Genomic DNA, 54,944 nt, shown 5'->3' on the forward strand with positions numbered 1-54,944 from the left:
CGCCCCGCCCCGGCGTACGCGCCGCAAGGAGGCGCGCCCGGGCGAGCTGCTCGAGGCCGCGCTGGACCTGTTCGTCGAAAAAGGCTTTGCCGCCACGCGCTCGGAGGAGGTCGCGGCGCGCGCCGGCGTCTCCAAGGGCACGCTGTTCCTCTATTTCCCGACCAAGGAGGAGCTGTTCAAGGCCGTGGTGCGCGAGAACATCGCGGGCCGGGTGCTCGAAGGGGCGAACGAGGCGGCCGGCTTCAGCGGCCCGACCGGCGAGCTGCTGGCCCATCTGATGCAACAATGGTGGGCGCGCTTCGGCGCCACCAAGGCCTCGGGCATCGCCAAGCTCATCATGAGCGAGGCCAGCAATTTCCCCGAGCTGGCGCGCTTCTACCAGGACGAGGTGGTCACCCCCTGCCAGGAGCTCGTGGGCTCGGTGCTGCAGCGCGGCATGGACCGCGGCGAGTTCCGCGCGCTCGATCTGCCCCACGCCATCTACACGGTGATGGCCCCGCTGATCTTCCTCGTGATGTGGAAGCACTCCATGGGGCCCTGCTGCCCCCCGGCCAACGCGATCGAGCCCGAGAAATTCATCGCCCAACATGCCGACGTGATCGTGCGCGGCATGCTCAGGCAGGGCCAGTCGGCCCGGTAAAATTTGCCCAGAACCGCACAACATACCGGTAGGAGTATAAAAATGGACCTGGAACAGGCCCGATTCAACATGATCGAGCAGCAAATCCGCCCCTGGGAGGTGCTCGATCCCCAGGTGCTGCAGCTGCTGTCGGTGGTCAAGCGCGAAGACTTCGTGCCGCTGGCGCACCGGGCCCTGGCCTTCGTCGACATGGAGATCCCGCTGCGGGGCGGCGGCGCCCAGGGCCAGGTGATGCTGGCGCCGCGCGTCGAGGCCCGCCTGCTGCAGGACCTGAACGTGCAGCCGCATGAAAAGGTGCTCGAGATCGGCGCCGGCTCGGGCTACATGGCCGCCCTGCTGGCGCACCGCGCCCAGCGCGTGGTCACGCTGGAGATCCAGTCCGAGTTGGCCCGCATGGCGCGCGCCAACCTGCAGCGCGCCGGCATCCACAACGTCGAGGTGCGCGAGGCCGACGGGGCCCAGGTCGCCCAGGCCGACGGCCCGTTCGACGTGATCCTGCTCAGCGGCTCGGTGGCCGAGCTGCCGCAGTTCCTGCTCGATCAGCTCACGCTCGGCGGACGCCTGGCCGCCATCGTCGGCGACGAGCCCATGATGCGCGCCACCCTGGCCACGCGCACCGGCGACAAGGCCTGGTCCACCGCCCAGCCCTGGGACACGGTGGCGCCTCGCCTGCTGAACTTCGCCGAGCATTCGCGCTTCCACTTCTGAACCCCGCGTTCTTGGAGCCCCTTCGATGATCGACCAGGTTTCCCCCCAGGCCCTGGCGGCCTGGGGACAGGCCATGCAGGCGCATGGCCACCCCCTGCTGCTGGATGTGCGCGAGCCCTGGGAGCTGCAGACGGCCAGCGTCAAGGCCGAAGGCTTCGAGTTGCTGGCCCTGCCCATGCACAGCATCCCGCCGCGGCTGGCCGAGCTCGACCCCGCGCGTCCTGTCGCCTGCCTGTGCCATCATGGCCGGCGCAGCCTGCAGGTCGCGGCCTTCCTGGTGCACCACGGTTTCGCCCATGTGGCCAATGTCGCGGGCGGCATAGATGCCTGGTCGCTGGAGCTCGACGCCACGGTGCCGCGCTACTGAACCCACTGCGCCCGACTCCCGGGAGGATTCCATGACAACAATGCCCCGCCGCCTGCCTCTCACCCTGGCCCTGGCGGCCCTGTTTGCGCTGCCCGCACAGGCCCAGAGCCTGGTCGAGCTCTACGAGTCGGCGCGCGGCTTCGATGCCAGCTACCAGTCGGCCCGCGCCCAGTACGAGGCCAACCTGGCCAAGGCGGCACAGACGCGCGCCGGGCTGCTGCCCACGGCCAACCTGGCGGCGAACGCGGCGCGCACCAACCAGGACAACCTGAGCACTGGCGCCGAGCGCGAGTTCGACACCCGCACGGCCTCAGTCACCGCCTCGCAGCCGCTGTACCGCCCGGCCAACCTCGCGACCGCCGAGCAGGGTGACCGGCAGATCGAGCAGGCGCGGGCCCAGCTGCAGACCGCCGAGCAGGACCTGATCGTGCGCGTGAGCCAGGCCTATTTCGACGTGCTGGGCGCGCAGGACAGCCTGACCTTTGTGCAGGCGCAGAAGGCTGCCGTGGCCGAACAGCTGGCGGCGGCCAAGCGCAACTTCGAGGTCGGCACGGCCACCATCACCGACACCCGCGAGGCCCAGGCGCGCTACGACCTGGTGCTGGCCCAGGAGATCGCGGCCGAGAACGACCTGCGCGTCAAGAAGCTGGCCCTGGACCAGCTGGTCGGCCAGACCGGCACCCAGCCCCGGCCGCTGGCCCTGCCGGCCACGCTGCCGGCGCTGCAGCCAGAGGATGTCAACACCTGGGTGCAGCAGGCCGGCGAAGGCCACCCGGGCGTGCAGCAGCAGCGGCTGGCGCTGGACATCGCGCGGCTGGAGACGCGCAAGGCCGAAGCCGGCCACAAGCCCACGCTGGACCTCACGGCCAGCTACGGCCGCACGCGCTTCCACAACCCCGTGTCGACCACCACCCAGCCCAACACCAACACCACCACGCTGGGCCTGGCCTTCAACCTGCCGCTGTTCGCCGGCTTCGCCACGCAGAACCGTGTGCGGGAAACCCTGGCCCTGGAGGACAAGGCGCGCGCCGACCTCGACGCCACCCAGCGCAACGTGGCCCAGGGCACGCGCAGCGCTTTCTTCGGCGTGCAGTCCGGCCTGGGCCAGGTCAAGGCCCTGGAGGCGGCCGAGGCCTCGAGCCAGAGCGCGCTGGACGCCAACAAGCTCGGCTACCAGGTCGGGGTGCGCATCAACATCGACGTGCTCAACAGCCAGAGCCAGCTCTACCAGACCAAGCGCGACCTGGCCAAGGCGCGCTACGACGTGCTGGTCGGCGGGCTCAAGCTGCGCCAGGCCAACGGCACGCTCAAGCCCGGGGACCTGCAGGCGGTCAACGCCCTGCTCGGCAAGTAACTCAGGCCGCGGCCTGGTCCAGCAGCGCCAACAAGGCCTGGGCGGTCTTGGCGGCCGCCCCGCGGTGCGCCGCGGCAAAGGCCGTGGCCGCCGCCTGCGCGGCCTGGTGACGCGGCGCATCCCCCAGCAGGGCCAATGCTGCCTCGCGCGCCGCCGCCATGTCGGCCACCTGCCAGGCCGCGCCTGCGGACCTGGCGAGTTCGGCGGCTTCGGCGAAATTGAAAGTGTGCGGACCCATGATCACCGGGCAGCCGCAGGCCGCCGCCTCGATCAGGTTCTGCCCGCCCAGCGGCGCGAAGCTGCCGCCCAGCAGCGCCAGCTCGGCCAGGCCGTAGTAGAGCGCCATCTCGCCCAGGCTGTCGCCCAGCCAGACATCGGCCTCGGCCGGCGACTCGCCCCAGGCGCTGCGCCGCGCCAGGCTCAGCCCCTGCTGCGCCACCAGCTGCGCCACCTCGTCGAAGCGCTGCGGATGGCGCGGCACGATCAGCAGTTGCACCGACTGGCCAGCCGCCCGAAACTGCTCCAGGAACAGCGCCTCCTCGCCCTCGCGCGAGCTCGCGAACATCACGACCGGCCGCTGGCCGCGCGCGCGCCAGGCCCGCCCCTGCGCCAGCTGCCCGGCATCGGGCGTGGCGTCGAACTTGAGATTGCCGAACACGCCGGCCAGCGGCGCGCCGAGCAGACGCAGGCGCTGGGCGTCGGCCTCGGTCTGCGCCCAGACCGCGGCCAGCGCAGCGTAGGCTGGGCCCGACAGCGGCGCCAGGCGCTGCGCACCGGCCAGCGAGCGCGCGTTCAGCCTGGCGTTGGCCAGCATCAGCGGCAGGCCGCGCTGGCGGCAGGCCGCCACCAGATTGGGCCAGACCTCGGTTTCCATGAGGACCCCGACGGCCGGCCGGAAATGGTCGAGGAAGCGCCGCACGGCCTCGGGCGTGTCCCAGGGCTGCCAGACCTGCAGGTCGCCGGGCTGCAGCAGCTTCTCGCCCTCGGCCCGGCCGGTCGCCGTGCCGTGGGTCAGCAGCAGTCGCAGGCCCGGCCGCTGGCGCCGCAGCTCGGCCAGCAGGATGGCCGCGGCGCGCGTCTCGCCCAGCGAGACCGCGTGGATCCACAGGCGGCCACCGGCGTCGCGCGGCAGGCTGTAGCGGCCGAAGCGCTCCTCCACCGCCAGCGCGTAGCCGGGCTCGGCGACGGCGCGGCGCGCCAACTTGCGGCGCAGCAGGGGCTGGGCCAGCCGCAAGGCCAGCGAGTAGAGGGCGCGGATCACGGGCCTGGGCTTCAGTGGGCCGCTTCGGCGAAGCGCGCGTCGGGCTTGACGCTGCGCAGCAGGGCCAGCATGTCGGCCTCGATGCGCTGCAGGGCCTCGGCCGTGTGGCCCTCGAAGCGCAGCACCAGCACCGGCGTGGTGTTGGAGGCGCGGATCAGGCCGAAGCCGTCGGGCCAGTCCACGCGCAGGCCGTCGATGTCCGACACTTGCGCCGGCGCTTTGAAGGCCTGGGGCGCCTTGGCCTGCAGTGCGGCCGTGACGCGGTGCGGCTCGCCCTCCTCGCAGGCCACGTTGAGCTCGGGCGTGGAAAAGCTGGTGGGCAGGGCGTGCAGCACGGCGTTGGCGTCGGGGCTGCGGCTCAGGATCTCGAGCAGGCGGCAGCCCGCGTAGGTGCCGTCGTCGAAGCCGTACCAGCGCTCCTTGAAGAAGATGTGGCCGCTCATCTCGCCGCCCAGCGGCGCGGCCAGTCCGGCCGCCTCTAGGGCCTTCATTTTGGCCTTGATCAGCGAATGCCCGGTCTTGTACATCAGGGCCTTGCCGCCGGCCGCCGCTATCGCCGGCGCCAGGCGCTGCGAGCATTTGACGTCGAACAGGATGGTGCCGCCGGGCACGCGCGAGAGCACGTCCTGCGCGAACAGCATCATCTGGCGGTCCGGGTAGATGTTGTGGCCGTCCTTCGTCACGATGCCGAGGCGGTCGCCGTCGCCGTCGAAGGCCAGGCCCAGCTCGGCCCCGGTCTCGCGCAAGGCGGCGATCAGGTCGCGCAGGTTCTCGGGCTTGCTCGGATCGGGGTGGTGGTTGGGGAAATTGCCGTCGACCTCGCTGTAGAGCTCGACCACCTCGCAGCCCAGGGCGCGCAGGATGGCCGGGGCCGAGGCGCCGGCGACGCCGTTGCCCGAGTCGACCACGATCTTCATGGGCCGCGCCAGCTTGGCGTCGGCCACGATGCGGTCGCGGTAAGGCGCGAACACGTTGACGTTCCTGACCTGTCCACCGCCGGCCAGGGTCCAGCTTTCCTGCTCCATCATGCGGCGCAGGGCCTGGATCTCCTCGCCGTAGATGGCGCGCCCGCCCATCACCATCTTGAAGCCGTTGTAGTCCCTGGGGTTGTGGCTGCCCGTGACCTGGATGCCGCTGCTGCACAGGGTGCTGGCCGCGAAATACAGCATGGGCGTGGTGCACAGGCCCAGGTCGATCACCTCGATGCCGGCCGCCACCAGGCCGCGCACCAGGGCCGCGCTCAGCGCCGGCCCGCTCAGGCGCCCGTCGCGGCCCACCGCCACCTGGTTCTCGCCCTCGGCCCGCGCGATGCTGCCGAAGGCCCGGCCCAGCCCCTCGGCCAGCGCCTCGTCCAGCGTGGACGGCCAGATGCCGCGTATGTCGTAGGCCTTGAAGATGGCGGCGGAAACCTGCATGAACATGTACTCCCGGTCTGTCGCTTTACACTGCGGCGATTGTAGGTGCCCACCTGCGGCCCGCTGCCGCGCTGGCCCGGTACGAACCCGCCATGAAATTCAATCTCCCTCTCGTGCACTGCCGCTGGACCAGCCCGCTCGGACCCATGCTGCTCGCGGCCTCCGCGCGCGGCCTGGCAGGCGCCTGGTTCGTCCACGGCCAGCGCGACACGCCCGACCCCGCCGTCTGGCCCGAGGCGGCCGAGCATCCGGTGCTGCGCGCGGCCGCGGATCAGCTCGAGGCCTATTTCGCGGGCCGGCGCCGCAGCTTCGAGCTGCCGCTGGACCTGGGTCATGGCACGGCCTTCCAGCAGGCGGTCTGGCAGGCGCTGCTGGCCATCTCCTGCGGGCAGGCCACGAGCTACGGCGTGCTGGCGCGCCGGATCGGCCGGCCCCGCGCCGTGCGCGCGCTCGGCGCGGCCGTGGGCAGCAACCCGGTCAGCATCATCGTGCCCTGCCACCGCGTGCTGGGCGCAGACGGCTCGCTGACCGGTTACGCCGGCGGCCTGGCGCGCAAGACGGCGCTGCTGCAACTCGAGGGCGTGCTGCCGGCAGCGCTGGACCTCGCATGAGCGCCGCGCCGGCCCGTCCCTGGCTCGCCGACTTCGTGCTGCTGGCCGCCCTGTGGGGCGCCTCCTTCCTGTTCATGCGCCTGGCCACCGTGGAGTTCGGCGCCCTGCCGACGGCCTGGCTGCGCGTGGCCGTCGCCTCGCTGTTCTTGCTGCCGCTGCTGCTGGTGCGCCGCCAGGCCGCGCAGATGCACCAGCACTGGAAACCGCTGCTGCTGGTCGGCCTGCTCAACTCGGGCATCCCCTTCGCCTGCTATGCCTTCGCCCTGGCCTACATCACGACCGGGCTGTCGGCCATCCTCAACGCCACGGTGCCGCTGTTCGGCGCCCTGGTCGCCTGGTTCTGGCTCAAGGACCGGCCCAGCGGCTCGCGCAGCCTGGGCTTGGGCCTGGGCTTCGTCGGCGTGGCCCTGCTGGCCTCGGACCAGGCCGGCTTCCGGCCGGCCGCCGAGGCCTCGGGTCGCTGGCTGCCGGTGCTGGCCGTGGGCGCCTGCCTGCTCGCCACGCTGTGCTACGGCATCGCCGCCAACTACACCAAGCGCCACCTGTCGGGCCTGCCGCCGCTGGTCACGGCCACCGGCAGCCAGATCGGCGCCACGCTGGGCCTGGCCCTGCCCGCGCTGTGGCAATGGCCGGCCCGGCTGCCCGGCACCAGCGCCTGGCTGGCCCTGCTGGCGGCCGGCGTGCTCTGCACCGGCCTGGCCTATCTGCTGTTCTTCCGCCTGATCGAGAACGCCGGCCCGGCCCGCGCCCTGGCCGTGACCTTCGTGATCCCGCTGTTCGCCCTGGTCTACGGCGTGCTGTTGCTGGGCGAGACTGTGACGCCCTGGATGGCCGGCTGCGGCCTCGTGGTCCTGTGCGGCACGGCACTGGCCACGGGCTCGCTCAAGCCCAAGCGCGCCCCGGTTTGACAAGGCCGCGGCGCGCCCGCAGCATGGACGGGTGCGCGCCACGCCAGGGCGCACGCCTGTCTCAGGAGGGCATCCCATGCGCGTCGGCATCCCCAGGGAGATCAAGATCCACGAATACCGCGTGGGCGCCACGCCCGAAGGCGTGCGCGAGCTGGTGGCGCACGGCCACCAGGTCCTCGTGGAGCAAGGCGCGGGCGCCGCGATCGGCCTGGACGACGCGCAGTACCGCGCCGCCGGCGCCGAGATCGTAGGCACGGCGGCCGAGCTGTTCGCCCGCGCCGAGCTGATCGTCAAGGTCAAGGAGCCACAGCCGCAGGAATACCCGCTGCTGCGCCCGCAGCAGTTGCTGTTCACCTACCTGCACCTGGCGGCCGAGCCTGCGCTGGCGCAGCGCCTGTGCGACGCGGGCGTGACCGCGATCGCCTACGAGACCGTGACCGCGTCCGACGGCGGCCTGCCGCTGCTCGCGCCCATGAGCGAGGTGGCGGGCCGCATGGCCATCCAGGCCGGCGCGGCCTGCCTGGAAAAGCCGCGCGGAGGCGCCGGCGTGCTGCTGGCCGGCGTGCCCGGCGTGGCGCCGGCCAAGGTCGTGATCCTCGGCGCCGGCGTGGTCGGTACGAACGCCGCCGCCATGGCCCTGGGCATGGGAGCCCAGGTCACGGTGCTCAACCGCTCGGTCGCCCGCATGCGCCGGATCGACGAGCGCTTCGGCGGGCGCGTGCAGACGCGCCACGCCACGGCGGCGGCGGTCGAGGCCCTGGTGCTGGACGCCGACCTGGTGGTCGGCGCCGTGCTCGAGCCGGGGGCCGCCGCGCCCAAGCTGGTGCCGCGCGCCTGGCTGGCGCGCATGCGGCCCGGCTCGGTGCTGGTCGACGTCGCGATCGACCAGGGCGGCTGCTTCGAGAGCAGCCGCCCCACCACCCACGCCGACCCCAGCTACTTGCTCGACGGCATCGTGCACTACTGCGTGGCCAACATGCCGGGCGCGGTGGCGCGCACCGCGAGCTTCGCGCTGAGCCAGGCCACCCTGCCCTTCGTGCTGGCGCTGGCCGACCAGGGCGGCGCCCAGGCCCTGGCCAACGACCCCCACCTGGCGCACGGTCTCAACGTGCAGGACGGGCGCATCGTGCACCCGGCCGTGGCGCGCGCGCTCGGCAAGCCCTGAGGGGAGTGTGAAGCATGCACCGGCCGTGAGGCCGGTCAAGTCGCGCGCGGCCCGGCGGGCAGAGCGTCGAGCGGGATGCGCAGATAGGAAATGCCGTTGTCGTCGGGCGGCGGCAACTGGCCGGCGCGCACGTTGACCTGGATAGCGGGCAGGATCAGGGCCGGCACCTCGAGTGTCGCGTCGCGCGCCTGGCGCAGGGCCACGAAGGCCTCCTCCTCGATGCCGTCGTGCACGTGGACGTTGTGCGCGCGCTGCTCGCCCACCGTGGTCTGCCACTGCGGTTCGCGCTCGCCGGGCGGGTAGTCGTGGCACATGTAGAGCCGCGTCTCGGGCGGCAGGGCCAGCAGGCGGCGCATCGAGCGGTACAGCTGTCGCGCGTCGCCACCGGGGAAGTCGGCCCGCGCGCTGCCCAGGTCGGGCATGAACAGCGTGTCGCCGACGAACACCGCGCCGTCGATCAGGTAGGCCATGTCGGCCGGCGTGTGGCCCGGCACCCACAGCGCCTGCGCCTCGACCTCGCCGATGCGGAAGCGCTCGCCGTCCTTGAACAGGTGGTCGAACTGGCTGCCGTCGGGCAGGAAGCCGCGCTCCAGATTGAACAGCTTCTTGAACCTGGCCTGGACCTCGCGGATGTGCTCACCGATCGCGATGCGCCCGCCCACCTGCTGCTGCAGCTGGCGCGCGCCCGACAGGTGGTCGGCATGGGCATGGGTCTCGAGGATCCAGTCCACGCTCAGGCCCTGCGCCTGTACGTAGGCGAGCAGCCGGTCGGCCGAGTCGGTGCGGGTGTGGCCGGACTTGGGGTCGTAGTCCAGCACCGGGTCGACGATCGCGGCGTGGCGGCCGGCGTGCTCCCAGATCACGTAGGACACGGTCCAGGTGGCTGGGTCGAAGAAGCCCTGGGTGGTGGTTTTGGCGGTCATGGCGTCTGCTCCTTTGCGTGCCAAACAGTTCATTGACACACATTATATTTTTTTGTATATTGTTGTCAAATCGAATGCCCACCATGAAACCCCGACACCTCGTCATCGACCCGCAAAGATTGCGCCAAGGCGCGGCCCAGGCCGTCGGCACCCTCAAGCTGCTGGCCAACGAAGACCGCCTGCTGCTGCTGTGCCAGCTCTCGCTGGGCGAGGCCTGCGTGAGCGAACTCGAGGAGGCACTGGACATCCGCCAGCCCACGTTGTCGCAGCAACTCGGCGTGCTGCGCAGCGAAGAGGTGGTGGCGACGCGGCGCCAGGGCAAGCACATCTTCTACAGCGTGGCCGACCCGGCGATGCTGGACATCCTGGCGGTGCTCTACCGTCTTTACTGCCCCAAGTCGGAGACTTCATGACCCTGGACTGGAATGCCTTCACCCCCTGGACGGCCTTGGCAGGTGGCCTGCTGATCGGCCTGGCCGCCGCCATGTTCGCCCTGCTCAACGGCCGCATCGCCGGCATCAGCGGCATCCTCGGCGGCCTGCTCAAGCCGACCCGCGGCGACCTGGCCTGGCGCCTGGCCTTCGTGGCCGGCCTGGTAGCGGCGCCGCTGGTCTACGCGCTGTTCACCCAGCTGCCGGCGCCACGCATCGACGCCGGCTCGGGCGCCATCGTGCTGGCCGGCCTGCTGGTCGGCGTGGGCACGCGCTACGGCTCGGGCTGCACCAGCGGCCACGGCGTCTGCGGCCTGTCGCGGCTGTCGCCGCGCTCGCTGGCCGCCACAGGCGCCTTCATGGGCGCGGGCTTTCTCACGGTCTACCTGCTGCGCCACCTGGCCGGCACCTGAGCCTGCAAAAGGAGTTCACATGGCCTCTCTGACTTCCCTGCTCGCCGGCCTGGTGTTCGGCATCGGCCTCATCGTCTCCGGCATGGCCAACCCGGCCAAGGTACTGGGCTTCCTGGACCTCGCGGGGCCTTGGGACCCTTCGCTGGCCTTCGTCATGGCAGGCGCCATCGCCGTGGGCAGCATCGCCTTCTTCCTGGCACGCAAGCGCACGGTCTCGCTGATCGGCGCCGAGATGCGCCTGCCCACGAGCCGCAGCATCGACCGTCGCCTGGTCGGCGGCAGCCTGCTGTTCGGCATCGGCTGGGGCATCGCCGGCTTCTGCCCAGGCCCCGGCCTGGTGGCGCTGGGCATGGGCGAGGCCAAGGCCCTGCTGTTCGTCGCGGCCATGCTGGCCGGCATGGGCCTGTTCGAGCTGATCGAGCGGCGCAAGCGCTGAATCGGCCGTGAGTGAATCCCCATCCTGGATGGCCGCGCTGGCCACCGCGGCCATCCTGCTGGCCTACGAGGCCGCGCTGCTGGTCGTGCAGCGCCGCCGTCCAGCCCGACTGGCCCGCACGGCCCACGCCGGCTTGCGCGAAGACTGGTTCCAAGCCGTGTCCCAGCACAAGGGCTCGGAGATCCTGGCGGTGCAGACGCTGCGCAACTCCATGATGTCCGCCACCATGGCAGCCTCGACCGCGGTGCTCGCGCTGATGGGCAGCATGACCCTTGCCGCACCCGCGCTGCACGGCAGCGCGCAGGCGGGCCAGCTGCAGCTCACGGTGCGCCTGGCGCTGGAACTGCTGCTGATGGCCATGCTGTTCGCCTCGCTGGTCTGCTCGGCCATGGCCGTGCGCTACTACAACCACGCGGGCTTCATCGCGGCCATGCCGGTCGACTCGGACACGCGGCGGCGCTGGGCCGGCACCGGCGCGGACTACCTGCGCCGCGCGGGCCTGCTCTACGGCTGGGGGCTGCGCCACCTGGTGCTGATCGCGCCGCTGCTCGCATCGCTGCTGCACCCGGCCGCCGGCCCACTGGCCGCGCTGCTGGTCGTGGCCGTAATGTACGGCTTCGATCGCTTCAACGTGCGCTGAAAGCCGAATCGTCGCACGCGCGAAGCAAAAGAAAAAGCCGTTTCAAGCTTGCACTTGAAACGGCTTTTGTTTTGGCGGAGTGGACGGGACTCGAACCCGCGACCCCCGGCGTGACAGACGGTAATTTCACAGAAATGCACCAACTTAGTGCGACGCCATGAGACGTTCCGAAATCGGATTTTTCATCATAACTTGTTGATTTAAAAAGAATTATTTATCTAGATACGTCTCAAGACGTCCGAGGCGGTATTTTTCAAGCGCGTGCAAACTGTTCCCACGGTGTTCCCACGGAAGCGTTTTTTAGGGTATTCTGTTCCCATTACGCCGGGGGTAGCGGGTTAGCCGAATCCATGGGAACAGTACCCACCCAAGCCCCTTCGAACCCCCTTCGCCGGGAGGCCTGAATGGCACTGCACCAGTTAACGGATCGAGCGGTCAAGACCGCCAAACCCATGGACAAGGAACGACTGATCGCCGATGGCGGTGGGCTGTTCCTTCGCGTACTTCCCACCGGCTTCAAGTCATGGCTGCTGGTGTACAGCTTCGATGGCAAGCGCAGCAAGCTCGCCCTCGGCAGCGCCACGGATGTATCACTCGCAGCTGCACGGGAAACCGCAGCCCATGAGCGCGCCCGCATCGCCGCAGGTGCCGATCCCCGCGTGGCACTCATGGAGCGAGAAGCCGAGCAAGCAGCACAGCGCGAAGCCTTGATTGCGGCGGAGATCCAACGCAAGCGGGAGGCCTCCACACTACAGGACATGTTCGACGCCTGGATCGCCGACGGCGTGCAGCGCGCCGATGGCAACGCGGAACTGCGCCGTACCTTCGAGAAAGACATCCTGCCCAAACTCGGCAAGCAGCCAGTCCGCTTGATCACCGACACCGAACTGCGCGACGCGCTGCGCAAAGTCGGCCGGGTCCGTGGGCGCGGCCGCACGGCGGAACGCATGCTGGTCGAGGTGCGGCAGATGTATCGCTGGGCCATCAAACGGCAGCCGTGGAAGGCCCTGCTGGTTGATGGGAATCCGGCCGAATTGGTGGAGACCAAGCAGGTGGTGCCCACCGGGTACGAACCCGTCATCCGTGAGCGCATCCTGCAGCCCGCCGAAATCCGCGAGCTGCGCAACATCTTTGCCACAACACAGGAACAGTATGAAGCTGCCGACAACCGGCGCAGCGCTGACCGCCCACTACAGCACGAAACGCAACTGGCTCTCTGGCTATGCCTCGGCACGGCATGCCGCATCGGCGAACTGCTGATGGCCCGCTGGGAACACGTCGACCTCGACGCGGGCACCTGGTTCGTGCCGCGTGAGAACACCAAGACACGCGTGGACTGGCAGGTCTACCTGTCGGACTTCGCGCTGCGCCATTTCAAGGCCCTTCACGAAATCACTGGCACGGGCGACGACAAAAGTGAATGGTGCTTCCCCGCCCGCCACCAAAAGGGACACATCAACGTCAAGACCGTGTCCAAGCAGGTCGGCGATCGGCAAATGCGGTTCAAGAACCGCAAGCCGCTCAAGAACCGACGCAATGACGACACCCTGGTCCTATCCAAGGGGGAGAACGGCGAATGGACGCCGCACGACCTGCGCCGTACTGCAGCCACGATGATGCAGGCGTTGGGCGTGGGCCTGGACGTCATCGACCGCTGCCAGAACCACGTAATGCCCGGCAGCAAGGTCCGTCGGCATTACATGCACCACGACTATGCCGACGAGAAGCGCGACGCCTGGCGCAAGCTCGGCGAGCGCATCGATGCGATTCTGGCCGAAGCCTGATTGCCGCCCGGCCGTTGCGAGCGCCCTGCCCTCGCCAACGATTCGGACGGCTGCATCTTTGACCCAGCATTTTTGTCATCGAATCGGCCAGGCGCACGATATCCACCAGGATCATCTATCCAAGCTTGAAGCGCCTTCGGCGTCCAGCCGCAGGCCCGTCCCCCCAAGTGCACGGGCGCGGGGAAGATGCCGTCTGCGATGCGACGGTACACGGTCGCCCGGCTCAAAGCCGTGATGCGCATTACGTCGGCGATGCGGAAGAAAGCGGGCGCGGCGGTCATTGCTTTTGAGGCGTCAATACCGGACCTTTCGCTTCCCCCGGATTCGTTGATAGACATGCAGAGTCCTCCTGAGAACATCAGGCTCACAGCTTGCCGTGGCGCCCCTCGGACGGCCACCTGTCGTGGCGTATTGAGGCGTAACACAGGCCTGCAGCAATTGACTGACGAAACGGTTATTCCATGAGACAAATGAAGCCCAAGAGAGGACTCGACGCTCCAGCGAGAAGCTGAATGGTCTTTTCTCGCAGTTCCTGCCGGTGGTTGGCGGCCAAGCGTAGTCGACCCGCAGCAAGTGCGGCGGCGAACTCCAACGCTGCTGCACCGTACGCGTGCCCGTGCCGCGTGAACAGCTTCAGGAGAAACTCCTTCATCAAGCGGCTAAGATGAGGGCTGGATGAATAGTCCAGCTCTGAAGGATGGGCCGCCCTTAGGATGCACGCCTGCAGGAGGTTGTCGTTGAACCTGAGGAAGTTCTCTGGCGAGAGCACGACCGATTCGTACCCCGTCGGCTTGAGTTGATTCGTTGGATTGGCGAGGTCTCTTGCGGCTTGCAGGACTGACGCAACCGTCGCATACGTTGTGCTGACCGGCACTTGGTCCAAGCGGCCGTCGAAGACCTTTCCGAAGAACACAAATCCATCAGTGAGGCCCAACGGAGCACCGGCGTTGGTTGGGAGGAATCCGCCGAACGCGCCTTGCACCAACTGAATTGCCTGTTGAACCGAGCTCTCAAGCACAGATGAGTCGACACCGGCAATCGAGAGGCTTCTGACCTGCGCTGCTGCCGCCAGGTCACTATAAGCCTGCCATGCACTCGTTGTGCCATCCGAGCCAATGGGAAGCACAAGCCAAGCGGAGAACCCGTAGTCTCTTGAGCTAGCGTTTTTCACGAGAAACTGCTGAAGCCTTTGCCAAGTCTCTTCGCTCTGAGGTAGTCCCAAGCCCGCGAGGAAGTGACGAGGCACATGAGGCTTCAGGAACTCTCGCAAGTCCCGACTGATTTCCCGCAGCAGACCGCCGTCCCCTGCAACGGCCTGCACGACCAGCACGCCATTCGAAGACTTCAGCGTCGTTGGTGAGAGGTCCGCATACGCGGTAACCGTGGGTCGCGTGATGGAATCTTTGGCGGCGTGAAGCTTGGTTGCTGCGATGTCAGCGAGGTTCTTGGACCCGACGTCATCCGCGTGAATGACGTGGTCGATGGCCACTGCTACGCGCCAAGAAATCTCGGCGTTCAGCCAGTGATGCAGCTGCGGGTTGTTGCCCGCCACGGAGCTATCCATGCACACCAGCCGAGAAGTGGAACTACCACGGGGCGTCGAATTGAGGTTCAGCACACCTCCAATGCCCAACTCCTCAAGGAAGTCGTGGAGACGCTTCGGCGCGTGCGGCTGCCCAAGCGTGACTGCGCGCGGCGGCTTCGCCTTGGAGGAGAAATGCTCGCCGAACAGCTCTATCTGTGTCTCAGTGCCATCAACTAGCTGCTTCCTGTAAGACGGGTCCACGTCGTCGAGTGCGACCAAAACCTTTTCATAGCGGCCAGTGCGACTAGCGTCAATGAGCGTCATGAGACGCTCGGCCTCGAAGCCTTGCTCGTCGCGAAGCGTACGGGCCATGCCGCCGCTGGTCGACGCTGAGATGACGACACAGTAAGGTTCAGTGGGAGGCGACAGTTCAGACAGCTCTTCATAGGAGTGGAAGCTGTGCACGCTGGCGGTGCTCCCTGCAAAGGTCAGGGCCTCGCGAACGAGCGAGTAGATGCCCATGGTGTCGATGTAGACCTGCGTGAGGCCTGCCTCTCGCAAGGCTGGCAGCTCACAGGCTAAGTAGGCACTTTCATAAATATACGCACGTATATTTCTTGACCGTTCCGACCGCATATGGCATTTTTGGCAGCACCCTTCGAGGAGGATCTGCTGATGCCAAGAAAAAGCCCATTCCATATCGAACTGTCGGCCGATGAGCAGGCCGAGTTGAGTCGGCGGGCGGCCAAATATACGTTGCCTTACTTCGAAGTCATTCGCGCCAAGATGATCCTGATGGCCGCTGCCGGTATCGACAACGACGAAATCGCCGCGCGCCTGGACACGCGCCGCGAGGTGGTCAGCCAGTGGCGCCAGCGCTTCTTTCGGGAGCGATTGGCGGGCCTCGAAGAGCGAGCCCGCCCGGGACGCCCCCGGGTCTTTTCCCCCACAGCTCACCGTTGAGATCAAGGCGCTGGCCTGCGAGCTGCCGGCCACGCTGGGCGTGCCGCTGTCGCGCCTGAGCGTGGCTGATGTAGCACGCCATGCGCAACGCACGGGCCTGGTGGCGCGCATCAGTGACAGTACGGTGTGGCGCTGGTTGCACGAGGATGCGATCCGGCCGTGGCAGCACCGCTGCTGGATATTTCCCCGCGACCCTGACTTCCAGGCCAAGGCAGCGCGCATTCTGGACCTCTACGCACGCTGCTGGCAGGGCCAGGCGTTGCGCAAGGACGAGTTCGTCATCTCCACCGACGAGAAGACCAGCATCCAGGCGCGCGTGCGCGTGCATCCGAGCTTGCCCGGCCGTCCCGGCGAAGCGATGCGCGTGGAGCACGAGTACGAGCGCCGCGGCGCCTGGGCCTACCTGGCCGCCCTGGATGTGCACCGCGCCAAGGTGTTCGGTCGCTGCGAGACGACCACCGGCATCGCGCCATTCGAGCGCCTGGTCGATCAGGTCATGAGCCAGTGGCCGTACAACCAGGCACGCCGGGTGTTCTGGATCATGGACAACGGCTCGTCTCATCGCGGCGAGGCCTGCGTGCGGCGCCTGACCCAGGCCCATCCGCGATTGGTACCCGTCCACGCACCGGTGCACGCGAGCTGGCTCAACCAGATCGAGATCTACTTCTCCATCGTGCAGCGCAAGGCGCTCACGCCCAACGACTTCACTTGCCTGCAGGCGGTTGCTGATCGGCTGGAAGACTTCGAGCGCTACTACGAGAGCATCGCCCATCCGTTCGAGTGGAAGTTCACCCGAGCCGACCTCAACGCGCTGATGGCGCGTATGCGCTCTCGCTACGCTGAAACTCAACACCCGAAACTCGCGGCTTGAACAATACGTGTGCGAACTTCTGAACCGGACTACTAAGCATCTGCTAACGAAGGCAAGCTCTGCTTCGCTGGTTGCCAGCTCGCGCGCTTGAACGAACAGCTTGTTGACCGTCTTGGACGGATGTTTGAAGACATGTCCGGCCGGAGCAACCTGCACTACAGGGTTGTTCATCACCAAGGCCTTGAGTCCCTGGTTGACGAACGACTGCAGCGGTAAGCTGAAGGGTGCGTGACTGGACGCTCCCTGCGTGTGTGCCAAGTTCAATCCAGTGCTTGGATTCCAGGTCGCGAAGTAATAGCCCTTGACGAAGGGGGTTCCCTTGTGTACGCCCCTTTGCTGGAAGACCTGTTGCTGTCCTGAAGTCTGTGTCCAGTACTGATGCAGCGTCCCGAGGTGTGGCGCATCGGCGATGATGAGGACGCAGTCGGGTAGCGATTGAACGCCTTGAAGCGACGTCGCCAGCTCGTCGAAGAAGTCAAGGCCGCTGATGGGACGCTTTGTGTCAAAGAAGACACACAGCGCCTCCAGGTCATACCCCGACGACGTGCAGGTGCCGCTGGCAGAGAACGAGTACGCCTTGCGCATCATCGTCTGATGGGAAGAAGCAGAGAAACGACTGAGCCAACGGCCGGTGCAAGGTCCCGGGCAGCCCAATCGTCGAATTCAAACAAGTCTCGCTCCTCGCCAGGCGTGAATGCATTGAAGAGGTTCAGGCGACCAGACCGAATGGTCATCAGCCCACCGACCTCCCGAAGTGCTTCGAGCACGTCAGGCAAGCCGTTGCCGGCGCCGGCCTCGTTCTTTGTCGAAGCGTTCTTCTTCAGGCTGTCCAGCAGCGCCTTGCGCTCATCTTCGGGCGACAGGCCCGAAAGAATCTTGCCTGTAGTTCTGCTTGCAAAACCTGGTCCGGTGTCAAAGAAGCTGAGCTGCAAGCACCGCAGCGCTGTAGTGGCGCCAGCACGGACCGGCGCCTGCTCGCGTTCCCAGAACTCCTTCAAGCGCGGATGACCTGCGAAATCCCCTTTGAAGGACTCTTCGAGCATTTCCTGCCAGCTGATGATAAGCCCCTCGACGTGCTCCAAATACGGTTGCCCGGCATGGTCGCGAGTCGCGTGCTCCTGTGTGTTCTTCATCAGCTCAGATGCGAACACTGCACAGGACTTGAGGAACGTGTGCGGTATGTGATCTGCGTCCGATTTCGCAACGAAGTCGCTGAGCGCTCTGAGAACTAGAAACATTCCCTCCTTGCGCTTGACAGCACGCGTGTTGCGAACCGTGAACAACGGCCTAAGGTATTGGACCTTCGAGCCACTGACGCACGTGAAGTCAATCGTCCGTCCCCTAATGATGCGTCCCCAAAGAAGCTGATCAGTCCAGGCCATCTTCTCGGCTGCTGGCTCTAGCGCTGCTCTCCTGGGAATGAACTGTTCACCAACGGTGATTCCTTCGCATAGGCGCAGCGCTGCAATGCCTGGGGCGTAGTCGCAGAGCTCCCCAAGAATCGACTGAACCTGGTTGGCAGCGTGGTATTGGAGGCGTCGTTCCTTTGCCAGACGCGCCCAGGTGGCGAGAAGTTGCAAGCGAGCAGCGTCGTGCAGGGCACCTTTGCGCCGTCCGACGAAATCCTTGTTGACCTGCAATGGGGCGCCGCCGCTCGCCACAACGCGATGCATTGACTGCTCGATGCTTTCGAGCGTCCAACCATCAGCAAGGATAAGCGGGTCCATGCGGGCTCCTCGTCACCTTTCTCGAATTGGTCAGCCGGCCTCGGACATGGACCTTGCAATAAGCTCGCGAACTTTGGGTTCGGGTTTCCAGTAGTTGGGGCCTTTCAGGAATTTCCCGTTCTGGTCGTAGATGGGGTTGCCATCTTCCCCCAACTTGCTTTCGTTGCTGTCCATGATGACGTCCAAGACCTCCTCAAGGGGCAAGCCGTACTTGAGCGCCTCGGAGCGACAGTAAACGATGATGTCACCCAGCAGGTCGGCGATAGCGACTGCCACATCAAGCTTGGACGCCCCGGACTTCGCCATGGCGACGATGTCGTCTACCTCATGCACTTCGTCCATCAAGGTCGCTTTGAACTTGACCAGGCGGCCGGCGACATCGTCTGGAACGTTCGGGGTGTCGTAGGCAGCCAAGCGGTACATCGCGTTCATCGCGGCAATGCGGTCGGCAAAAGTGGAAGTCATGGGATCCTGCGGCTCTGGGTTAGGTACTACCCCGCGAGGATAACGGAATGTAGGGATGCGTTGCCGTTTTAGAAGGCAGCACCCCCTTTCTAGAAGCCGCAGTGATATCCGTACGGTGCAGAAGCTTCTGGGAGGGCAACCTCGATCAGCCTGCCATGGTCTTCCCACTTCGACGTCACGCCAGGAAGTCCTCCAGAGCCGCCGCCTGCTTTTTAAAGTCCGCCGGCCGACGCTGGCTGAAGGTCTGCAGGTTGCCCACCTTCCATCGCAACGCTGGTAGCTCGAAAGCATGCGGACATTGCAGCAAGGTCCAGTCGGGCTGTGCGCGGACCAGGCCGACCAGAAACTGCCTCTGGTTCGCCGTCAGCCGTTGCGGAAGTTCCTCTCGCAGCCTGGCCCGTGTCTCCAGCAGAGCATCGAGCCCAACCGGCTCGATGGTCATGCCCGCGAAGTTCTGATGGTACTCATGGGCGATGTCTTTTTCATTGCCGAACAGTACTTCGTGGGTAGGCCGGTTGTGTCCGGCCAGGTAGGTCACGAAGCATTCCACGGCCGCGTCCGACAAGTCCCCGGATTCGAACATCTGCAACACGTCAAACAAGTCACGGGGATGCTGGCGATCCATGGCCGCGACCAGCTTGCTGCCATAAAGCTCCGCAGGTGCCAGAACTGGCAGTTCCAGCGCCATGCTGAACAGGCCGGCGGTCTTCGGGCTCAATGGATAGCGCTCGACCGGGAGGACCGTGCCACGAAAAACCACGTTGACTTCGACCTTGACCTGGGCTTCGGCGTTCTCGATCAGCAGCTTGGTGTCGCCGAGTTCTTTGGAGGAGACCTTGCGCGTGGTCAGTCCCAACTGGACCAACCGACCGGCAATGGCGTCGAGCTCATTGCTGATGGCTTTCAATGCCTGCTCGCGCGGGGTCTGCCAGGGTGTGTAGACCACGTCGATATCGACCGAGAGGCGCGGCATGTCCTGCACGAACAGGTTGATGGCGGTTCCGCCCTTCATGGCGAAGATGTCGTTGGCAAACACATCGGGCGCTGCGGTCAGCAGCAGGCGAACCGTGTCGGCGTAGGCTTTATCCATGGGGTTTCAGGCTCAACAGGTTGCCATCTTTCATGCGAGTGATCCAGCGCTTGTCGCTGCCGACGGGCAACGTGTACTGGTGCTGCAGGGCATCCACGTCGACCACGCCGGTTTCGCGAGCCCAGGTCAAGAACAGGCGGACGGCCTTGATGCTGGTGCAGGACTGCAACAGCTCGCCCAGAACATCCTTGCGCAAGTTGCGCAGGCCATCGAACAGGTTGCGCGCCTCTTCCAGACCCTGGTGCGTACCCACCTCGTAAAGCAGTTCGAGGACTGCACGTTCGGGGACCGATACGCGCAAGCCCTCAGACACGCCGGGCGGCGTTGTCACGCTATTGTCGGCCAGGGTGCTGTCCGGCCAGCTGAACAATCTGGCAGCCACATAGCGCGATGGAAATCGTGAGGTGAACCACGCTGGCAGCGCAAATCGAACATCGCCCCACAGCACCAACGCCTCCCGCATCGCGAGGTTGTGGCGCACACCCTGGAGGGCCAACGCACTCTTACCTCCCACATGCAACCCCGTCACACGGGTTTGCAGGAACTTGATCGCACCATGCGCGTTCAGCGTGTCACCCGCAAACGCATAGACACCCTGCCCCAGTCGATCGACCCAGCCGCTTTCGGCGTAATGAGCCACCAGTTGAGCGGACACGCCGATGCGCTCCAGGGCTGCCAGATCGAACGGCATACCGCGCGGCAGGCTGGTCTGAAGCTTCTTGATTAGAGCGTGTCGTGGAGTTCTATCCATATTGGAAAAATACCACAATTTCCAATCAAGCCAAAATGTTTATCGCCTTCTCACGTGCTATTTTTAAAACGAAATACTATTTTTGCAACAAAATCCAATCAACCCATCATCACAGGGCCTGCGGTGGTCGGCACTGGCGTGCAAAAGGCGAGTCTTTTGTCCGTGGCAAAAGCCCCGTCAGCCGCCTTCCCCCACGCGTGGTCTCGGCAACTTGATCTTCAGCGCCTTGAACCCTCGATCCCGCATGATGAACGCCTCCAACATGTGCGGGATCAGCGTGACGGCATCAACAGGCTCCCCGTATGCCTGCGCATGCAGCGCGGCATAGCGCTCCAGATCAGCCTTCAATGCCGTCGTCAGCGCAATCGTCAGCTTCACCGTTTCGGTCTTGGGCAGCGGCCCCAGCCGCAGCTTACTAACGGACGTACTCATTGCGAAGACCCCCTCTGGAAGAACAGCGGCTGGTAAGGCCGCAAGATCAGATCCTTGCTCACCATCACCCGCACCGGAAACCCCGGCCGAATCGTCAGCGTCGGCTGGATGCTCATGTTCCGCTTGGTGATCTCCTGGCCAACCTGGTTCACCGTGTCCTGCACGCCCTGCCGCGCGGCAATGACAACGCGGTTGCCATCCGTCCGACTCTCTGGCGCAGCCAGCTCGGCCCCCACGCCCAGCAGCGTGGACAGCGCAGCGCCAGCGAGGATGCGGTCCCAATGCCAGTCCACTCCATCCTCCAGCCCGGCATAACCTGCCGGGTCGATCCCCGGCAAGCGGTCCAGCGCAATCGACGACGTATCCGGCAGGATCAGCCGCGTCCACACCAGCAAGACGCGCCGCTGCCCGAAAGACACCTGGCTGTCGTAGCGCCCGACCAACCGTGAGCCCTGCGGGATCAGCAAGTACCGCCCCGTCGCCGTGTCGTAGACCGCCTCCGTCACGTTGGCAATCACCTGCCCCGGCAAGTCGGAGTTGATGCCCGTCACCAGCGCAGCCGGAATGATGGTTCCCGCCATCACCTGGTAGGGCGACGCCGGCAATTGCAGACCACCCGGATTGCGCGTGGCCACATCGCCCGCATTGGCGACAAACGCCTGCTTCTGTGCCTGCAGGTTCTGAGCGGCAGTCGGATCGGTCGATGCCGTTGGCGACGAATTGGATGCCAGTGCCGACGCCAACGGATTGAACGGCTGGTTACCCGAAGCCTGTACCGATGCTGGTGCCACAGGACTGCCGGTCGCCGTTCCAGCCGAAGCCGCCTTGGCACCACCACTGCTGCGGAAGAACACCGATGCGCGCGCAGCTTCCTCGGCATCCCGCAACCGTGCCAGCCGATCCGCATGCGCCGGATCGTTGTACGCCGCCGACACGTTGGCATTGGCGTTCCGCTCCGCATGGAGAATCGCAGGCCCCAAGTCCCCGGGCAGCGGCTCACCCAGTACCGGAACCGCGGGCCTGGCCGGCGGTGGCAGCTTCGAGTAGTCCTTGGGCAGTTGGTCCAGGTTTTCCGCTCGCGAGACACGGTCCACGTTGTACAGCTCGGCCGCCGTATCCTTGGCGTGCTTGGCCGGTTGCAGCGACCACAGCGTCGCGCCCAGCACAAGGGCCGCCAGCAATCCGGCCAGAATCACCAGCATACGGCGGTTGAGCCGCACCACGGGTCGGGGCGGACTGCGCAGGGCCATGCCTTGAGGATCGGCCTTCTGCGCTCCTCGCGGTGTCTCCGCTGTTTCGGGCGCGCTCATGCTCAGTGACTCCGTGCCGGGTTGCCCACGCCACCCACACCATCGGTGCGCTCGATGCGCACCACCTGCGCCTGTTTGTCACCCAGCCGCAGCTCTGCCGCGCCGAACAAGCGGTCCACGATGTAATACGGCGAGCGAAACCGGTAGTTCACCAGTTGCCCGTCGCCCTGCGGGCCAATGACGAACAGTGGCGGCAGTTCGCCTTGCGCAATGCCGCCGGGGAATTGGATGTAGACCCGCTGCCCGTCATCGAATGCCCGCAGCGGCTTCCACGACGGGCTGTCACCCGTGATGGCATAGCGGAACTTGATTTGCTCCAGCGAAAGACCCGAATCCACGGGCGCGGCAGCTTGGGCTTTCTGCGCCTGGCGCTGCAAAGCCAGCATCCTGTCCTTCGGGTAGTCCCAGGACACCGAAGCCATCCAGGCCTGCGGCGTCGAGGACAGCTCCAGCAGATAGGTGCGGCGGTTCGTCGTGATGACCAGGTTGGTTTTCAGGCCAACGCGGGTGGGTTTCACCAGAATGTTCACGCGCAGTGTGGCCCCTGCACCGCTGGCCGTGTCGCCCACGATCCAGCGCACCGTGTCACCGGCAGACACGGTCACCAGTTCTTCGCCCTCCTGCAATGCAATCACGGTCACGCGGCCGGGGCTGGCGTAGACCTGGTACAGCGCGCCATCGGCATAGGGCCAGACCTGGATCGCGTTGACGTAGCCCTCGCGCGTCGGGGCGATGCGGGCTTCTTCATTGGCCCGTGAAACGCGCAGCTTTTCATCGGCGGGCTCAGCCACCGGCCCGAGGCTCTGCACCGTGGAAGGTAACGGCAACGGTTTGAGCTGCTCCGGCAGGGGCAAAGGCTTCGACACCTCCACCACTTCGACGGGCTTGGGTGGATCCGGCAGCCGTTGCGCGGCCACGGGCTCGTCCAGGGTGATGACGGGCGGCTTGCCCTGGGCGGCACAACCAGCGATGTTCAAGAGTGTCGCCGCCAGGATCAGCGGCAATACGTAAATCCGGATCTGTGTCTTCATGGCTTCTTGGCTCCTTCAACCGATTCAAGTTCACGGCTCCAGGACAGGCCGTTGACGTAAATGCCGAGCGGGTTCTTGCGCAGCCGCTCCTCGGTGCGCGGCGGCTGCAGCGCAATCGACAGCACGGCCGTCCAGCGCTCCGTCCCGGAGGGCGCACCGCTGGCATAGTTGCGTTCAATCCAGCGCACCTGGAACGAGCTGTCGCTGGCCCGCACGACGCTGGTGACCTCCACGGCCACCGAGTTCTGCCCGATGCGCGAGAACGGGTCGTTGGTGCGGGCGTAGTCGTTCAGCGTGGCCGCGCCCCGGTCGGTGGTGTAGTCATAGGCCTGCAGCCAGTTCTGCCGCACCACGATGGGATCGATCGACAAGGACCGCACATCGGTCACGAACCGCGCCAGGTGGTAGGCGATCTGCGCGTCGGTGGGCTTGTACGGCGTGGCCGCTTCACCGACCGCGCGCACCTGGCCCGCGTTGTCCACCTCCACCACATAGGGCGTCACGATGGACTGCGCCGAGCGCCACACCAGACCGCCGGCCATCAGCAAGGCCAGCGACAGACTGCCGAAGGCCATCAGCCGCCAGTTCCGGGCCTGCACGCGCGCGCTGCCGATGCGCTGGTCCCAGACCTGCCCGGCAGCCTGGTACGGGGTGATGGGCTCGGGCGTTTCCGAGTACCGCACCTGGGGTCGTTTAAACAGCATCGCTGAATCTCCTGGTCATGAATTCGAGTGGTCGCGCAAGCTCGGGCTAGCGCCACTGCCTCCGTGGTCCCCCGAACGCAAGGTGTGGGCGACGGTGGACACGCCGTGCGAGATGCGCTGCTGGCGCTGCAGGCGTTTCGCCCAGGCGGGTGCCGGCCCCGGTGCCGGCTCTTGTTCGGCTGCGCCGGCCCCAGCGGCCGAAACCGCCTGGGCGGGCGCAGCGGCTTCAGACACAAAACTCGCCACCCGGTCCTTGACCGCCTTGGCCCCTGCCGCAACACGCTGCCCTGCGGCACTGGCGCCGGTCTTGGCGACGTTGGCCAGGCCGGCACCGGCGGCGCGGACACCGCCACCGCCCGAGGCCGCGGCACCCGCCTGGTAGGCGGACTTCGCACTGCTGGCCAGCGCACTTGCCGACCGCGCTGCGGCGGCACCGCCACCAATGGCCGAGCGTGCGGCCCCCGGTGCCATGCGCGCACCGGCCGCAACCGCCGCGCCGCTCGCGGCAATGGCCGCACCCCCGGCCACCGCCAGACCCACAGCACCCAGGGCCGTACCGGCCGCGGCACCGGCACCGAGCTGCGGCGCACCCGACACCAGCCCGGTCGCGATGCTGGGCCCAAAGATGCCGAGGCCGAACATCGCCAGCGCGGCCAGCATGATGGTCAGTGCGTGGTCGATCGAGGGTTCAGTCCCAGGCGGCGTCCGAAACTCGGCAAACAAGCCTGAGCCGATCCCCACGATCACGGCCAGCACCAGCACCTTGATGCCCGACGACACCACATTGCCCAGCACCCGCTCGGCAAGAAACGCTGTCTTGTTCCACAGCGCAAACGGCACCAGCACAAAGCCCGCCAGCGTGGTCAGCTTGAACTCGATCAGCGTGACGAACAGCTGCACCGCCAGGATGAAGAAACAGACGATCAGCACCAGCCACGCCAGGAACAGCACCACGATGACGTCGAGGTTGGCGAACACCTCGGGGAAACCCGTCAGGTCGCTGATCTGCGCCATGATGGGCCGCCCGGCATCGACGCCCACCTGGGCCAGCCGCCCCGGCTGCAGCAGCTGCGCCTGCGTCACCGTGGACCCCGATGCCACCAGACCCAGCCCCGCAAAGGACCGGAACACGATGCCCGCCAGGCTGTTGAAGTTGCCGATGATGAAAGCGAAGGCCCCCACATAAAGCACCTTCTTGATCAGCTTGCCGATCACGTCCTCGCCATGCCCGCTGGCGTGGCTCATGGCCCAGAACAGCCCGGCCAGCGTCATGTCGATCACCACCAGCGTGGTGGTCAGGAAAGCCACCTCACCGCGCAGCATGCCGAAACCCGAATCGATGTAGCGCGAGAAGACATCCAGAAAGCGATCGATGACGGACAGGTCGTTCATGGCGCCCCATCCTTCGACACGGGATCGTTCGCGTACGGCGACTGGCCCTCGCCCATGAAGCGGCGCCGCGTGGCCTGGGCCACGCGGTTGCACAGGACATCGCCCAGCTTCTCGTGATCGGCCTTGCACTGCGCGCGCAGTTCCTTCAGGCGCGCCAGATTGACGGCCAGCGCTTCGACGGAATCGGGCGGTGCGGACGGACTGCAGCCCGCCAGCACCAGGGCCGCTGCGATCGGAATGAGGAGATGCTTCATCGCCACCCCTCAGTGGCCGTAGAAATTCACGGAATGCGGCGTGTAGGCCGTGCCCTCCCCCTGGAACCGCCGCCGTACCTCGCGCGCACGTTCCTGCACCGCCACCTGGCGCGCCTGTTCCAGGGCGACAGCCCGGTCCTGGGTGATCTGCAGCTGCTGCGCCTGCATGGCTTGGCGGGATTGCAGGGCCAGCAGCTGGTTGGTGGCCTGCATCGCCTGCAAGGCCCCCACCGCCGACTGGCTGCGGTTCACCAGATTCGCCAGCGTCTGCTCGTCCGAGGCAAAGTTCTGCACCGCCTGCGACTGCACCTGGGTCGCGGTGCGCAAGGCCTCCAGCGAGTTGCGCCAGCGTGTGCGGGCGTCCAGCGCCATCTGGCTGCCCGCTATGGAGGCCGAGTAGGCATCGGGGTACAGCCGGGTGAACTCGGCTTCCATCTGCGAGACATTGAACGACAGTCCCAGCGCCCGCTGGATCAGCTGGTTGGTCGCGGACAGCGCCGCCCGCAGCTCGGCCAGCGCGCTGTAATCCAGCCCCGTCAGGTTCTTCGCATCATTGATCAGCATCTGCGCCTCGTTCTGCAACTGCCGGATCTGGTTGTTGATCTGCTCCAGCGTGCGCGCGGCCGTCAGGATGTTCTGAGAAAAATTCGAAGGATCGAACACGATCCGCTGAGCCTGCGCGGCGGGCGCGGCCATCACCAGCATGGCGGCGGCGATGGCGATCAAGGTCTTCTTCATGGTTGCTTCTCCTTTGCGATGGATGAAGGGGGCGGGAACGAAAGCATGAGGTCTGCGGCCCAGTCGAGGCCGCGATGGCGCAGCCAGGCGGCGGCAAAGTCCGAAGGGGGGACAGAGGCCGATACGGCGTCGATGTCACGCTGGTGCTCCGGCGTGGAGGCACCGGCAAACGCCAGCGCCACCGGCCCCAGGCCCAGATCGAAGACCCGGTTGCCCAGCCGCGACTGGTAGTAGTAATCCCGCTTCGGGGTCGCCTGGGCGACGATGTCGATCTGCCGGCCGTTGAGTCCGAAGCCCTCGTAGATGGCCCGGATCTGCGGCTCGGTCGCCTGCGGATTCGGCAGGAAGATGCGGCTGGCGCAGCTTTCGATGATGGCCGGGGCGATGGCCGAATCCTTGATGTCCGCCAGTGACTGGGTGGCGAAGATCACCGAGACGTTCTTCTTGCGCAGGGTCTTGAGCCACTGGCGGATGCGCGAGGCAAACACCGGGTCGTCCAGAAACACCCAGGCTTCGTCCAGGATCAGCAAGGTCGGTGCGCCATCGAAACGCTCCTCGAAGCGGGCGAACAGGTAGCGCAGCACCGCCAGCATGGCGGCCTTGCTGTGCATCAGCTCCTCCATCTCGAAGCTCTGCACGTCGGCCGTGCCCAGCCGGTCCCGGTCAGCGTCCAGCAAGTTGCCGTGGGCGCCGCCCAGCACATAGGGCTGCAGGGCCTGGCGCAAGGCGTTCGACTGCAGCAGCACCGACAGGCCGGTCAGGGTGCGCTGCTGGACAGGCGCGCTGGCGAGGTTGTTCAACGCAGACCACACTGCATCCTTCTCTGCAGGACCGACGGCCACGCCTTCTTGAATCAAGCGGCCTTCGATCCACTCGGCCGCCCAGGCCCGGTAGCCATCCCGATCAATGCGAGCCAGTGGCTGGAAAGAAATGGTCCCCTCCGCGCCGCCATCCGCACCCAAGTCGTAGTGCTCGCCACCCAATCCGAGGATGGTGGCGCGGATCGAGCGCCCCATGTCAAAGGCAAGGATGCGCGAGCCCGGATAGCGCCGGAATTGCAGCGCCAGCGTGGCCAGCAGCACCGACTTGCCCATGCCGATGGGACCGACCACCAAGGTGTTGCCGACGTCGCCGATGTGCGTGACCAGCCGAAACGGCGTCGCGCCATCGGTGCGCGTCACGATCAGGGGCGGGCCGTCCAGGTGCCGGTTGCGCTCCTGCCCGGCCCAGACGGCGGACACCGGCATCATGTGGGCCAGGTTCAAGGTCGAGACGATGGGCTGGCGCACGTTGGCATAGGCGTGGCCGGGGATCGAGGACAGCCAGGCATCGATCGCATTGAGGGTCTCGGGAATCGTCACGAAGCCGCGCCCCTGGATGGTCCGCTCCACCGCGCGCAGCTTCTCGTCGGCCGCCGTGGCATCGGCATCCAGCACCGTGACCGTCGCGGTCACATAACCAAAGGACACCTGGTCGCTGCCCAGTTCCTGCAAGGCCGCATCGGCGTCCGTCGCCTTGTTCGATGCATCGGAATCGACCAGCGGGCTTTCCTGCTGAAAGATGGTCTCACGCAACAGCGCGACGATGTTCTTGCGTTTGGCAAACCACTGGCGGCGCAAGCGCGTCAGTTCTTTCTCGGCTTCGGCCTTGTCCAGGCACAGAAAACGCGTGCTCCAACGGTAGGCAAAACCCAGGCGGTTCAAATCGTCGAGCAGACCCGGCCAGGTCGAGGTCGGAAAGCCGCGCACCGTCAGCACACGCAGGTGATCGGAGCCCAGCATGGGCGCCAGCCCGCCGGTCAGTGGCTCGTCCGCCAGCAGGGCATCCAGGTGCATCGGCACCTCGGGCACCGCCACCGGATGACGCCGGGTCGAGACCGTGCCATGCAGGTAAGTCAAGGTCTGTGCGTCGTCCAGCCAGGCAATCTCGGGCATCACGCCTTCGAGCAGACCCAGGAAGCGCTCGGTCTCGGAAACGAACGATTCCAGGCGTTCGCGCCAGTTCACGCCTTCGGCCTTGGTGTTCTCGTATAGGAGCTTCGCGGCGCGCGCCGTGGACTCCTCGGGCGGCATGTAGAGCAGAGTCAGGTGGTAGACGCTCTCGAAGTGGCTGTCAGCCTCCTCGAAGGCGGCACGCCGCTCCTCATCGACCAGCCAGGACAAGGGCTCCGGAAACACGGATTCCGGGTAGTCCGCCGCCTCGCGGCGTTCGGCCTCCACGAACAAGGCCCAGCCGGACCCCAGGCGGCGCAAGGCGTTGTTGAGGCGCGCGGACGTCGCGAGCAACTCGCCCTGCGTCGCGCTGTCCAGGTCCGGCCCGCGGAAACGGGCGGTGCGCTGGAACGCGCCGTCCTTGTTGAGCACGACGCCGGGAGCGACCAGCCCAGCCCAAGGCAGCCAGTCGGCCAGCAGCGCCGGGCGCTTGCGGTATTCAGCAAGATGCAGCATGGGTTCTCTCCAGCAGCGTCACACGTCCAGCAACACGCGGTGCTTGACGTGCCGGGTGAAGACCGCCATGAACTGCGGATCGAGCCGCGCCCCCCAGACGGCCAGCGAATGGCCCACGATCCAGAATGCAATGCCCGGGAGCCACAGCTGCAATCCCAGCCCCACGGCAGCGGCCAGCGTGCCGTTGGCAATAGCCACGGTGCGCGGCGCCCCGCCCATCAGGATCGGTTCGGTCAGCGAGCGGTGCAAGGGCACCTCAAAGCCTGGCGCGTCGGCGGTGGGCGTGCTCATGCCAGCACCGCCCCGCCCGAGAAGCTGAAGAAGGTCAGGAAGAAGGACGACGCGGCGAACGCGATCGACAGCCCGAAGACGATCTGCACCAGCTTCCGAAAGCCGCCATTGGTGTCCCCGAAAGCCAGCGCCAGACCGGTGGTGATGATGACGATCACCGCGATGATGCGCGCCACCGGTCCCTGAATGGACTCCAGGATTGACTGCAGCGGCCCTTCCCAGGGCATGTTCGATCCCGCCGCATGCGCGGACCCCGCAATGGCCCACAACAACGCGACAACGGTAGCAGCCTGCAAAACAGGTTTTACGGAAATGCGCAGATTCGTCATGAAGTTTCTCCTGGAGTTGATGAGATGGATGGAAACGAAGACATCAGATCGGTGCTGAGCTGGTATCCGTGGCTGTCGAAACCGACGACGCGGGCGATCTCCTGCACGCGCCGGGCATGGCCACGCCCGGCGATGAACACGATCACGTTGACCGCCTCGGCGATCAGCGCACGCGGCACGGTGACGGAAACCTCCTGCACCAGTTGTTCCAGCCGCGTGAGCGCGCCGTGGGCAGAACCCGCATGCACGGTCGCGATACCGCCGGGGTGCCCCGTGCCCCAGGCCTTGAGCAAGTCGAGTGCTTCGGCTCCACGCACCTCGCCCACGACGATGCGATCGGGCCGCAGCCGCAGCGTGGCGCGCACCAGGTCGGCCATGGTGCTGACACCGGGCTCGGTGCGCATGCCCACGTGGTCATCGGAGCGGCACTGCAACTCCACCGTGTCCTCCAGGATCAGCACACGGTCCCGTATCTCGGCGATCTCGTCGAGCAAGGCGTTGGCCAGCGTGGTCTTGCCGGTGCTGGTGCCACCGGCGATGACGATGTTCTGGCGCTCCCGCACAGCCGTGCGCAGAAAGCTGGCCTGGGCTTCGGTCAGGATGCCGTCGGCGACATAGCGCGCCAGCGTGAGGATCTGCAGCGCCCGCTTGCGGATCGCGAACGAGGGGGCACGCACCACCGGCGGAAGCACCCCCTGAAAGCGTTCCCCGGTCTCGGGCAACTCAGCCGACAGGATCGGCGCCCCGGCATGGACCTCGGTGCGCACGTGGGCCGCCACCAGGCGGATGATGCGTTCGGCCACGGCAGGTGGCATGGTGACGCCGGTCGGTGCGCGACCTGCCCCCAGCCGGTCCAGCCACAGGGTGCCGTCCGGATTCAGCAACACTTCCACGACCTCCGGGTCTTCCAGCGCGGCCGCGATATCCGGCCCCATGGCCGTGCGTAGCATGCGGATGCGGCGCTCGCCGGACACGATGCCGCTGTTGCCGCCATGGTCGCTGTTGCCCCCTCCGACGCTTTTATCAGGCCTGCGGTCCATCGGACTCCTCCTGGGTTGATACAGGAGGAACAGCCTCCGGGGATAGGCCGTTGGCGGACGATGGCGTGAGGCCATCGGTTCCAAACGACCCGGATAAGTCCGGGAAGGCCTCTTCATGGACCTCCCGCACCAGGCTGCGCCCGCGCTGGATGTGGCGGGCCAGCTGCTCGATGAACTGGGCGTAGCGGGCGCGGCCCTGGGCACGGGCCGCCTCCTGCTGGGCCTCCGGCACGGGTATGGAAACGGTCAGGAAATAGCGCACGTAGAGCGCCAGGGTCTCGATCAGGATGGACTGGTCACGCTCCAGCCGGTCGAACTGGCGTGAAAGGCGGTCCAGGCGCTTGGCCATGGCCGCCTCGCGCTGGTCGGCGGCATCGGGCGAGAGGAAGGAAGCCAGGGCCGCCGCGATCACGGCCGACTTGGAGACGCCCCTGTGCGCGGCGAGCTGCTCCAGCCGCTTTGCATGGTCGGGTTCGATGAAGATGTTCAGACGGGTACGGCTGCTCATAACGCGATCCCGTCGTCAGGGTCTAAAGCGGTCAGCCGCGCGGTCCGCGCCAGCTGGCGGTCTACCTGCCGTTCCAGGCTCATTGGACGCAGCGGCACGTCGTCCTCGTCGTCGAGCACCAGCAAGCCGTCCGCTTCCGGCAGGACGGGTGCATCGACCGTCACGTCCAGCTCGGGCTTAAGCTGGTGACCGCCCTCGTCGGCAAAACCCTCGGCATCACCGGCACCTGATGCGTCCGATACCGCAGGAACCGCGAGTCCGCTCCAGTCGTCGGGCCGAGCAGCAGGCCGGTCTGCATAAGCGCCTGCGGCCAGCGCTGGCGGCGCCAGCACCCGTGCCGTGAAGTTCCGATCCTGGTAGTAACGAAGCTTGGCCGCCTTGATCGGAGGATGACCGGAGACCATCACCACAGCTTCATCCGGCGGCAACTGCATCACCTCGCCCGGCGTCAACAGGGGCCGGGCCGTCTCCTGGCGCGACACCATGAGGTGCCCCAGCCATGGGGCCAGCCGATGACCTGCATAGTTGCGCTGGGCGCGCAACTCGGTGGCAGTGCCCAGAGAATCCGAAATCCGCTTGGCCGTGCGCTCGTCGTTGGTCGCGAACGTAATGCGCACATGGCAGTTGTCCAGAATCGAATGGTTCTGGCCGTAGGCCTTGTCGATCTGGTTGAGCGACTGAGCAATCAGGAAGGCACGCAATCCGTAGCCCGCCATGAAGGCCAGCGCCGACTCGAAGAAGTCGAGCCGGCCCAGTGCCGGGAACTCGTCCAGCATCAACAGCAGCTTGTGTTTGCGCGCAATGCCGTCCGAGCCGTCGAGCGACTCGGTCAGGCGTCGGCCAACCTGGTTGAGGATCAGGCGAATCAGTGGTTTGGTGCGGCTGATGTCCGAAGGCGGCACCACCAGGTACAGCGATACCGGGTGTTCCGCTGAAATCAGGTCGGCAATGCGCCAGTCACAGCGCGAGGTGACTTCGGCCACCGTAGGGTCGCGGTACAGCCCCAGAAAACTCATGGCTGTGGACAGCACGCCCGAGCGCTCGTTGTCTGATTTGTTGAGCACTTCGCGGGCGGCCGAGGCGACGACCGGATGGGTGACGTCGCCCAGGTGCCGCGTCGTCATCATCCGGTGCAGCGTGACCTCGAACGGACTGGCGGGGTCAGACAGAAAGTTCGCGACGCCGCGCAGGGTTTTGTCTTCGCTAGCGTAGAGCACGTGGAGGATGGCGCCGACCAACAGGGCGTGGCTGGTCTTCTCCCAGTGATTGCGCCGTTCCAGTGCGCCTTCTGGATCAACCAGGATGTCGGCGATGTTCTGCACGTCACGCACCTCGTGCATGCCACGCCGTACTTCGAGCAGCGGGTTGTATGCGGCCGACTTGGCATCGGTGGGATTGAACAGCAGGCAGTGCGAGAAACGTGAGCGCCAGCCCGCGGTGAGGTGCCAGTTCTCGCCCTTGATGTCGTGAATGACGGTGGAGCCGGGCCATGACAGCAGCGTCGGCACCACCAGGCCAACGCCTTTGCCGGAACGGGTGGGCGCGAAGGCCATCACGTGCTCCGGGCCTTCGTGGCGCAGGTAATCGCTTTCCTGGGCATGCAAGCGGCCCAGGAACACGCCCGCTGGTTGGGTCAGGCCGGCTGCACGAACTTCTTCAGGTTCGGCCCAGCGGGCTGAGCCGTAGGTGGTGACGCGCTTGGCGAGGCGGGAGCGCCAGACGGCCATCGCGATGGCGGCACCGGCTGCAGCAAGTCCGCTTGAGGCAGCGATGATGCCGCCGTGCAGGAAGACATCGGGGGCATAGGCATCGAAGAAATACCACCACTCGAACAGCTTCCAGGGCTCGTAGACCCATATGCCAAAAACACCGAACCACGGTACCCCAAGCGGTGCTTGATAGCCCAGCGCATACGCTGTCCACTGCGTACCACACCACACCCCGCCGAGCGCAACGCCCAGCACCACGAAAATCTGTCCGAACAGGATGCCGGTCGCTGACCTCGGCATAGACCACCTCCTTCGCGTCATGGTTCCCGCGCGTGCCGTAGCGGCACCGCTTGCCGAGTCTGGAATCGAGTCGTCGCGCTGCACACCCATGGGGGCGTGGCGCGGCATACGCTGGCGGAAATGGCTGCCCTCGGACGGGCTCGGCCTGATCCGCGGGCCACTCGATGAGCAGCCACTGCTGGGGCAGCAGACGCGCCTTGCCGACGTTGCCCCCGGCGCAGCGTACCCGCAGCGCCGCAAAGCGGCCCGTCAGGCGCTCGTTTGTGCCTTCGCGCCAACTGATGTTGTGGAATGCGCTTTCGGGCAAGGACTGCGCCAGTGCCTTGACGCTCACCGGCTGTCTCTTGGCGGTGCGCCGTGGCATCACCGGTGGACGGCCGATGCCGCTGTAGGGCTTCGGCGGCAGGGGCTCCCCCGGTGACCAGACCACCACGGCCGAGGTGATGCCGACCACGTAGGGCCAGCCCAGATCGGTCAGCCCCTGACGAAACGCATAGTCGATCCCGTAGCCTGCGTCGGCCAGCACGCAGTGCCTGGGTGCACCCTCATCGAGCAGGCCCCGTAGCAGGAGGCCCTGCTGCCGCCCCTGCTCGAAGCAGCCAAAGTCATCTCGCAGCGGCTGCCCGGTGGGGCGGCGGGACTTTGACGGACTCGCGCCGAAGATGGCTACCTGGCGTCTGAGGGGCGGTGCCAGCGCGGCCACTGCAGCTTCACGAGCTCGCCTTCGGTACGGTAGGCATAACAGCTGTCGATTTTCAGCGGACGGCCTTCCGAATCGACCGCCAGCGGCTGGTTCGCGCGCACGGTCGTCATTGACTGGTACGCCGCGGTGGCAAGCTGGACCACGATTTCAACGAGATGGGTGCAGCCTTGCGCGCCCGCCAGTCGGCTGCGCACCTCGCGACTCCATCCAGCGGCGATAGGCAAACCCTTGAGCTTTTGCAGTGCAGGCGCAGCCGCGGGACAGGCAGCGTAAGGCGTTGAAGCGGAAAAGGCATGCACCTCGCGCACGATCATCTGGTCGTCGAAAACCAGCCTGACGCTCATGTCGTGCACCGGGGTATGGGCCGGCACAACGTCGCCCCCACTGGACGGAATGAAGTCGAACGGCTTGCGGTCTGTGAGGTGGCCTTCAACCTCATACAAGCCGTCCCCACGGCGAAAGCCACGCATATCGACTCTTCGGAAGTGCAGCTCTTCCCTCGCAACGCCAGCAGTGGACGGGAAGGAAGTTAATGGGTGCTTAGAAAAATGGGTCATAAATCTGCTCGAAGGCCAACCAGTTCTCACAAGCATACGGTTGACAGGGCGGGGGTACCGGTTGGCAAGGCCCGCGCACGAGCCAAGCCACAGGATCAACCGATTACCGCCAGATCAAGCCTGGAGAGTTCTGGGGCCTTTCAGATGCTGCCATGAGGCAACAGGATCTGGCGCACCACACTGCCCGCACTCAGGCGGTCAAACCCCTCGTTCAATTGATCGAAACGCAGGGGTTCGCTGCGAAGCCTGTCAACGGGCAACTGGCCGCGCAAATACATGTCCACGTAGCGCGGAATATCGTCCTGGGGCACGCCGCCGCCCATGTAGGAGCCGCGCAGCACTCGCTCATCGTTGACCCACGGCAGATGTGCCACCGTGAACATCGCCGTCGCTCGCCCCACGCCAACGCCAATGACCTCGCCTCCCGGCGCGGTGATTTGCTGGGCCATGTCGAGCGCATTGCGCTGCCCTGAAATTTCGAAGGCGTAATCGACTCCGCCATTGCTCAAATCGCGAACTTGCTGAACCGTTTCAGGCTCCCTGACATCGAAACAGTGGGTGGCGCCCACGGCCTGGGCCAGATCGAACTTGCTGGGCAGCACGTCGAGGCCGATGATTTTTGCAGCGCCTGACTCACGCGCTGCCATCACCGCCGTGAGCCCCACACCGCCCAGCCCCAGTATCGCGACTGTCGAACCAGGCTTGACCTGGGCTGAGTTGAAAACGGCACCCGCTCCGGTGACGACGGCGCAACCAAAGAGCGCAGCGATGTCCAAGGGAACCGACTTGTCAATCTTGATCAAGGACTGAGGAGTGACCACCGCATATTGCGCGTACACGGATATCCCGCTGTAGTGGTTGAGTAGGCCACCGTCCGGGAAACGCAGACGCCGAACGCCGGTGCCGAGCATGCCCTGTGCCTTTGCGGCGGTGACTGCCTTGCACAGGCCTGGGCGCCTGGCCTGGCAGAAACGGCATTGCCCACAGCCGGCCACTGGTGACATGGTGACGTGATCGCCGACCTGGAAGCCGGTGACGCCTCGCCCCACCTCCCGCACGATGGCCGCCCCTTCATGACCGCCCACCACGGGGAGCGGACGCTTGCGCATGCCCTCGAGGACGGTCAGGTCAGAGTGGCACAAACCCGCCCCCCGGACCTCCACCAGGAGTTCGCCCTCTCCCGGGCCATCCAGTTCAACTTCTTCAATGCGGAAAGGCTGACTCTTTGCGAAAGGAGCCGGGAGCCCCTGTTCGTACATGACCGCTGCAAGCATTCTCATGGCTGTTTCCTCTGTCTTTTGTTCATTTGAGTGGAGCCTGGGTCGCTCACTCACTGGGGGGTCAGCTTGGCTTCCTTGACCAGTTCACCCCACACCTTCACTTGGTCCTGAACGAACGCTTGAAAGACTTCCGGGCGGGACGGGCTGGGAATGATGCCAAGATCGCCGAAGAACTTCTCGTTGGAGGAGTCAGTCAACGCTTGCGTGAACGCCTGATTGAGCCGGAGGATCACGTCCGGCGGCGTGCCGTCGGGGCCGAACAGACCGCCCCAGGAGGCGTACTGATAGTCACTGATCCCGGATTCGGCCAGAGGCTTCGCTTCAGGCATCGAGGGGAGCCTCTGCTTTGAGGAAAGACCGAGGACCCGCACCTTTCCGCTTTGAATGAACGGCCGGATTACCACCGGATCCACCATCATGAATTCAAGACGCCCCGCGGCCAGGTCCGTCGTCGCCTGCGCCGTTCCCTGGTAGTTGATGGGCACCGCATCGATTCCAGTCTTCATCTTGAGCAGTTGCACAGCCACCAGGCCACCGGAATTGCCCGTTCCGTAGCTCAGCTTGCCGGGACGCTCCTTGGCGTACTTCACAAACTCCTGGACCGTCCGTACCGGCAGGTCTGCATTCACAACGAGAAGCAGCGTGTTTGAGGTCGTCTGCGTGATGGGGACGAAGTCCTTCAAGGGGTCATATCCCAGGTCCTTGACCAGATACAGGTTGGCGGCATGCGTCGAGTTGGTGCCGAGGAACAGCGTGTGGCCGTCCTTCGGGCCGCTGAGGACCGCCCGCGCCGCGATCAGGCCACTCGCGCCGGGCTTGGACTCGACCACCACGGGCTGGCCGAGCGTCTTGCTCACGTGCTCCCCGAGTCGCCGAACGATCACGTCCGTCGAACTTCCCGACGGAAAGGGGATGACCACCCTGATTGGCCGGTTCGGAAACTGCGTCTGCGACAGCGCGCTGGTGAAGGGCGCTGCGCCAGCCAGCAGCATAAGGGTCCGTCGATTCATCCTCATCATCTCGTCTCCAGTTCTGTGCGTTGATTTCAGCCTGCGTTGCCGCAGGCATCCCGCGCGCCGGCAACCATCCGGCGGTCTGGGGTCTTTACCTGCGGAGCGACTGGACTGATTCGAATTTCAGCCGCGCTCCGATGCCAAGTCCCCAACTGTATAAAATAAAGATTCATAGGTCAACCATATAGCACAGGAACACGAACCATCAAGGTTTCCAGGCGGCTTCACAGTCTCCTGCCTGACTTCATACTGAACGCAGCAGGGCGTCACCTGCCTGCATCAAGATTTTCAACGATTGACCATTTCTTCGGATCGAGAGCGTCACGCCCGGCGGATCACCGCATGGGCAAGTGGCCCCCTGCTCACCTGAGCAGGGCAGATCGTTCGTGAATGTTGAAATGGAGGGATTGAAGCGGTGCGCGTTGCCTGTCAGGCAATGACACCGGCCCGACGCAGGGCTGCCAATTCGTCGGCGCGCAACCCGCAAAGCTGCTCCAGCACTTCGTCGGTGTGCTGACCCAGGTCCGGCGGCGGCTGGAGCTCGCGCAGTGGGGAGTCGCCGAATCGCATCGGGCTGTTGGGCAGGGCCACCGTCCCTTTTTCGGTCTGGTGTTCTGTCAGGAAGCCACGGGCATGGAGTTGCCGATCGACGAGTACTTCGTCGACAGACTGCAGCGGCGCTGAAGGCACACGGTGTGCCTGAAGCAGCTCGGTCACGGTGCGACGCGTATGTCGGGACACCCAAACGGCAATCTCGTTCGTGAGCTCCTCGATGCGCTCGACGCGTCCCTTCGACGTGCGCAGTGCATCGTCATTGGCAAGGTCCGGCCGCGCCATGGCCCGGGCAAGACCGAGCCAGTGATCATCGGTCGCGGCAACGATGGCCACCCAGCCATCCTGTGCTTCGAAGATGTCGTACGGCACGTAAGCATTGGCGATGTGGCGATTGCCGGTGCGCTGCGGCGACTTGCCATGCGCATAAAAATAACCGGCAGCGGGAAGCATCGTGCAGAACAGCGATTCCAGCATCGACACTTCCACCACACGGCCACGGCCCGTGCGCTCGCGTTCATAGAGGGCCGTGACGACGGCGCCGTAGAAGTGCGCACCGGACATGAAGTCCGCCACTGGCACACCCGTCTTCATGGGGCGGGAGCCACTTTCCCCCGTGGTGCTCATCATCCCGCTAACTGCCTGGATCGTCAGGTCCAGCGCGAGATTTCCAGCGTACGGCCCCGTGCTGCCAAAACCGGAGGCGGACGCGTAGATGATTCGCGGGTTCACCTGCAAGAAAGCGTCGGGAGCCAGCCCCAGCCGTGACATGACGCCTGGCGAGAAGTTCTCCATCACCACATCCGCCGACTTGGCCATCTCCAGAAGCAAGCCGCGTCCACGCTCGGTCTTTAGGTTCAGCACGATTCCACGCTTGCAGCCGTTCAGCGCGCGAAACGGATAGTCTCCATCCCCGTTCCGGTTGCGAGACATGTCGCCATGGGGCGCCTCGATCTTGATGACTTCTGCGCCCGCCATGGCCAAGAGGAAGGAGGCGTAGGGACCTTGAAACACGTGTCCCAGATCAAGCACACGCACCCCGGAGAGCGGCAAAGGAGGGGTGACGGCAGTCAGTGGCGATCCCATGGTCAGTTCACCGCGAGAAATTAACGTCCCAAGCGACCTATATCATTGAGTATTGCCCGGTCGGGACTTTCCCCGGGCTCCGATGCGTCTCATCTTCGTCCTCGGCATCCGTTGCAACAGAGGAGCCGCCAAGTTTAAGCGCTTTTCAAGCCCCCCCCGACAGGCGCCTCAATGGAAGGAGCGGCCGCCATCGACGGCCAACGCGGCACCCGTCACGTAGGAAGACTCACTGGTTGTCAGGAACAGGATGCTGCGGGCGACCTCCAAGGGCTGGCCGAGCCTGCGCAGCGCATAGTTGTTCACGTTGCCGCGGATCTCCTCGGTCATGGGGGTTTCGACGAGTCCTGGGCAGACCGTGTTGGCGCGGATATCGGGCGCCAATTCCGCCGCCAGCGCCCGGGTGAGGTTCAGCACGCCTCCCTTCGAGGTGGCGTAGGCCGTGCGATTCGGCGCGTTCGGCAAGAGCGATTGCGCCGAACCCAGGTTGACGATGGTCGAACCAGGCACCTGCTTGAGCCAGGGAAGGCAGCAGCGCACGACCAGGTAGGTTCCGGTGATGTTGATATCGAGAACACGCCGCCACTCTTTCAGGCCCACCTCCAGAACCGATCCGCGCAGCAGGACACCCGCCGCGTTCACGACGCCGTCAATGCCCCCCATCGCCGCGGCGCCTTGTTGCACCGCGCGCTCGACGCTGGCCTCGTCGGTGATGTCCGCCTCAAACGCAAAGGCACCGGTTGTCCGCGCCAGCTGCTGGAGTCCCTCGTTGTTGAGATCCATCAGCGTCAAGGCCGCGCCTTCGGCAGCGAACAGTTCGGCGGTCGCCCGACCAATGCCTGAGGCGGCGCCGGTAATGACGATGCGGCGGCCCTGCAGTCGATTGGCGGGCGGGGGTGTGGTCTGTGTGTGTGCCATGGTGAGTTTGCAGGTTCGTTTACCGATCAAAGGGTCTGGACCATCTCGGGGATGGCGCTGAACAGATCCGCTTCGAGTCCGTAATCGGCCACGCTGAAAATGGGCGCTTCCGGGTCCTTGTTGATGGCCACGATCACCTTCGAATCCTTCATGCCGGCCAGGTGCTGGATGGCACCCGAGATGCCCGCCGCCACATACAACTGGGGAGCGACGATCTTGCCCGTCTGCCCCACCTGCAGGTCGTTCGGCGCGTAGCCCGCATCCACCGCCGCGCGAGACGCGCCCAGCGCCGCGCCGAGCTTGTCGGCCAGGGGCGTCATCACGTCGTTGAACTTTTCGGCGCTGCCCAGGGCCCGCCCCCCGGAGACGATGACCTTGGCAGCCGTCAGCTCCGGGCGGTCGCTCTTGGACAACTCGCTGCCCACATAGCTGGACTTGCCGCTGTCCGCCACGGCCGTCACGTTTTCCACCATGGCGCAGCCGCCGGTGGACGCCGCTGCGTCAAAGCCCGTCGTACGTACGGTGATGACCTTGACGCTGTCCACGCTCTGCACGGTGGCAATGGCGTTGCCGGCGTAGATGGGGCGCTCGAAAGTGTCCGAGTTGATCACCTTGGTGATGTCGGACACCTGGGCCACGTCCAGGCTCGCGGCCACGCGGGGCGCCACGTTCTTGCCCGATGCCGTGGCCGGGAACAAGATGTGGCTGTAGCCGGAGGCGATGGCCAGCACCTGGGCGGCCAGATTCTCGGCCAGGCCGTTGGCCAGGCTGGCGTGATTGGCATGCAGCACCTTGGTCACGCCGGGGACGTCGGCGGCGGCACTTGCGACCGGGGCTGCCTGGAATCCGGCCACGAGGACATGGACTTCACCATCGGCGTGGAAGCCGATTTCGGTGGCCGCCTTGATGGCATTCAAGGTCGCGCCCTTGAGGCTGACGTTGTCGTGTTCAGCGATGACGAGTGTTGGCATTTAGATCACCTTTGCTTCATTCTTGAGTTTTTCCACGAGCGTGGCCACGTCGGGCACCTTCACGCCGGCGCCGCGCTTGGGCGGCTCGCTGACCTTCAGGGTCTTGAGGCGTGGCTTGACGTCCACGCCCAGCTCCTCGGGCGCAAGGGTCTGCAGCGGCTTTTTCTTGGCTTTCATGATGCTGGGCAACGTCACGTAGCGCGGCTGGTTTAGGCGCAGGTCGGTCGTGATCACGGCCGGCAACACGAGCGACAAGGTCTCGAGGCCGCCGTCGACCTCCCGCGTGACCGTCGCCTTGTCGCCAGCGACTTCGACCTTGGAAGCGAAAGTCGCCTGCGGCATGCCTGCCAGTGCCGCCACCATCTGTCCGGTCTGGTTGGCGTCGTCGTCGATCGCCTGCTTGCCCAGAATCACCAGTCCCGGCTGCTCCCTGTCGATCAACGCCTTCAGGAGCTTGGCCACGGCAAGCGATTGCAGCTCCTCGTCGGTGCGCACCAGGATCCCGCGGTCTGCGCCGATCGCCATGGCGGTACGCAGGGTTTCTTCGCACGGCTGGGGGCCGCAGGAGACCGCAATGATCTCGCTGGCGACGCCTTTTTCCCTCAGCCGCACCGCCTCTTCGATCGCAATCTCGTCAAACGGATTCATGCTCATTTTCACGTGAGCAATGTCCATCCCCGTTTCGTCCGACTTGACTCTAACCTTGACGTTGTAGTCCACCACCCGCTTGACAGCCACCAATATCTTCATCGTCGTCTTTCAATTGTTTGATAACGCATTCGTTCCCAGCGTGCGCATCCGCCAAGCCACGGCAGCAGAGCTGGCGCGCGCCGCCGTTCAACGGCCGGCGAAGCGCGAGCTCTTCGCAAGGCCCCCTGTCACGGAGGCGCCGAGGTCTTATGGTCATGCAATAATACGCGCAAAGTCATTCATGGTCAATGGTTAACCATGAAGACAGGTACAGTGAAGCAAATTCGCCGAATCCGGCGTGAACCCTTAAACTCTGGAAATTCGCTGGCGCAGGCCCGCCCCCCCTCAAAAACCCGGAAACACCCATGCAGCAGGACATGCGACAAAAAAATCAGCGGATCTCCATCACGCGCATTGCAGTGCCCAAGCCCCATGACGTCCTGGCGGACCATCTGCGTGAAAGCATCTTGCGGGGAGACTTCGCCGAGGGCGAGGGTCTCCCGTCGGAGCGGGAACTGGTGGAGCAGACCGGCTTGAGTCGCGGAGCGGTGCGTGAAGCGCTGCGTACCCTGGCGGTCGAAGGGCTGGTTCAGACAAAGCTCGGCCGCTTTGGCGGCAGCGTCGTCACGCTGCCGGGACAGGCATCGATGGCCACGGCCATCCATCGATTCGTCGTGGGCCGCAGGATTCCGCTTCGGGACTTGCAGGAGACGCGCGAAATTCTGGAGCCGTTTCTGGCGCGGCTCGCCGCGGAACGCCGCTCCGAGGAACACCTCAAGAAAATCAAGGCCTTGCACGAAGAGTTGATCGCTGCGGTCCACAACTTCCAGGACTTCGCGCTGCTGAACGTGAAGTGGCACAACGCGGTGGCAGAGGCCAGCGGCAACGACTTGCTAGCGACGCTGCTCTACTCGATTTCGCATGGCGTGCAGATCGCCACGTTCGTCGAGGAGTACAACACCACGGAAACACGCAAGCTGGTGATCGCAATCCACGGGCGCATCATTGACGCCATCGAGGCGGGCAATGCGGAGCTTGCAGAACGCAGCATGCGCAAGCACATGAGCGCCACGCACGCGCGCCCGCTCGCGATTGCCTCCAATCAGATTCCGCTCACCGAAGAGAAGCCTGTTCGGCGATCGACGGTGCGCGCCACACCGCGCCGCGCCAAGAAATAACGCTCTGCCCGCGGCGAACGCGGGCACCATGCCGTAACGGCAGGAGGTCAGGCGATCAGGCGCCCGAGAGAAGACCCGCCGCAAACGTAGAGAACCTGTCCCGTCGTGAACCCGCTTTGCCGCGACAGGAAGTACATCACGGCATGGGCCACTTCCTCCGGCGTCCCGGTACGCCCCATCCGCAAGCTCTTGACGGTTGCGGCATAGCGCTGATCGTCGCCACCCAGCGTCTGGCGAAGCAGTTCCGTCTCGATGGGCCCTGGCGCCACCACGTTGACGGTAACACCGTCTTGCGCCAACTCCATCGCGAGCGTGCGCGACATGCCGATCAGCCCGGACTTGGTCGCGGAGTAAGCGACCCGCTCAGGCGAGCCAAGCGCGGCACGTGAGGACAGGTTCACGATCCTGCCGTGCCCACACGAGCGCAGCGTCGGCAAGAACGCCTGCGCGAGCAGCATCGGTGCTGCCAGGTGAAGGGCAGACAACTTCTCGAGGTCGCCAACGGTCTGGGTCTCCAGCGAACCCGGATAGGTGATCCCGGCATTGTTGACCAGTGCGGTCACGTCGTGCTCCAGCGCAATCCGGGCTGCGACTTGCCGGACATCGGATTCCTTCGTCAAATCGGCCTGAAAGAAGCTGAAATCCGGATGGGTCCATGAAGGCGCCGCGATGTCGATCCCGACGACGGGCTGGCCCGTGGCAAGAACGGCTTGCGCGATGGCCTTGCCAATGCCTGCGCTGGCTCCGGTGACGACACATGTCTCTGGTTTTTTCATCATCGCTCTCACAGTTGACTATTCAGCCTGGAATCGGCCGGGGCAGAGCTCAACGAGCTGCTTGCCGAGGTTTTCGCCACGCATCATTCGCACAAAGGCGTTCGGCACGTTCTCGAACCCCTTCACCACGTCCTCGCGGACGGTCAAGCAGCCGGCCTTGTGCCATTGCGCGAGGCGACGCTGGGCCTCCTCCCGGCGATGCCACCAGTCGTAGACCACAAAGCCCTCGACTCGGGCGCGGGTGGCGATGAGCCTGGCGCTGGCCCGAAGCCCGATGTCCTCGCCAGCCGGCTTGTTCGCGACGCCCACCTTGCCGACGATCGCCACACGGGCGTTCTGGGCCAGGTTGGCCATCACGGCGTCGTGCACCGCGCCACCGGTGCCGTCGAAAAACACGTCGACGCCCTGGGGGCAGCGGTGGGCTATAGCGCCGGTGAGATCGGTCTCGCCGCGGTAGTTGATGGTGTCGTCGAAGCCGATGGACCGGCACCAATCGAGCTTGCTGTCCGAACCCGCAATGCCGACGACCCGGCAACCCGCCAGCTTGGCAATCTGGCCGGCGATCTGGCCGACGGCTCCGGCGGCTGCCGACACCACGACCACGTCACCCGGGCGGGGGCGCGCGACTTCCACCATGGCGAAATAGGCGGTCAACCCCGGCATGCCGAGCCATGACAGTGCGGATTGCACCGGCGCCCTTGCGGGATCGATCCTGTTGACCCTGGCCGGACCCGGCACGTCAGGCGACAGCGCGACGAACTCCTGCCAGCCGAACTCCAGTCCTTCGGCGATGTCGCCCGGTTGCCAGGCTAGGTGCCGCGACTCGATGACCTCGCCCACGCCCCCGCCCATCATCAGATCGCCAATTTTCATGGTGCCGGGGTTCAGCCGGCCGCGCATGTACGGGTCCACCGACAACCACCGCGTGCGCACCAGGATCTGCCCAGGCCCTGGTTTCGGGAGCTCACCCTGTTCCAGCCTCCAGCTGGTTGCATCCGCCTCGAGCGTGGGGTACGAGGCGAGAACCCACCTGCGATTGTTCATTTTGCGATGAGGTAGTCTGATATATCCGTCAAGGACGGCGCCCGGCCAAGCAGCCGCAGGTCAAGCCCGTTTGTTCTGGTACTTCTGATGGAGATCGAGCACCCTGCGCGCCCGCTTGAGGTGCGGAATGTCGAACATCTCACCGTCGATGCCCACCGTGCCGACCCCCTCGGCCTTGTCGAAGGCCGCGACGATCCGGTTGGCCTGTGCGACATCTTCTGGCGAAGGCGCAAACGCTTCGTTGATGGCTGCCACCTGGTCCGGGTGAATGGCCGCACGTCCCGTGAAGCCTTCCTGGGCGGCCGCCCGGCAGGCGGTCTTTAGGCCATCCAGGTCCCGGTAGTTCACATAGGCCGTTTCGATGGCCTGAACGCCGGCGGCCTTGGCGGCGAGCATGACCGCAGACCGGGCCCACAGGTAAGTCAGGCTCCATTTGCCCGTGGCATCCAAATTCGTCGTGGCCCCGACTGCGGCACTCAGATCTTCGGCGCCCCAGTTCAGGCCCACCAGGCGAGGAATCCTGGCATGGGCGAATTCGCCCAGTCGCAGCACGGCGGCCGGCGTCTCGGTGGCCACGGCACAGATCTTGATCGACCCCAGCGGAATGGCCTCCCGCACTTCCAGCGAGTCCAGGTGGTAGCTCAGACGCTGAACGTCGTCCGGGCCATCGATCTTGGGCAACACGACCCCGTCGGGCATGCCTCCGGCGATGGCGGCCAGGTCGACCAGTGCCGCGTCGTCAAAGGCGTTGATGCGAACCCAGATCTGGTACGTGCGCTTCTCAGGCGGACGCTGATCCAGGAACTCGCGGACTTTTCGACGTGCCTCGGGACGGTTTTTTTCCGCCACCGAATCTTCCAGGTCCAGGACGACGGCATCGGCGCCGCTGGCATCGGCCTTGGCCAGCTTGCGGTCATTGTCGCCGGGAATATAAAGCTGAGAACGCATGTACATGTTGATGAATCCCGAAAGTGCTCAGGCGATGGCCCTGGCGTCACGTAACTGTTGAACTTCAGGCTCCGAGAAACCCATCTCGGCCAGGATCTGCAAGGTATGCTCCCCATGGATCGGGGGCGGCAGCCCCGTGTCGCGCGCCTCGCCGCCAAGGACGAAGGGTTGCCCGACGGATTGGATCGGACCTCCGTGGGGATGGTCGTACTTCACGATGAGACCGCTGGCGTCGGTCTGGGGGTGTGCCAACACCTCCCGAAGCGTGTTGATGGCTGCGCATGGAACGCCTACCTTGGCGAGTTCATCATTCCAGAAGGCGGCAGGACGCTTCTCGACGGCCTTTTGCACCAAGGCATCCGTCTCCGCCCGATTCGCCACACGGTCCGCGTTGATGCGAAATTTCGGATGTTCGACGATGTCGTCCAGACCCGCGACCGCGCAGAATTTTCGCCACTGGCTGTCGTTCGCCACGCCCAGCATGATGGGGCCGTCTGCGGCCTCGAAGGCGCGATAGGGACACAGCGCCTCATGGGTCGAGCCGCACTTGGGAGGCTGCTCGCCGCGTTCCCAGAAGCTTTGCAGGTTGTAGCGCAGCAACCCGAGCGCGGACTCGAACAGGTTCACCGTCACGGTTGTTCCCTTGCCCGTCTGACCTCGTTGCAGCAAGGCCGCCAGGATGCCCGAGAACGCGTGCGTTCCGGTGATCTGGTCGATCGGCGAGATCGGACTGCGGATGTACCCGCCGCCCTCGTCCCCCGTGAGCGACATCATGCCGCTGAACGCCTGCAGAATGACGTCATAGCCCAACATGTTCTTCAACGGGCCGCTGCGTCCGAAGCCAGAGATACTGCAATGAATCAGGCGATCATTCAGGCCACGCAGCGTCGGGGCATCGATGCCGAGCCGCTCCGCGACGCCCGTGCCGAACGTCTCGATCGCGATGTCAGCCTCACGAGCCAGCTTGTGTGCGACCGCACGGCCCGCCTGCGTCTTGAGATCCAGGGCGATGCTGCGCTTGTTGCGGTTGACCGAAAGGAACACCGCCCCCAACCCCTCGCGGCGAAAGGGAGGCCAGCCACGCGTCTCGTCGCCGAGATTGAGCGGCTCCACCTTGATCACTTCGGCTCCCAGATCACCCAGCGCCTGCGTGCACAAGGGCCCCGCCAAGACCTTGGAAAAATCGAGAACCTTGATTCCGGCAAGAGGCTTCATGGATCAGGCCTTCGGCTTCTTCTTCATCAGGGCGGCACGATTGCAGACGCCGACGAGTTCGTCGCGCTGGTTGAAAGCCTCGTGCAGGAAGGTGGCGATGCCGGCATCCGGGCGAGACTTGCTCTCACGCAGTGCCACCACCGTCGTGCGCACGTGCAACGTATCCCCATGGAAAACGGGCTTGGGGAAGCGGACATCCTGAAACCCCAGATTCCCCACCGTCGTGCCCAAGGTGGTGTCACCCACCGAAGCTCCCGCCATGAAGGCCAGGGTCCAGGCGCTGTTCAGAATCCGCTGTCCGAACTCGCTGTGGTGCTTGCAGTACTCCTCGTCCAGATGGATCTGTGCAGGGTTGTGGGTCAGCGCGGAGAAAAGGACGTTGTCCATTTCAGTCACGGTGCGACGGATGGCGTGATCGAACACTTGTCCGACCGTGAACTCTTCAAAGTACAGGCCTGGCATTTTTTTCCTCTCTAAGGCGGATCAGTAGGATTTCGGCAGGTCGAGCACCTTCTCGCCGATGAAACAAAGAATCAGCTGGTCGGTGACGGGACCCAGACGCGTCACGAGCACTTCACGCAGCAGTCGCTCGACCTGGTATTCCTTGGCATATCCCATGCCGCCGTGCGTCAGGACCGCTTGCTGGCAAGCCAGGTAGCCGGCGCGCGACCCGAGCAACTTGGCGCTGTTGGCTTCTGCACCACAGGGTCGACCGGCGTCGTACAGGTCGGCGGCCCGCTCCGCCATCAACAGTGCGGCCTCCAGGTTGACCCAGCATTCGGCCAATGGATGCTGGATGCCTTGGTTCTGGCCAATCGGGCGGCCGAAAACAACGCGTTCGCGCGCGTATCGCGCAGCGCGATTCACGGCATCCTGACCGATGCCGATGGCCTCCACGGCAATGAGGACCCGTTCGGGATTCAGTCCGTCGAGCAGGTAGTAGAACCCGCGCCCCTCCTCGCCGATGCGATCCCCCTCGGGAATGAACAGATCGTCGATGAAGACGGCGTTGGAATCGACGGCGGCACGCCCGTGCTTGGGGATGCGGCGAACCTCCACCTTGGTGCGATCCAGGTCCGTATAAAAAAGCGTCATTCCGTCGGTCGATTTGCCCTGCCCCTTCTGTGGCTTGGTCGCCGTTCGGGTCAGGAGCAGGATCTTGTTGGCAACCTGCGCCGTGGACGTCCAGATCTTGCGGCCTGTGACCCGATAGCCCCCCTCGACCTTGGTCGCGAAGGTCTTGATGCTCGTCGTGTCGAGCCCAGCGTCTGGCTCGGTCACACCGAAGCACACCTGGTCCTGGCCCGCCACGAGCCGTGGAATCCAGCGTTCCTTCTGCGCCGCCGAACCGTGTACCACCATCGGATGCGGCCCGAACATGTTCATGTGGATCGACGAGGTCGCAGCCATGGCGCCACCGTGGCGCGCAACGGTGTGCATGACGATCGCCGCCTCCTTGATGCCCAGTCCGGCCCCACCGTACTCCTCGGGCATGGTCACCCCCAGCCAGCCGTCGTTGGCCATCGCACGGTGGAATTCATGCGGGAAGCGCTCGTCTTCCTCGCACTTGCTCCAGTAATCGTCCCCAAAACGCCGACACACGGCCGAGACCCCATCGACGATCGCGCTTTGCTCTGACGTGAGATTGAACATGAAACCCCTCTGCTGCATGGATGAAAGACCGACCCCCAACATGCGCCGGAAGTCATCGAAATCAATTGCACTATAGGGCTTATTTTTCAATTAGTCAATGGGCAACCATAAGAATATCCCAAGTGGAACGACTGTACGCTGACCATCTATTCCAATGATTGACCTTTAAAAGAAATTTGAGTATCATCGGCTCGGCGCCAGACCCGCCACGCCAGGATCCGACTGAGCGGCGAGGTCGGCGAGTCAAAGGAGTCACTGCATGAAGAAGCTGAGCATTAAGGTCATGTTTGCCGCGCTGGGGCTTTCCCTCGCGGCCCATTCCACGGCGCAGGCGGACACCTATCCGTCACGCCCGATCACCGTCGTCGTACCTTTCCCGGCCGGCAGCACGACAGACCAGATCGGGCGCAAGTTCGCCGAGTACCTCAAGGGCAAGTGGGGCGCGAATGTGCTGGTGGACAACAGAGTCGGCGCAGACGGGAACATCGCAGCCCAGCATGTGCTCAGGCAGCCCGCCGATGGCTACACCTTGTTCATGACATCGAACTCGGTCCATGGGGCCAATGCGAGCCTGTACAAGCAGTTGCCGTTCGATCCGCTCAAGGACTTCGACATGATCGGCAACATCATGCAGATCCCGCTGGTCCTGACCGTCAGGTCGGACTTCCCGGCGAACAACTTGCGTGAATTCATCGCTGAGGCCAACAAGCGGACCACACCGTTGATGTACGGCGCAGGAAACACGGCAACGCGCGGTGGCGCAGAGCTCCTCAAACTCCGCTACGGAATCAAGATCGAGCCCGTTTTCTACAGGGGTGCGCCGCAGGTTCTCACTGACCTGATCGGCGGTCAATTCGACTTCACCATCGTCGATGCGAACGTGGTGGGCAGCTTCCTGAAGCAAGGCCGGCTGAAGGCCCTGGCCGTGACCAGCGAAAAGCGCCACACCAGCCTTCCGAACATTCCCACTGTTGCGGAGGATGCGCCTGGCTTCCGCTTCGTCCCCTGGATCGGGGTGGTGACACGCAGCCAGACGCCGCCTGAGATCCGGGCAAAGCTCAGTGACGTCGTCCGGGCGTTCACCAACGATCCTGCGACGGTCAGCTTTCTGGGCTCAGTCGGAGCTACCGCAACGCCGATGGATCCGACGGAATTTCGCACCTTCATCGAAAACGACATGAGCACGTGGGCCAGGATCTTCTCCGCGGCCAACATCGAGCGGAAGTAAGGAGTTGAGCTTGCGCCTGAATTTTTCGATCGGCGACATGACGGTCCACCGCATCGTGGAGATGGAATCGCCCTTTCTCCCCGCATTCGAGATGCTCCCCGGACTGACGCAGGAGGTGCTCGATGCGAACCGCGACTGGCTGCAGCCTCATTCGCTTGGTCCTGGCGATGTCTTCAGCCTCTGCTACCAAAGCTACATTGTCAGGACACCGCATCACACGATCCTCGTCGACAGCTGCCTTGGAAACGACAAGCAGCGAGGACGGCCCGAGTGGCACCTGAAGACCGACGACACCTACATGCGTGCGCTGGCGGCTGCCGGGCTGACCGTGGAAGACATCGATTACGTGATGTGCACCCACTTGCATGATGACCATGTCGGCTGGAACACACGTCTGGTCAACGGCGAATGGGTTCCGACATTCCCCAACGCGCGTTATGTGTTCAGCGAGCGCGAACTGGCGACGGCGCAGGCTGCCAATGAACGCTCGCCCTACGCCGGTTACACGGACAGCCTGTTGCCGATCCTTCGCGCGGGCAGGACAGAAATCGTCGGGGATGACTACCAGCTGGGCGACCATGTGCGCATCCTGCCGACGCCAGGCCATACGGACGGACACGTGTCGTTTGGCTTCGGCAAGAAGCGCGACGAGGTCGTGATGACCGGCGACCTGATCCACGTCCCCCTGCAGATGCGTTATCCCGAGCTGTCCTTTGCCAGGGACAAGGACCCGGTGCTGGCCGCCACAACCCGTCGGTCGTTCCTTGAACGTTATTGCGACACACCAACGCTGTGCTGCACCGCCCACTTCCCGACGCTGTCCGCAGGTCGAATTTCCCGTTGGGGCGCGGGCTACCGGCTGCAAAGCTTCGATTAACACCAGTTCCAACAAAGGATAAAAGATGCGCGCGTACGCCATTACATGTTTTTGCGAGCCCGTTGTTCCCGTCGACAGCGCGGATCCGCAACCCACCGGCACGGAAGTCGTTGTCGAGGTGACGCGTTGCGGCGTTTGCCATACCGACCTGCACCTCCAGGACGGCTACTACGACCTCGGCGGAGGCAAGCGGCTGAGCCTTGTGGACCGCGGCATCAAGCCCCCGGTGGTCATGGGGCACGAAGTCCTGGGGCGCTTGGTTGCCAAAGGACCGGATGCGCCGATCTCCGATGACCAAGTCGGCAAGACCTTCCTGGTCTATCCGTGGATCGGGTGCGGCACGTGCGAGACCTGCCTGCGCGGTGACGAGAACCTGTGCGCGAAACCTTCCTCGCTGGGTGTTTTCCGCCCGGGTGGCTACGCAGACAAATGTGTCGTGCCCCATCCGAAGTACCTCGTCGATGTAACCGGCATCGAGCCGACCCTGGCAGCGACGTATGCCTGCTCGGGCCTGACCGCCTACAGCGCGCTGCGCAAGCTCGACATCAACAAGGAGCGCGACCTCCTGGTGCTGATGGGGGCCGGCGGCGTCGGCCTCAGCGGACTGCAGCTCGCGATCGCCATGGGTTACCGCAACATCGCCGTTGCGGACATTGATCCGGCCAAGCGTGACCTCGCCCAGTCCAACGGGGCGACCTATGTCTTTGACCCGCGGGAGCCCGACTCAGCGTCGAAGCTGCTGGCGCAAGCCGGCAGCGTGGCCGCCGCCGTGGATTTCGTGGGTGCCAAGGCGACGGCGGACTTCGCGATTGCCTCCCTGAGAAAGGGCGGAACCTATATCGCCGTGGGCCTGTTCGGCGGGGAAATCACGCTTTCGATGCCTCCGCTCGTTCAGCGCGCCATCACCCTGCGCGGCTCTTATGTCGGCAACCTCGCCGAGCTAAAGGAGCTCATTGCGCTCGTGAAGCTCGGCAAGCTCAAACCGCTACCCGTGGAGGCCGTTGCGTTCGATCGTGTCAACGATGCCTTGCAGCGCCTGCGCGCAGGCAAGGTCCAGGGCCGGCTGGTTCTGGCTCGTTGAATTTGCAACTTCATACGAAAAATCCCATGGACACTTCCATCCGCGTTCCCTTGGTCGTTCCCGGCAGCCAGCCCGAACTGGCCGACGTCGAAGCCTCGATCCGCGCCGAGCGCGGCGGCGAAATCGCCGTGCTGTACCAGGCGCTCCTGAACAGCCCCCCCATCGCCTCGGGATGGGAAAAACTGCTGACGGCAGTTCGCAATCGCTCGCTGATTCCTGCGGACCTGCGCGAATTGATCATCCTCCGGGTTGCGGTGCTGAACCGCGCTTCGTTCGAGTTCAACGCCCATGTGCCGCATGCGAAAAAGGCGGGCGTCTCCAACGAAAAAATCGAAACCCTGCGGGGACTGCCCGCAACCGCAGCCCTGTTCAGCGATGACGAGCAACTCATCCTTGAACTCACGGAGCGAATGACCCGCGATATCGATGTGCCGGACGCCGTGATGGACCGGGTCCGTCAGCGCTTCTCCGCGCGGGAAGTCGTCGAATTCGTCACCGCTATCGCGGCCTACAACATGGTTTCGCGCTTCCTGGTGGCCCTGAGGATCACGCATTGAACGCTTTGCGCTCCACTGCCAGTTCAGCTCTTGCACTAGGAAAGCTTTCTTGATGTCTTACCCGAACACCCAACTGTTGATTCATGGCCGATGGCAAGATGCCGCCGATGGTCGGACCTTGCCCGTGCTCAATCCTGCAACGGGCGGCGAGATCGGAAGTGTCGCGCATGCGGGTAAGGTCGACCTTGCACAGGCCGTGGAATCGGTTCAAAAGGGCTTCGAAACTTGGCGTGACATGACGGCCGCAGAGCGCAGCAAGATAATGCGCCGCGCGGCCCTGCACATGCGTGAGCGCGTTGGGGACATTGCGAAGCAGTTGACCCAGGAACAGGGCAAGCCCCTGGCCGAGGCGACTGGCGAGACGCTGGCCGCCGCGGACATCATCGACTGGTTTGCCGAAGAGGGATTCCGCATCTACGGTCGCCTGGTGCCTTCCCGCACCAGCCATGCCGTCCGCCAGATGGTGATCAAGGATCCGGTGGGCCCGGTGGCGGCCTTCACCCCGTGGAATTTTCCGATCAACCAGATTGTTCGCAAGGTGGCGCCTGCGCTCGCCGCGGGATGCTCGGTCATCGTGAAGGCGCCGGAAGAAACGCCCGCCGCGCCGGCCGCGTTGATCCGCGCGTTCCAGGATGCGGGCTTGCCGCCAGGCGTCCTGAATCTCGTGTACGGGGACCCTTCGGAAATCTCCAGCTATCTGATTGCCCACCCGGCAATCCGCAAGATCACGTTTACTGGCTCCACCCCTGTCGGCAAGCAGCTCGCCGCCATGGCCGGACAGCACATGAAGCGTGTGTCCATGGAACTAGGCGGTCATGCGCCTGTGATCGTGTGTGAAGACGCCGATGTCGAATTGGCAGTGAAATGCGCGGGTGCCGCCAAGTTCCGTAATGCGGGTCAGGTGTGCATCTCACCGACGCGTTTTCTGGTTCATGAGCGCGTGCGCAACGACTTCGCCCAGGCGCTGGCGGCCCTCGCGAAGTCGCTCAAGGTGGGCGATGGCTTGGCGCAAGGCACTCAGATGGGGCCCCTGGCCAACCCTCGCCGCACGGTCGCGATGGAAGCGTTGACACGGGATGCCGTGGTCAAAGGCGCCAAGGTGCTGCACGGTGGTGAGCGCATGGCCGGAGCAGGCAATTTCTGGCAGCCGACCGTCCTGGACGAGGTGCCGCTGGACGCGATGATTTTCAACGACGAACCTTTCGGGCCTGTGGCGGCGATTCGCGGCTTCCGGACGCTTGATGAAGCGATCCAGGAATCCAACCGCCTGCCTTATGGCTTGGCCGGATACGCCTTCACCCGTTCCCTGAAAAACGCGGACCTGCTGACTCGTCGCGTGGAGGTGGGAATGCTGTGGATCAACATGCCGGCGATGCCTTCCGCAGAGATGCCGTTCGGTGGCGTGAAGGACTCCGGTTACGGCTCGGAAGGCGGGATGGAAGCGCTCGAGTGTTATCTCAATCCGCGAGCGGTTGCCATCTCAAATGTTTGAGCCTGATTGAGCCCCGACTCCGCCTGGAGGCACCGATAACGCAGGCGAAACAGGTGAAAGGCGGTCCGACACCCACTTCTTGGCGCGGTGATGCGTTGCACGCGCTGCGCTGTGCCGCGGGCTACAACATCCGCTGGCTGCTCAGGGCAATTGCCCGCGTTGGCCCCGGGGCCTGGTTTTTGCGCCTGCAGATGCTGGCCGCCATGGCCTGCCTGGGCATGACGCCGCTGTGGGGTGGTGGCCGACGACCTGCTCTTGCGCGCTTCGTCAGCGCCCAACCGCAGCACTTGTCTCGGGACTATCTCAGTGGCGCTCTCGGGAGATTGAATTTCGCAGGGCCGAGCACCTATAAATTTCAGGGAATCTTTAGGAACTGTTGTTATATGTTAATGGTTGACAAAGAAACACGTTTGGATAAGATATTAGCTCTGCTTGGGCTGATTCTGAGAACTTGCGATTGTCGTGACCCTTTCGCGACCAGGATTCATCCTTTAACTTCAGCGAGAGACAGAACGTGAGCCTGAACTTTTCCGTTGCCGACTTGACGATTCACCGTCTCGTTGAGCTCAATCACCCTTATCTGCCGGCCTTGGAAATGCTGCCGACATTGACCCCTGAACTGCTCGAAGAGAATCGAGTGTGGTTGCAGCCGGACTCTCTGGGAGCTGGTGATGTTTTCAATATTTGCTTTCAGTCGTACGTGGTTCGCACTCCGCATCACACAATCCTTGTGGATAGCTGTCTCGGCAATGACAAGCCGCGGGGCCGACCAGAGTGGAGCATGAAGACGGATGCACGCTGGATGTGCGCTCTAGCTGCTGCTGATTTAACGGTTGAGGATATTGACTATGTGATGTGCACCCACATGCATGGTGACCATGTTGGATGGAATACAAAGTTGGTCAAAGGAGAATGGGTGCCGACGTTTCCAAACGCGCGTTACCTATTTGGGCGACGCGAAATGCTGGCAGTGGAAGCTACGGACGGACTTCTAGCAAACGCTGCGTATCGGGACAGCGTCCTTCCGATTGTGCAGGCAGGTCGTGCGGAGCTCGTTGACGATGACTACCAGTTGGGGGACCATTTACGGATTTTGCCTACACCTGGACACACTGACGGTCACGTATCGTTTTGCTTCGGCAAGGCGCGGGATGAGGTTGTCATCGCTGGTGATCTAATACACGTTCCTTTGCAGACCCGATATCCTGAGCTTTCATTTACTATTGACAAGGATCCGGTGCTCGCGGCCAGCACTCGCCGATCGTTCCTCGAGCGCTACTGCGATACGCCAACGCTTTGCTGCACATCGCATTTTCCCTCCCCATCGGTGGGCCGCGTTAAGCGCTGGGGTGATGGCTATCGGCTCGAATACATTGGCAGCACAGATGTCAACGAATAGTGACCTTGCCCTGTAAGCGGTAAGCCTGCGGCGTTGTTCCCTGGGGCGAGCTTGGTGCCCAGGGCTGACGAATGCGCCGGGCACGGTGCTGCTGAGCGACGGCTACGAGGCCTACGCCAGCTATGTGAAGAAGACCGGGGTGACGCACGCGCAATGCTGGATCCACACCAGGCGCGAATTCTTCGAGGCCAGGGACGCCGAGCCGCAGGCTGCGGGCGAGGCGCTGCGCCAGATCGGCGCGCTGTACAAGATCGAAGAGGAAATCCGAGTCAAGAAGCTCTCGGGCGAGAACAAGCGACTGCACCGCTTGACGCACAGCAAGCCCAGGGGCGAGCAGTTCTTCGAGTGGATCGACCGCCAGTTCGAGCAGCAGGGCCTCCTGTAAGCGGTAAGCCACCGGCGTTCTTGCCCGTCGGGCCTCAACGAGGCATGAGGTCGAAGAGCAGGATGCTGCGGTTCATGTTGGTGGTGCCGCGGGGCGGGCCTCAGCGCCCGCGAAGGCGATGCACTCGACGAGGTTCAGGGCGGCGAGCAGCAGAAACTTCTCCGCTTCGGTCCTGACGCCGAGCAGGTCGTTGTCGCGCAGATGGCCCCAGGCGAAGCGGCGCGCGTCAAGGTAGTTGTCGCCTCATTCATGCAGCCAACGGCTGTATATCGAAGGACCCTGAGTGCGTCTTGACGATGGAGTCCCGTTCGGGGTTCAAGGTCACCGCACCAATGGGCGTCCAGTTCCGAGTGTCGCCTGACCAGCGCCGCGGATTGCGCTGGCGAGCCTGCAGATACAGCTCATGGCGAT

The 54,944-nt window shown here is 64.8% G+C and carries 56 protein-coding genes and 3 pseudogenes (1 of these 59 running past the window's edge); 22 read left to right on the plus strand and 37 right to left on the minus strand.

Translation table 11 applies throughout. From position 1 onward, the window contains the following. The 4 genes from FFS10_RS02390 to FFS10_RS02405 all read left to right on the plus strand — a co-directional run. Positions 1–640: TetR/AcrR family transcriptional regulator (locus tag FFS10_RS02390; RefSeq protein WP_137891116.1), on the plus strand; the 640-nt coding region annotated here is incomplete at its 5' end. 42 nt (positions 641–682) lie between these two features. Continuing rightward, entirely contained in the window at positions 683–1,348 is a 666-nt protein-coding gene (locus FFS10_RS02395) for a protein-L-isoaspartate O-methyltransferase family protein (RefSeq protein ID WP_137891118.1), read from the plus strand. Positions 1,349–1,373: 25 nt separating this feature from the next. After that, positions 1,374–1,715 carry a rhodanese-like domain-containing protein gene (locus tag FFS10_RS02400; protein WP_137891120.1) on the plus strand — a complete coding sequence of 114 codons (342 nt, stop codon included), beginning with the start codon at positions 1,374–1,376 and terminating at the stop codon, positions 1,713–1,715. Between the two features lie 31 nt (positions 1,716–1,746). After that, entirely contained in the window at positions 1,747–3,069 is a 1,323-nt protein-coding gene (locus FFS10_RS02405) for a TolC family outer membrane protein (protein WP_137891122.1), read from the plus strand. A 1-nt stretch (position 3,070) separates the two neighbouring features. Here the strand turns inward: FFS10_RS02405 and FFS10_RS02410 are convergent, their stop codons facing one another. Beyond that, positions 3,071–4,330 carry a 3-deoxy-D-manno-octulosonic acid transferase gene (locus FFS10_RS02410; RefSeq protein WP_137891124.1) on the minus strand — a complete coding sequence of 420 codons (1,260 nt, stop codon included), beginning with the start codon at positions 4,328–4,330 and terminating at the stop codon, positions 3,071–3,073. An 11-nt stretch (positions 4,331–4,341) separates the two neighbouring features. After that, on the minus strand, positions 4,342–5,745 hold the full coding sequence (locus tag FFS10_RS02415; protein WP_137891126.1) for a phosphomannomutase/phosphoglucomutase: 1,404 nt from the start codon (positions 5,743–5,745) through the stop codon (positions 4,342–4,344). Positions 5,746–5,837: 92 nt separating this feature from the next. Here FFS10_RS02415 and FFS10_RS02420 point away from each other — a divergent pair, with 92 nt between their 5' ends. From FFS10_RS02420 to ald, 3 genes are all read left to right on the plus strand, one after another. Further along, a complete protein-coding gene (locus tag FFS10_RS02420; RefSeq protein WP_137891128.1) occupies positions 5,838–6,356 on the plus strand; it encodes a methylated-DNA--[protein]-cysteine S-methyltransferase in 519 nt (172 codons plus the stop codon). Further along, complete coding sequence (locus FFS10_RS02425) at positions 6,353–7,264, plus strand: DMT family transporter (RefSeq protein ID WP_137891130.1); 912 nt, start codon at positions 6,353–6,355, stop codon at positions 7,262–7,264. Before FFS10_RS02420 ends, FFS10_RS02425 begins: the two co-directional genes overlap by 4 nt. A 76-nt stretch (positions 7,265–7,340) precedes the next feature. Further along, positions 7,341–8,429, plus strand: a complete 1,089-nt coding sequence (gene ald / locus FFS10_RS02430) for an alanine dehydrogenase (RefSeq protein WP_137891132.1) — start codon at positions 7,341–7,343, stop codon at positions 8,427–8,429. 35 nt (positions 8,430–8,464) lie between these two features. On the opposite strand, the gene FFS10_RS02435 is transcribed toward ald, so the two are convergent. Continuing rightward, complete coding sequence (locus tag FFS10_RS02435; RefSeq protein WP_137891133.1) at positions 8,465–9,352, minus strand: MBL fold metallo-hydrolase; 888 nt, start codon at positions 9,350–9,352, stop codon at positions 8,465–8,467. Between the two features lie 83 nt (positions 9,353–9,435). Here FFS10_RS02435 and FFS10_RS02440 point away from each other — a divergent pair, with 83 nt between their 5' ends. The 5 genes from FFS10_RS02440 to FFS10_RS02460 all read left to right on the plus strand — a co-directional run bounded on the left by FFS10_RS02440 (position 9,436) and on the right by FFS10_RS02460 (position 13,056). Further along, positions 9,436–9,765, plus strand: a complete 330-nt coding sequence (locus tag FFS10_RS02440; RefSeq protein WP_137891135.1) for an ArsR/SmtB family transcription factor — start codon at positions 9,436–9,438, stop codon at positions 9,763–9,765. Continuing rightward, positions 9,762–10,196: a YeeE/YedE family protein gene (locus FFS10_RS02445; protein ID WP_137891137.1), complete on the plus strand. Its 435-nt coding sequence runs from the start codon at positions 9,762–9,764 to the stop codon at positions 10,194–10,196. Before FFS10_RS02440 ends, FFS10_RS02445 begins: the two co-directional genes overlap by 4 nt. Before the next feature lie 19 nt (positions 10,197–10,215). Continuing rightward, positions 10,216–10,632 (plus strand): DUF6691 family protein, encoded by a 417-nt coding sequence (locus FFS10_RS02450; protein ID WP_137891139.1) that lies wholly within the window; start codon positions 10,216–10,218, stop codon positions 10,630–10,632. Positions 10,633–10,639: 7 nt separating this feature from the next. Beyond that, the gene (locus tag FFS10_RS02455; RefSeq protein WP_249931136.1) at positions 10,640–11,272 is read left to right on the plus strand and encodes a DUF599 domain-containing protein; all 633 of its coding nucleotides are present in this window, start codon (positions 10,640–10,642) and stop codon (positions 11,270–11,272) included. A 404-nt stretch (positions 11,273–11,676) separates the two neighbouring features. Then, positions 11,677–13,056, plus strand: a complete 1,380-nt coding sequence (locus FFS10_RS02460; RefSeq protein WP_137891140.1) for a tyrosine-type recombinase/integrase — start codon at positions 11,677–11,679, stop codon at positions 13,054–13,056. On the opposite strand, the gene FFS10_RS23735 is transcribed toward FFS10_RS02460, so the two are convergent. Both FFS10_RS23735 and FFS10_RS02470 read right to left on the minus strand, forming a co-directional pair. Next, a complete protein-coding gene (locus FFS10_RS23735) occupies positions 12,984–13,415 on the minus strand; it encodes a helix-turn-helix transcriptional regulator (RefSeq protein ID WP_349654572.1) in 432 nt (143 codons plus the stop codon). The genes FFS10_RS02460 and FFS10_RS23735 overlap by 73 nt on opposite strands. Before the next feature lie 95 nt (positions 13,416–13,510). After that, a complete protein-coding gene (locus tag FFS10_RS02470; RefSeq protein ID WP_137891144.1) occupies positions 13,511–15,103 on the minus strand; it encodes a hypothetical protein in 1,593 nt (530 codons plus the stop codon). Positions 15,104–15,217: 114 nt separating this feature from the next. Between FFS10_RS02470 and FFS10_RS23120 the strand changes: the two genes are divergently transcribed. Together FFS10_RS23120 and FFS10_RS02475 are read left to right on the plus strand one after the other, a co-directional pair. Next, complete coding sequence (locus FFS10_RS23120; RefSeq protein ID WP_212744073.1) at positions 15,218–15,544, plus strand: helix-turn-helix domain-containing protein; 327 nt, start codon at positions 15,218–15,220, stop codon at positions 15,542–15,544. A 40-nt stretch (positions 15,545–15,584) separates the two neighbouring features. Beyond that, on the plus strand, positions 15,585–16,415 hold the full coding sequence (locus FFS10_RS02475) for an IS630 family transposase (protein WP_249931137.1): 831 nt from the start codon (positions 15,585–15,587) through the stop codon (positions 16,413–16,415). Between the two features lie 584 nt (positions 16,416–16,999). On the opposite strand, the gene FFS10_RS02480 is transcribed toward FFS10_RS02475, so the two are convergent. The 25 genes and pseudogenes from FFS10_RS02480 to FFS10_RS02600 all read right to left on the minus strand — a co-directional run bounded on the left by FFS10_RS02480 (position 17,000) and on the right by FFS10_RS02600 (position 40,760). Beyond that, positions 17,000–18,142 carry a hypothetical protein gene (locus tag FFS10_RS02480; protein ID WP_137891146.1) on the minus strand — a complete coding sequence of 381 codons (1,143 nt, stop codon included), beginning with the start codon at positions 18,140–18,142 and terminating at the stop codon, positions 17,000–17,002. A gap of 30 nt (positions 18,143–18,172) precedes the next feature. Further along, positions 18,173–18,607, minus strand: coding sequence for a nucleoside triphosphate pyrophosphohydrolase family protein (locus FFS10_RS02485; protein WP_137891148.1), 435 nt, complete (start codon positions 18,605–18,607; stop codon positions 18,173–18,175). A gap of 175 nt (positions 18,608–18,782) precedes the next feature. After that, a complete protein-coding gene (locus FFS10_RS02490; protein WP_137891150.1) occupies positions 18,783–19,697 on the minus strand; it encodes a nucleotidyl transferase AbiEii/AbiGii toxin family protein in 915 nt (304 codons plus the stop codon). Continuing rightward, a complete protein-coding gene (locus FFS10_RS02495) occupies positions 19,690–20,448 on the minus strand; it encodes a type IV toxin-antitoxin system AbiEi family antitoxin (protein ID WP_137891151.1) in 759 nt (252 codons plus the stop codon). The genes FFS10_RS02490 and FFS10_RS02495 overlap by 8 nt, the downstream gene beginning before the upstream one ends. Positions 20,449–20,625: 177 nt before the next feature. After that, positions 20,626–20,880: a DUF2274 domain-containing protein gene (locus tag FFS10_RS02500; RefSeq protein ID WP_137891153.1), complete on the minus strand. Its 255-nt coding sequence runs from the start codon at positions 20,878–20,880 to the stop codon at positions 20,626–20,628. Next, positions 20,877–22,190: a TraB/TrbI/VirB10 family type IV secretion system protein gene (locus tag FFS10_RS02505; protein WP_137891155.1), complete on the minus strand. Its 1,314-nt coding sequence runs from the start codon at positions 22,188–22,190 to the stop codon at positions 20,877–20,879. The genes FFS10_RS02500 and FFS10_RS02505 overlap by 4 nt, the downstream gene beginning before the upstream one ends. Before the next feature lie 2 nt (positions 22,191–22,192). Continuing rightward, on the minus strand, positions 22,193–23,221 hold the full coding sequence (trbG, locus tag FFS10_RS02510; protein ID WP_137891157.1) for a P-type conjugative transfer protein TrbG: 1,029 nt from the start codon (positions 23,219–23,221) through the stop codon (positions 22,193–22,195). Further along, on the minus strand, positions 23,218–23,925 hold the full coding sequence (gene trbF, locus FFS10_RS02515) for a conjugal transfer protein TrbF (RefSeq protein ID WP_137891159.1): 708 nt from the start codon (positions 23,923–23,925) through the stop codon (positions 23,218–23,220). The genes trbG and trbF overlap by 4 nt, the downstream gene beginning before the upstream one ends. A gap of 15 nt (positions 23,926–23,940) precedes the next feature. Continuing rightward, positions 23,941–25,317 (minus strand): P-type conjugative transfer protein TrbL, encoded by a 1,377-nt coding sequence (gene trbL / locus FFS10_RS02520; RefSeq protein WP_137891161.1) that lies wholly within the window; start codon positions 25,315–25,317, stop codon positions 23,941–23,943. Next, positions 25,314–25,571: an EexN family lipoprotein gene (locus FFS10_RS02525; protein WP_137891163.1), complete on the minus strand. Its 258-nt coding sequence runs from the start codon at positions 25,569–25,571 to the stop codon at positions 25,314–25,316. Before FFS10_RS02525 ends, trbL begins: the two co-directional genes overlap by 4 nt. Positions 25,572–25,580: 9 nt before the next feature. Next, complete coding sequence (trbJ, locus tag FFS10_RS02530; protein ID WP_137891165.1) at positions 25,581–26,309, minus strand: P-type conjugative transfer protein TrbJ; 729 nt, start codon at positions 26,307–26,309, stop codon at positions 25,581–25,583. Continuing rightward, positions 26,306–28,756 (minus strand): conjugal transfer protein TrbE, encoded by a 2,451-nt coding sequence (gene trbE / locus FFS10_RS02535; protein WP_137891167.1) that lies wholly within the window; start codon positions 28,754–28,756, stop codon positions 26,306–26,308. Before trbE ends, trbJ begins: the two co-directional genes overlap by 4 nt. Positions 28,757–28,774: 18 nt before the next feature. Then, a complete protein-coding gene (locus FFS10_RS02540) occupies positions 28,775–29,047 on the minus strand; it encodes a VirB3 family type IV secretion system protein (protein WP_137891169.1) in 273 nt (90 codons plus the stop codon). Next, a complete protein-coding gene (locus FFS10_RS02545; RefSeq protein ID WP_137891171.1) occupies positions 29,044–29,376 on the minus strand; it encodes a TrbC/VirB2 family type IV secretion system protein in 333 nt (110 codons plus the stop codon). The genes FFS10_RS02540 and FFS10_RS02545 overlap by 4 nt, the downstream gene beginning before the upstream one ends. Next, positions 29,373–30,326: a P-type conjugative transfer ATPase TrbB gene (trbB, locus tag FFS10_RS02550; RefSeq protein WP_171016043.1), complete on the minus strand. Its 954-nt coding sequence runs from the start codon at positions 30,324–30,326 to the stop codon at positions 29,373–29,375. Before trbB ends, FFS10_RS02545 begins: the two co-directional genes overlap by 4 nt. 73 nt (positions 30,327–30,399) lie before the next feature. Continuing rightward, positions 30,400–30,924, minus strand: a complete 525-nt coding sequence (locus FFS10_RS02555) for a ribbon-helix-helix domain-containing protein (RefSeq protein WP_137891174.1) — start codon at positions 30,922–30,924, stop codon at positions 30,400–30,402. After that, positions 30,921–32,933: a conjugal transfer protein TraG gene (locus FFS10_RS02560; protein WP_137891176.1), complete on the minus strand. Its 2,013-nt coding sequence runs from the start codon at positions 32,931–32,933 to the stop codon at positions 30,921–30,923. Before FFS10_RS02560 ends, FFS10_RS02555 begins: the two co-directional genes overlap by 4 nt. Positions 32,934–33,063: 130 nt before the next feature. Then, positions 33,064–33,498 (minus strand): annotated as a pseudogene (locus tag FFS10_RS02565) (transposase); the annotation flags it as partial. Between the two features lie 101 nt (positions 33,499–33,599). After that, positions 33,600–34,193, minus strand: coding sequence for a DUF2889 domain-containing protein (locus FFS10_RS02570; RefSeq protein ID WP_137891178.1), 594 nt, complete (start codon positions 34,191–34,193; stop codon positions 33,600–33,602). Positions 34,194–34,333: 140 nt separating this feature from the next. Continuing rightward, positions 34,334–35,473: a zinc-binding dehydrogenase gene (locus tag FFS10_RS02575; RefSeq protein ID WP_137891180.1), complete on the minus strand. Its 1,140-nt coding sequence runs from the start codon at positions 35,471–35,473 to the stop codon at positions 34,334–34,336. Positions 35,474–35,523: 50 nt separating this feature from the next. Next, positions 35,524–36,483, minus strand: a complete 960-nt coding sequence (locus FFS10_RS02580) for a Bug family tripartite tricarboxylate transporter substrate binding protein (protein ID WP_171016031.1) — start codon at positions 36,481–36,483, stop codon at positions 35,524–35,526. A gap of 432 nt (positions 36,484–36,915) precedes the next feature. Further along, positions 36,916–38,124, minus strand: a complete 1,209-nt coding sequence (locus FFS10_RS02585) for a CaiB/BaiF CoA transferase family protein (RefSeq protein ID WP_137891184.1) — start codon at positions 38,122–38,124, stop codon at positions 36,916–36,918. 168 nt (positions 38,125–38,292) lie between these two features. Next, positions 38,293–39,039, minus strand: coding sequence for an SDR family NAD(P)-dependent oxidoreductase (locus tag FFS10_RS02590; protein WP_137891185.1), 747 nt, complete (start codon positions 39,037–39,039; stop codon positions 38,293–38,295). Between the two features lie 26 nt (positions 39,040–39,065). Next, positions 39,066–40,010 carry an electron transfer flavoprotein subunit alpha/FixB family protein gene (locus FFS10_RS02595; protein ID WP_137891187.1) on the minus strand — a complete coding sequence of 315 codons (945 nt, stop codon included), beginning with the start codon at positions 40,008–40,010 and terminating at the stop codon, positions 39,066–39,068. Then, the gene (locus tag FFS10_RS02600) at positions 40,011–40,760 is read right to left on the minus strand and encodes an electron transfer flavoprotein subunit beta/FixA family protein (protein ID WP_137891189.1); all 750 of its coding nucleotides are present in this window, start codon (positions 40,758–40,760) and stop codon (positions 40,011–40,013) included. 305 nt (positions 40,761–41,065) lie between these two features. Between FFS10_RS02600 and FFS10_RS02605 the strand changes: the two genes are divergently transcribed. Then, positions 41,066–41,878: a FadR/GntR family transcriptional regulator gene (locus tag FFS10_RS02605; RefSeq protein WP_137891191.1), complete on the plus strand. Its 813-nt coding sequence runs from the start codon at positions 41,066–41,068 to the stop codon at positions 41,876–41,878. Positions 41,879–41,925: 47 nt separating this feature from the next. On the opposite strand, the gene FFS10_RS02610 is transcribed toward FFS10_RS02605, so the two are convergent. The 6 genes from FFS10_RS02610 to FFS10_RS02635 are packed head-to-tail and all read right to left on the minus strand — an operon-like array spanning position 41,926 to position 47,514. Further along, the gene (locus FFS10_RS02610; protein ID WP_137891350.1) at positions 41,926–42,654 is read right to left on the minus strand and encodes an SDR family NAD(P)-dependent oxidoreductase; all 729 of its coding nucleotides are present in this window, start codon (positions 42,652–42,654) and stop codon (positions 41,926–41,928) included. Positions 42,655–42,672: 18 nt separating this feature from the next. Further along, positions 42,673–43,698, minus strand: a complete 1,026-nt coding sequence (locus FFS10_RS02615) for an NADP-dependent oxidoreductase (RefSeq protein WP_137891193.1) — start codon at positions 43,696–43,698, stop codon at positions 42,673–42,675. A gap of 60 nt (positions 43,699–43,758) precedes the next feature. Continuing rightward, on the minus strand, positions 43,759–44,652 hold the full coding sequence (locus FFS10_RS02620; RefSeq protein ID WP_137891195.1) for an HpcH/HpaI aldolase/citrate lyase family protein: 894 nt from the start codon (positions 44,650–44,652) through the stop codon (positions 43,759–43,761). A 21-nt stretch (positions 44,653–44,673) separates the two neighbouring features. Further along, positions 44,674–45,861, minus strand: a complete 1,188-nt coding sequence (locus tag FFS10_RS02625) for a CaiB/BaiF CoA transferase family protein (RefSeq protein ID WP_137891197.1) — start codon at positions 45,859–45,861, stop codon at positions 44,674–44,676. Between the two features lie 3 nt (positions 45,862–45,864). Continuing rightward, a complete protein-coding gene (locus tag FFS10_RS02630; protein ID WP_137891199.1) occupies positions 45,865–46,323 on the minus strand; it encodes a MaoC family dehydratase in 459 nt (152 codons plus the stop codon). A gap of 21 nt (positions 46,324–46,344) precedes the next feature. Further along, complete coding sequence (locus FFS10_RS02635; protein ID WP_137891200.1) at positions 46,345–47,514, minus strand: acyl-CoA dehydrogenase family protein; 1,170 nt, start codon at positions 47,512–47,514, stop codon at positions 46,345–46,347. Between the two features lie 259 nt (positions 47,515–47,773). Here FFS10_RS02635 and FFS10_RS02640 point away from each other — a divergent pair, with 259 nt between their 5' ends. From FFS10_RS02640 to FFS10_RS02675, 7 genes and pseudogenes are all read left to right on the plus strand, one after another. After that, the gene (locus FFS10_RS02640) at positions 47,774–48,742 is read left to right on the plus strand and encodes a Bug family tripartite tricarboxylate transporter substrate binding protein (protein ID WP_137891202.1); all 969 of its coding nucleotides are present in this window, start codon (positions 47,774–47,776) and stop codon (positions 48,740–48,742) included. A 10-nt stretch (positions 48,743–48,752) separates the two neighbouring features. Beyond that, positions 48,753–49,619 carry an MBL fold metallo-hydrolase gene (locus tag FFS10_RS02645; protein ID WP_137891204.1) on the plus strand — a complete coding sequence of 289 codons (867 nt, stop codon included), beginning with the start codon at positions 48,753–48,755 and terminating at the stop codon, positions 49,617–49,619. A gap of 25 nt (positions 49,620–49,644) precedes the next feature. Beyond that, positions 49,645–50,700, plus strand: coding sequence for an alcohol dehydrogenase (locus FFS10_RS02650; protein WP_137891206.1), 1,056 nt, complete (start codon positions 49,645–49,647; stop codon positions 50,698–50,700). A 26-nt stretch (positions 50,701–50,726) separates the two neighbouring features. Beyond that, positions 50,727–51,257 carry a carboxymuconolactone decarboxylase family protein gene (locus FFS10_RS02655; protein WP_171016032.1) on the plus strand — a complete coding sequence of 177 codons (531 nt, stop codon included), beginning with the start codon at positions 50,727–50,729 and terminating at the stop codon, positions 51,255–51,257. Positions 51,258–51,309: 52 nt separating this feature from the next. Then, the gene (locus FFS10_RS02660) at positions 51,310–52,749 is read left to right on the plus strand and encodes an NAD-dependent succinate-semialdehyde dehydrogenase (protein ID WP_137891354.1); all 1,440 of its coding nucleotides are present in this window, start codon (positions 51,310–51,312) and stop codon (positions 52,747–52,749) included. 514 nt (positions 52,750–53,263) lie between these two features. After that, positions 53,264–54,148 carry an MBL fold metallo-hydrolase gene (locus FFS10_RS02670; protein WP_137891210.1) on the plus strand — a complete coding sequence of 295 codons (885 nt, stop codon included), beginning with the start codon at positions 53,264–53,266 and terminating at the stop codon, positions 54,146–54,148. 76 nt (positions 54,149–54,224) lie between these two features. After that, positions 54,225–54,530: pseudogene (locus tag FFS10_RS02675) on the plus strand (IS66 family transposase); the annotation flags it as partial. A 250-nt stretch (positions 54,531–54,780) separates the two neighbouring features. Here the strand turns inward: FFS10_RS02675 and FFS10_RS02680 are convergent. Beyond that, a pseudogene (locus FFS10_RS02680) lies at positions 54,781–54,944 on the minus strand (integrase core domain-containing protein) (its annotated part continues 244 nt past the right edge of the window); the annotation flags it as partial.

This window comes from Ramlibacter sp. 2FC (assembly GCF_005503345.1).
Classification (GTDB): Bacteria; Pseudomonadota; Gammaproteobacteria; order Burkholderiales; family Burkholderiaceae_C; genus SCMQ01.

What these genes read in the sequence shown, in the direction of transcription:
- FFS10_RS02560 (WP_137891176.1), bottom strand. Translation starts at nt 32,933, where the DNA reads ATGCCGAGGTCAGCGACCGGCATCCTGTTCGGACAGATTTTCGTGGTG.
- FFS10_RS02440 (WP_137891135.1), top strand. Translation starts at nt 9,436, where the DNA reads ATGAAACCCCGACACCTCGTCATCGACCCGCAAAGATTGCGCCAAGGC.
- trbF (WP_137891159.1), bottom strand. Translation starts at nt 23,925, where the DNA reads ATGCTGTTTAAACGACCCCAGGTGCGGTACTCGGAAACGCCCGAGCCC.
- FFS10_RS02575 (WP_137891180.1), bottom strand. Translation starts at nt 35,473, where the DNA reads ATGAGAATGCTTGCAGCGGTCATGTACGAACAGGGGCTCCCGGCTCCT.
- trbJ (WP_137891165.1), bottom strand. Translation starts at nt 26,309, where the DNA reads ATGAAGAAGACCTTGATCGCCATCGCCGCCGCCATGCTGGTGATGGCC.
- FFS10_RS02540 (WP_137891169.1), bottom strand. Translation starts at nt 29,047, where the DNA reads ATGAGCACGCCCACCGCCGACGCGCCAGGCTTTGAGGTGCCCTTGCAC.
- FFS10_RS02580 (WP_171016031.1), bottom strand. Translation starts at nt 36,483, where the DNA reads ATGAATCGACGGACCCTTATGCTGCTGGCTGGCGCAGCGCCCTTCACC.
- FFS10_RS02545 (WP_137891171.1), bottom strand. Translation starts at nt 29,376, where the DNA reads ATGACGAATCTGCGCATTTCCGTAAAACCTGTTTTGCAGGCTGCTACC.
- FFS10_RS02435 (WP_137891133.1), bottom strand. Translation starts at nt 9,352, where the DNA reads ATGACCGCCAAAACCACCACCCAGGGCTTCTTCGACCCAGCCACCTGG.
- trbE (WP_137891167.1), bottom strand. Translation starts at nt 28,756, where the DNA reads ATGCTGCATCTTGCTGAATACCGCAAGCGCCCGGCGCTGCTGGCCGAC.
- FFS10_RS02505 (WP_137891155.1), bottom strand. Translation starts at nt 22,190, where the DNA reads ATGAGCGCGCCCGAAACAGCGGAGACACCGCGAGGAGCGCAGAAGGCC.
- FFS10_RS02590 (WP_137891185.1), bottom strand. Translation starts at nt 39,039, where the DNA reads ATGGCACACACACAGACCACACCCCCGCCCGCCAATCGACTGCAGGGC.
- FFS10_RS23120 (WP_212744073.1), top strand. Translation starts at nt 15,218, where the DNA reads ATGGCATTTTTGGCAGCACCCTTCGAGGAGGATCTGCTGATGCCAAGA.
- FFS10_RS02445 (WP_137891137.1), top strand. Translation starts at nt 9,762, where the DNA reads ATGACCCTGGACTGGAATGCCTTCACCCCCTGGACGGCCTTGGCAGGT.
- FFS10_RS02570 (WP_137891178.1), bottom strand. Translation starts at nt 34,193, where the DNA reads ATGACCCATTTTTCTAAGCACCCATTAACTTCCTTCCCGTCCACTGCT.
- FFS10_RS02630 (WP_137891199.1), bottom strand. Translation starts at nt 46,323, where the DNA reads ATGCCAGGCCTGTACTTTGAAGAGTTCACGGTCGGACAAGTGTTCGAT.
- FFS10_RS02495 (WP_137891151.1), bottom strand. Translation starts at nt 20,448, where the DNA reads ATGGATAGAACTCCACGACACGCTCTAATCAAGAAGCTTCAGACCAGC.
- FFS10_RS02605 (WP_137891191.1), top strand. Translation starts at nt 41,066, where the DNA reads ATGCAGCAGGACATGCGACAAAAAAATCAGCGGATCTCCATCACGCGC.
- FFS10_RS02600 (WP_137891189.1), bottom strand. Translation starts at nt 40,760, where the DNA reads ATGAAGATATTGGTGGCTGTCAAGCGGGTGGTGGACTACAACGTCAAG.
- FFS10_RS02655 (WP_171016032.1), top strand. Translation starts at nt 50,727, where the DNA reads ATGGACACTTCCATCCGCGTTCCCTTGGTCGTTCCCGGCAGCCAGCCC.
- FFS10_RS02450 (WP_137891139.1), top strand. Translation starts at nt 10,216, where the DNA reads ATGGCCTCTCTGACTTCCCTGCTCGCCGGCCTGGTGTTCGGCATCGGC.
- FFS10_RS02625 (WP_137891197.1), bottom strand. Translation starts at nt 45,861, where the DNA reads ATGAAGCCTCTTGCCGGAATCAAGGTTCTCGATTTTTCCAAGGTCTTG.
- FFS10_RS02650 (WP_137891206.1), top strand. Translation starts at nt 49,645, where the DNA reads ATGCGCGCGTACGCCATTACATGTTTTTGCGAGCCCGTTGTTCCCGTC.
- ald (WP_137891132.1), top strand. Translation starts at nt 7,341, where the DNA reads ATGCGCGTCGGCATCCCCAGGGAGATCAAGATCCACGAATACCGCGTG.
- trbL (WP_137891161.1), bottom strand. Translation starts at nt 25,317, where the DNA reads ATGAACGACCTGTCCGTCATCGATCGCTTTCTGGATGTCTTCTCGCGC.
- trbG (WP_137891157.1), bottom strand. Translation starts at nt 23,221, where the DNA reads ATGAAGACACAGATCCGGATTTACGTATTGCCGCTGATCCTGGCGGCG.
- FFS10_RS02595 (WP_137891187.1), bottom strand. Translation starts at nt 40,010, where the DNA reads ATGCCAACACTCGTCATCGCTGAACACGACAACGTCAGCCTCAAGGGC.
- FFS10_RS02395 (WP_137891118.1), top strand. Translation starts at nt 683, where the DNA reads ATGGACCTGGAACAGGCCCGATTCAACATGATCGAGCAGCAAATCCGC.
- FFS10_RS23735 (WP_349654572.1), bottom strand. Translation starts at nt 13,415, where the DNA reads ATGTTCTCAGGAGGACTCTGCATGTCTATCAACGAATCCGGGGGAAGC.
- FFS10_RS02555 (WP_137891174.1), bottom strand. Translation starts at nt 30,924, where the DNA reads ATGAGCAGCCGTACCCGTCTGAACATCTTCATCGAACCCGACCATGCA.
- FFS10_RS02405 (WP_137891122.1), top strand. Translation starts at nt 1,747, where the DNA reads ATGACAACAATGCCCCGCCGCCTGCCTCTCACCCTGGCCCTGGCGGCC.
- FFS10_RS02480 (WP_137891146.1), bottom strand. Translation starts at nt 18,142, where the DNA reads ATGGACCCGCTTATCCTTGCTGATGGTTGGACGCTCGAAAGCATCGAG.
- FFS10_RS02620 (WP_137891195.1), bottom strand. Translation starts at nt 44,652, where the DNA reads ATGTACATGCGTTCTCAGCTTTATATTCCCGGCGACAATGACCGCAAG.
- FFS10_RS02500 (WP_137891153.1), bottom strand. Translation starts at nt 20,880, where the DNA reads ATGAGTACGTCCGTTAGTAAGCTGCGGCTGGGGCCGCTGCCCAAGACC.
- FFS10_RS02420 (WP_137891128.1), top strand. Translation starts at nt 5,838, where the DNA reads ATGAAATTCAATCTCCCTCTCGTGCACTGCCGCTGGACCAGCCCGCTC.
- FFS10_RS02635 (WP_137891200.1), bottom strand. Translation starts at nt 47,514, where the DNA reads ATGTTCAATCTCACGTCAGAGCAAAGCGCGATCGTCGATGGGGTCTCG.
- FFS10_RS02485 (WP_137891148.1), bottom strand. Translation starts at nt 18,607, where the DNA reads ATGACTTCCACTTTTGCCGACCGCATTGCCGCGATGAACGCGATGTAC.
- FFS10_RS02525 (WP_137891163.1), bottom strand. Translation starts at nt 25,571, where the DNA reads ATGAAGCATCTCCTCATTCCGATCGCAGCGGCCCTGGTGCTGGCGGGC.
- trbB (WP_171016043.1), bottom strand. Translation starts at nt 30,326, where the DNA reads ATGCTACGCACGGCCATGGGGCCGGATATCGCGGCCGCGCTGGAAGAC.
- FFS10_RS02415 (WP_137891126.1), bottom strand. Translation starts at nt 5,745, where the DNA reads ATGCAGGTTTCCGCCGCCATCTTCAAGGCCTACGACATACGCGGCATC.
- FFS10_RS02460 (WP_137891140.1), top strand. Translation starts at nt 11,677, where the DNA reads ATGGCACTGCACCAGTTAACGGATCGAGCGGTCAAGACCGCCAAACCC.
- FFS10_RS02660 (WP_137891354.1), top strand. Translation starts at nt 51,310, where the DNA reads ATGTCTTACCCGAACACCCAACTGTTGATTCATGGCCGATGGCAAGAT.
- FFS10_RS02425 (WP_137891130.1), top strand. Translation starts at nt 6,353, where the DNA reads ATGAGCGCCGCGCCGGCCCGTCCCTGGCTCGCCGACTTCGTGCTGCTG.
- FFS10_RS02615 (WP_137891193.1), bottom strand. Translation starts at nt 43,698, where the DNA reads ATGAACAATCGCAGGTGGGTTCTCGCCTCGTACCCCACGCTCGAGGCG.
- FFS10_RS02585 (WP_137891184.1), bottom strand. Translation starts at nt 38,124, where the DNA reads ATGGGATCGCCACTGACTGCCGTCACCCCTCCTTTGCCGCTCTCCGGG.
- FFS10_RS02610 (WP_137891350.1), bottom strand. Translation starts at nt 42,654, where the DNA reads ATGAAAAAACCAGAGACATGTGTCGTCACCGGAGCCAGCGCAGGCATT.
- FFS10_RS02490 (WP_137891150.1), bottom strand. Translation starts at nt 19,697, where the DNA reads ATGGATAAAGCCTACGCCGACACGGTTCGCCTGCTGCTGACCGCAGCG.
- FFS10_RS02470 (WP_137891144.1), bottom strand. Translation starts at nt 15,103, where the DNA reads ATGGGCATCTACTCGCTCGTTCGCGAGGCCCTGACCTTTGCAGGGAGC.
- FFS10_RS02640 (WP_137891202.1), top strand. Translation starts at nt 47,774, where the DNA reads ATGAAGAAGCTGAGCATTAAGGTCATGTTTGCCGCGCTGGGGCTTTCC.
- FFS10_RS02400 (WP_137891120.1), top strand. Translation starts at nt 1,374, where the DNA reads ATGATCGACCAGGTTTCCCCCCAGGCCCTGGCGGCCTGGGGACAGGCC.